Below are 57671 nucleotides of genomic sequence, written 5' to 3'. Positions count from 1 at the left end.
GTCGGCGTGGTCATCATGCTCGGCTGTCTGCTCCTTCTGCTGGCGTTCCGCTCGATCGGCATCCCGCTCAAGGCCGCTGTGATGAACGTGGCCGCGGTGGCCTCCGCCTTCGGTGTCGTCGTCGCGGTCTTCCAGTGGGGATGGGGGAGCGAGCTGCTGGGACTCGGCAGCGCGGGGCCGATCGAGCCCTTCCTGCCGGTGATCATGGTCTCGGTGCTCTTCGGGCTCTCCATGGACTACCAGGTCTTCCTGGTCAGCCGGATGTACGAGGAGTGGCGGGAGACCGGCGACAACCGGCGGGCCGTCCGGGTCGGCCTCGCCGAGACCAGCCGCGTGATCAACTCCGCGGCCGTCATCATGATCTCCGTCTTCCTGGCCTTCGTCCTGAGCGGCGACCGGGTCATCGCGATGTTCGGGATCGCCCTCGCCGCAGCCGTCGCGCTCGATGCCTTCGTGCTGCGGACACTCCTGGTCCCCGCGCTGATGCACCTGCTCGGCCGGGCGAACTGGTGGCTCCCCGGCTGGCTGGACCGGCGGCTGCCCCGCATCAGCATCGAGGCCCCCGCCTCCGGCGACGGTGTGAGAATCCAACCGCAGCGCACACCAGTGGCAGAGGAGAAACATGTTCGCGATATCGCTCGGTGAGGGTGCAGAGCTGGGGCCCCTGGAGCCCTGGCAGGCCGAGGACTACCTGGCCCATATCGACCGGGGGCGCGAATTCATCGGCCAGTACATCGGGCTGGCCGACGCCGCCGGGGATCTGGCTTCGGCGCGTGCCTTCCTCCAGACGTACGCGGACAAGCAGGCCGCCGACGGTGCCCGGATCTTCGGCATCCGGCTGGACGGCACGCTGGTCGGCGGGGTGCTGTTCCCGCAGTTCGACGCCGCGACGGGCTGTTGCGAAGTCGGCTGCTGGCTGGAGCCGGCCGCGGTGGGCCGTGGACTGGTCACGCGCGCCGCCGGGGTGCTGATCGACTGGGCGGTGGACGGCCGCGGGATGCACCGCGTCGAGTGGCACGTCGATCCCGGGAACACCGCGAGCATCAACGTCGCGAAGCGGCTGGGGATGGTGTGCGAGGGCGTACTGCGGCAGAACCACCCCCATCGGGGAACCCGGCACGACACCGAGGTCTGGTCGGTGCTGGCACCCGAGTGGAAGGCACACAGAGGGCATTAAGCCCGCTCTCAGAAAGGGCGCCTAGCGTGCGCCGCATGAACGCCACCACCAAGACCGACACGACCGACGACTCCGCCGCGAAGGTGCAGGACGCCGAGGCCGATGAGGCCGCGGCGGAGGCGACCGCTGAGGACACCGACATCGACGCGGACGAGGCAGCGGCGGAAGCGGCAGCCGAGGAAGAAGCCGAGGAGGCCGAGCTCGCGGCGGGCAGCCCCGCTGCCGGCGGCTCCGCGATCGGCGCGGGCGCAGCCGCCGTCGTCGCCGCCGCGCTGGGCTTCGTCGGACTCTCCGGCAGCTGGATGGGCAAGGTGCTCTCCGAGCGCGAGACCCTGACCGGCCAGCTGAAGCTTTCGCAGAGCGCCAGCGCCTCTCAGCAGATCCACGAGGTCTACGCCGACTCCTGGCACACCACCGCCCTCGTCAACGGCGTCTTCGCGCTGCTGGCGCTGGTCGTCGGAGCCTTCGTACTGGCCCGCCCCTTCTTCAGCTCGCCCGTCCGCCCGCAGGCCGTCTGGGTCCGCGCCGTCGCCTGGGGCGCTGTCGGCGTCGCCGTCATCGGCCTGATCGTCGCCGTCGGGATGTACTTCGACCTGTTCGCCGCGCTCCCGACCGCTCCCGCCACCGCGCCCGCACCGACCCAGTAAGAGCGATGCTGCGGCAGGGCAGGTCTGCCCCGTCGCAGCACCAGTGGGCAGAAACCCGTAAGGCATCCCCGAGGGGGCCTGGGCCGTACGTAAGCACTTGCGTACCGCGCCTAAGGCCCCCTCCGCCATGAGGATGCGGCACTCGCCCGATGCGGCGGCCCCCTGGGAGACGAAAGTCGAGGCATCGGAGGAAGCCGCAACCGGCCTCCGCCGCAGGGGAGAACACGATGATTCAGCAGGATCTCCAGAAGGCCTACGCCGCCGAACTCACCCGCCGGGCCGAGGCAGGGCGGCTCGCGGGACAGGCACTGAAGGCCCGCAGGGCCGCCCGCCGTTCCGGCCGGCACGATACGCAGAGGACGGTGAGATCGCTCCGCGACCGGTTCGTCCGCGCGGCCTGATGAACGGCGCACAGCCCGACACCGGCACCACAGCAGGCGGCACCCGTATATCGGGCGCCGCACTGTCGGACCGCTGTGCGATGCTCGGCGCTGTGGAGTCCACCTCAGTGAGCCCCGTATTCGTCGGCCGAGCCGATGAGTTGGCCGTTCTCGGAGAAGCGCTGTCCCGAGCCACCCGAGGGGAGCCGCAGGCGCTTCTCATCGGCGGGGAGGCCGGCGTCGGCAAGACCCGGCTCGTCGAGGAGTTCATCGAGGGCGCCGGCCGCGCCGGGGCCGTCGTCACGGTCGGCGGCTGTGTCGAGATCGGCGCCGACGGCCTTCCGTACGCCCCGTTCTCCACCGCCTTGCGCGCGCTGCGCCGCCACCTTCCCGACGAGATGGCCACGGCGATCGAGGGCCAGGAGGGCGAACTGGCCAGACTGCTGCCCGAATTGGGCGACACCAGCCGGCAGGCGTACCACGAGGACGGCACGGCCCGGCTCTTCGAGCTGACCTCCCGGCTCCTAGAGCGGATCGCCGCCGACCGTACGGTGGTGCTGGTCCTGGAGGACCTTCACTGGGCCGACGCGTCCACGCGCCATCTGCTCGCCTATCTCTTCCGCACTCTGAGCAGCGGACGCCTCGTGGTCGTAGCCACCTACCGGGCCGACGACATCCACCGGCGCCACCCGCTGCGGCCGCTGCTGGCCGAACTGGACCGGCTGCGGACGGTCCGCCGGATCGAGCTGGCCCGTTTCACCCGGTCCGAGGTGCGACTCCAGCTGGCCGGCATCCTCGCCGCCGAGCCGGACGCCGCGCTGGCCGACGAGATCTTCACCCGTTCCGACGGCAACGCCTTCTTCGTCGAGGAGCTGGCCGTCTGCAGCGGCGGCGACTGCTCGGTCTCCGGGATCAGCGACTCACTGCGTGATCTTCTGCTGGTCCGGGTCGAGGCCCTGCCCGAGGCTGCCCAGCGGGTTGTCCGGTTCGCGGCAGAGGGCGGCTCGACCGTCGAGTATCCGCTGCTCGCCGCCGTTACCCGGCTGTCCGAGGACGACCTGATCGAGGCGCTGCGGGCAGCCGTCGGGGCCAGCATCCTGATCGCGGCGCCGGACGGCGGCGGCTACTGCTTCCGGCACTCCCTGGTACGCGAGGCGGTCAGCGACGATCTGCTGCCGGGGGAACGCTCCCGTATCAACCGCCGCTGCGCTGAGGCCCTGGAGAACGACCTTTCGCTCGTACGGGCGGACGCGCGCACCACCCGGCTCGCCGGCTACTGGTACTACGCGCATGACGCGGCGAAGGCCCTGCCCGCCGTGCTGCTGGCCTCGGCGGAGGCACGCCGGCGCCACGCCTACTCCGAGCAACTGCAGCTGCTGGAGCGGGCGATGGAGCTCTGGGACAGTGTGCCCGCCGAGGTGCGGGACGGGTTGCGGCCGATGGACTCCGCCGGTGCCTACCCGGCCTGCGGACACGAAGCCGGGACATCCGCGCCGTCCGCGCTGCGCTATCTCGACCTGCTCGCCGAAGCAGTGGTCGCCGCACGCTGCTGCGGCGAGCGTGAACGGTCACTGAAGATCTCCAAGAAGGCCCTGCGCATCATCGATGGCGGCGCCGACGACGTACTGCGCGCCGCCTGGTTCTGGAACGAGCGGGCCAAGCTGGAGCAGAGCCTCGCCCGTGGCAACGGCCGGCGGGAGATCGCCACGGCGCAGGAGCTGGTACGCGGGCTGCCCCCGTCGGCCGTCCACGCCCAGCTCCTCACCACCGCGGCCAACTGGGCGATGCTCCACGAACCGGGGCCCGACAGCCTGACCGCTGCCGAGCGCGCCGTGGAGTACGCCCGGCTGGTCGGCGCGGAGGAGACCGAACTGAGCGCCCGCCTCACGCTGGGCGGCCTCCTGGTCGACTCCGGCGACATCGAGACCGGGCTGGCCACCATGCGGGCCGCTCTCAAGCGGACGACCGAACTCGGCCTGGTCGCCGAGGGGAGCCGCGCGTACACCAATCTGATGTCGAACCTGGAGGCCATAGGCCGTTCCGCCGAGGTCGTCGACATGGGCACCGCCGGTATCGCCCTCGCGGGCAAGTACGGCCTGCGGGACCACGGAGCCTGGATCCGCGGCAACATGACCGACTCGCTGTTCGCCCTGGGCCGCTGGGACGAGGCCTCGGCATGCGCGCAGTGGGTACTCCGGTACGCGCAGAGCGCCAAGCCCCGGGGCAACGCATGCCTGCAACTCGCGGACCTGGCACTGCTCCGCGGGAAGCAGGACGAGGCAGCCCGGCACCTGGCCTCCGCCAACGCCCACTTCGGCACCCACGACCCGATGCCGCAGGACTCCATACCCCTGGCCAGGCTCACCCTCGGGATACTGGCCGCCCGGGGGCAACTGGACGAGGCCCGTGCGGTACTGGCCGGGGCCGTGGAAGCGGGGTTCCCTCCCGGCACCCAGCGGTACGTCTGGCCCCTGGTACTCGCAGCCGCCACCGCCGAGGCCAACACCCGCGGCCTGCCGACGGCCGAGCCGGGGCGCACGGAGTCTCTGGCCCTCATCCGCTCGACGGCGCAGCGGCTCGCCACACCGGTACCGCTCTGGAGCGCCTATGCCCTGCACGTCAGCGCCGAGCTGGCCCGCGCTGACGGTCTTGACCGGCCGGAGCACTGGAGCGCGGCTGCCGGGGCCCTGGAGCCACTGGAACGCCCCTACGAGCGCAGGTGCGCCAGCACTGGGCCACTGCCCTGCTCACGCCCGGCTCCGACCGCGAAGCCGTGGGCCGGGAGCGCGCGGTCCGGGAGCGCGCGGTGAAGCTGCTCCGCAGCAGCCTCGCGACGGCCGACCGGCTGGGCGCACGCCCGCTGACCGAGGAGATCACGCTGCTCGCGCAGCGCGCCAGACTCCCCCTGACCGAAGCGGCGGATCACCCAACTGCTTCCGCGCCGGGAGACACGCGCAGCGCTGTCGACGCCTTCGGCCTCACCAGTCGTGAGCAGGACGTCCTACGCCTGGTCGCGGCAGGCCGCACCAATCGCCAGATAGCCGAAACGCTGTTCATCGCACCCAAGACGGCGAGCGTGCACGTCTCCAACATCCTGGCCAAGCTGGGCGTCACCGGCCGAGGCGAGGCAGCCGCACTGGCTCACCGGCTGCACCTCTTCACGGACGCCGTGGCGGATTTCCCGGAGCCCACCGTTCAAGGGGCTTTCTGAGCTGTACGGGTCCGAGGGTACGGATGCCGGTGGCCCCTAGGAATCGGACGCCGGGCGGTCCTGGTGCTGGCACTGGTCCTCGTCCTGTGCACGGATGATCACTGTCCCCGAGTCAAGGTCTATCGGGCCGCGCCCCGGATCGCCGTCGTTGAGATCGACACGGGAGAGCTCCAGCCGCTTGTTCTCGTCCTCGGTGTGTTTGCGCCCGGGCGCGAAGAGCTGCTCTATCAGGTTGAACATCCAGACCCCCTGCGGTGAGCCCCGGCCGGGCTCCCGTGCGGTGAGCCCTCCTCAGCGTAACCCCGGCTACTTCACCTCCAGCTGGAGGATCCGGTCGTCCCCGGCCTTGGGCCTGCCCCGCGAATCGGTATTGCTGGTGACCAGCCACAGCCTGTCCCCGCCTGCGGGGACCACCGTACGCAGCCGCCCGTACTTGCCCTGGAGGAAGGCATGGGGCGGGGCCGACGGCTTGGCGCCGTTGAGCGGGATCCGCCACAGCCGCTCACCGCGCAGGGACGCCATCCAGACGGACCCCTCGGCATACGCGATACCGCTGGGTGAGGCATCCGCCGTCTTCCACTGCTCCACCGGGTCCGTGAACCCCGCCTTTGCCGCTCTGTTTCCCGCTTTGCCCTCCACCTCGGGCCAGCCGTAGTTCTTCCCGGGACCGATCAGATTGAGCTCGTCCCAGGCGTCCTGGCCGAATTCGTCGGCCCACAGCCGCCCGTCCGTGTCCCAGGCGAGGCCTTCCACGTTGCGGTGGCCATAGGAGTAGACGACGGAGTCGGCCCAGGGATCGCCGTGTACCGGCTGTCCGTCCGGTGTCATCCGGAGGATCTTTCCGCCCAGTGACTTCTTGTCCTGGGCCAGACCCCTGTCACCGGTCTCCCCGGTCCCGGCATAGAGCATCTTGTCCGGTCCGAACGCGATCCGTCCGCCGTTGTGAATGGCGCCCTTCGGGATGCCCTTGAAGACGGTGTCGGGCGCCCCCAGCTGCTGTCCCGCCGGCTGTTTCTCGTCGTAGAACATGCGCGCGATGCGGTTGTCGGACGTGGTGGTGAAGTACGCGTAGACCAGATGGTCCGAGGCGTACGAAGGGGAGAGCGCTATCCCCAGCAGACCGCCCTCACCGCCCGGCGCGACGCCCGCGACCCTCCCGATCACGGTCTTCCGGCCGGTCTTGGCGTCGACCTTGGTGATGGTCCCCCGATCGCGTGAGGAGACCAGCAGATCTCCCTCCGGGAGCACCGCCACCCCCCACGGCGAGTCGAGGCCCGTGGCGAGGGTCGAGACCACCTTGACCGCCCCCTTCGCCGGTGGGACGGCTCTGGACGGGGAGGCCGACGCGGAGGTGGCCGCGTGCGGCCCGGGGCCGCGGCCCGTGCCGGTGAGCCGCTCACCGCCCCCGGAGGAGCACCCGACGGCCGACAGCAGCAGGGCGGAGGCCAATACGGCTGTCACAGCTGGACGTTGCACGGTTCTGATCCCTTCGACGACAGCACAGCTACTGTTCATACACCGCAGGTCCGCCGCCGGTTCCCACCCGCGCCCGCCGGGCCCCCGCAAGAGCCGCGCCCCCGGCCTGCCCTGTCCGCAGGCGCGCAGAACGGGCAGTACAGAGACGCTGGGTAGTAAAGAGACGCTGGGCAGTACGGAGACGCTCAGTCCCAGGAGCCCCGTGCGGGCGGCAGTTCCGAGATCTCCCCCAGATCCTCTGCTGTCGGCACCAGTTCCGCAGCACGAGCGTTCTCCACGGCCCACCGCTCCTGCTTGGTCCCCGGCACCGGCACCACATGCGGCCCCTGCCTCAGCACCCACGCCAGTGCCACCTGGGCAGGCGTCGCCCGGTGCCGTTCCGCGATCCGCCGCAGCCCCGCCACCACCGGCTGGTTCGCCGCCATCATCTCGGCGGTGAACCGTGGGTGCCTCGCCCGCATGTCGTCGGGCTCGAAGCCCTGCCCCGGGGTGAGCGTGCCCGAGAGGAAACCGTTCCCCAGCGGCATCGCGGCCAGGAAGCCGACCCCGCGCGCCTCGCACCACGGCAGCAGCGTGTCGAGAGCGTCCCGGGACCAGACCGACAGCTCAGCCTGTACCGCGCTCACCGGGAAGACCTGCTGCACCCGGTCCAGCTGCCCGAGCGTCGCGTCATGCAGGCGGGCGCCGGAGCGCCGGGAGGCGCGCGCTCCGACCGCGCAGAACCCGAGGGCCCGCACCTTCCCCGCGGCGACCAGCTCGGCCATCGCCCCCCAGGTCTCCTCGACCGGCACCTCGGGGTCGGCCCTGTGCAACTGGTAGAGGTCGATCACATCGGTCTGCAGCCGCCGCAGCGAGGCATCGCAGGCCCGGCGTATATAACCCGGCCTGCCGTTGGCCACGATGTGCTGTTCGCCCGCCAGGAGGCCACACTTGGTGGAGAGCAAGGCATCGGCCCTGCGCTCCTTCAGGATCCTTCCCAGCAGCAGTTCATTGGTGAACGGGCCGTACATGTCGGCTGTGTCGAGGAGGGTCGAGCCGGCGTCGAGTGCGGCGTGCACGGTACGCAACGAACGGTCCCCGCGCTGCTGAGACCCGGTGTACGCCCAGCTCATCGGCATGCAGCCGAGCCCGATCGCGCCCACTTCGAGCGCTGCCGCCCCGATTGTCCTGCGCTCCACCTGGCCGCATCCTCCCTCTTCCCGACCCCAAACTAACCTCCTGGTCATGACTGCTGATGTGTGGCTCCCCTTCCCGCCCGACAAGATCGACGGGCTGCCCGGCGCCCTCCGTTACCGTTTCTGGAACGGCGGTCCGCAATACCCGGCGGACCCCGCGGACTGCGCCTTCTACGTGGTCCCCTACATGCAGGGCATGGCGGTCGCCCTGCGCCCTCTCGGCGCGATGACGAATCTGCGCGTCGTGCAGACCCTCTCGGCCGGTGTGGACCACGTACGCCCGGGACTTGACCGTCTCCACGCGGGCGTGCGGCTCTGCAACGCGCGCGGTGTGCACGAGGCGTCGACCGCCGAACTCGCCCTCACCCTGATACTTGCCTCGCTGCGTGGCATACCCGACTTCGTGCGCGGCCAGCAGCGCGAGGAGTGGCGGTCCGGATTCCGCCCGGCGCTCGCCGACAAGTCCGTACTGATCGTCGGATACGGGTCGATCGGTGCCGCCATCGAGGACCGGCTCGCGCCCTTCGAGTGCGCGCGGGTTGTGCGCGTCGCGCGCTCCTCACGCACCACGGAGCGCGGTCAAGTGCACGCGTTCACCGAGCTGCCCGAACTGCTGCCGCAAGCGGACGTCGTCGTCCTCTCCACGCCGCTCACCGAGCAGACCAGGGGCCTTGCGGGCGCGGAGTTCCTGGCGGCGATGAAGGACGGTGCGCTGCTGGTGAACGTCGCGCGCGGACCCGTTGTCGACACCAAGGCCCTCCTCACCGAGCTGGAGTCGGAACGGCTGCACGCGGCCCTCGACGTCACCGACCCCGAACCGCTGCCCGCGGGGCATCCGTTGTGGCACGCGCCCGGCTGCCTCATCAGCCCCCACGCGGGCGGTCCCACCTCGGCGTTCATGCCGCGCGCCCAACGTCTGCTGGTCGCGCAGCTGACCCGGTTCGCCGCGGACGAGCAGTTGGACAATGTCGTCCTGACGACCGAATAGGCACGTTCTGCAGGCAATTGGATGCGCTGTGTGTCCGTAACTCTCCTGATCGTAACGGAGCGTAGAAGCGCTATGTCCCTGAGTGACGGTCCTGGTGTATCGTCCGGATGGGGGTTCCACCGCGCAAGGTCACGGTGCGGGGGAGCGTACAGATTCCGAGGGGGCGACGGGCGATGCACGGCCAATGGACGAACCAGCTGACGCAGCGGGGCCATCGACGGCGTTCCCGGCGGCCCGCCCTGTACAGATCCGGCCAGCGCCGGGTGATGCCGCGGACGGCGGGCCCGGGGGAGGAGCGGTGAGCGCGTCGGGGGCGCTGCTCGCCCGGCAGCCGGCCCCCGGCGGCCCCGCGGGTCTGCTCTCCCAACTCCTCCTCGCCGTGGTGTGCGGAGGGTACGCGGTCGGCTCGGCCTTCGACTGGGGCTCCAAGCAGCTGGCTCTCGTGATGGGCGACTTCGGTCTCAGCTTCGCCGCGGCGCTGGCGGCGGTCTCCTGCCTCTTCTATGCGCGTACCCGGGAGATCAGGTTTCGTCCCGCCTGGCTGCTCTTCGCGCTCTCCTCCGCGATGGCCTCCTGCGGAAACGCGGTGTGGGGCTGGTACGAGGTCGTCCTGCGGGTCCCGGTGCCCAGTCCCTCCCTCGCCGATCTCTTCTTCCTCTGCTTCGCGCCGCCGGCCATCGTGGGGCTGCTGGTCCTCGCCAAGCGTCCGGTCACCCGGGCCGGCTGGGTCTGCCTGGCGCTGGACGCCTGGCTCATCGGCGGCTCGCTGCTGACGCTCTCCTGGAGCCTTGCGCTGGCCCACACCGCGCGGCTGGAAGGCAGCCACGAGAGCGTGGCCCACGCGGCCCTCTCGCTCGCCTACCCGCTCCTCGACATCGTCCTGGTGTCGATGGTGCTCGCCCTGCACTTCCGCAGGTCCAACGCCAACCGCTCGGCGATCAACACCGCCATCGCCGGGCTCGCCCTGACCGTCCTGTCCGACGCCCTGTTCACCTCGCCGCTGCTGCGCGCGAACTACCACTCGGGCCAGCTGCTGGACGCCGGCTGGTTCGCGGGGTCGCTGCTCCTGGCGTACGCACCCTGGGCCGCGCGGCTGGGAGCCACCGGATTCACCGGGGCCGACCCGGCGCCCGAGCCACGGGGAATCCGCCAGCCGGGGCGCCCGAGCCGCCCGATCGCGGGATCGCTGTCCGCCCTCACGCCGTATCTCGCCGCCGCCGTCTGCACCCTCGGCATCCTCGACAACGTGATCGACGGCCGCAGAGTGGACCGGGTGGTCGTCTTCACCGGCTGCACGGTCGTCCTCGCCTTGGTCGTACGGCAGGGCATCATGCTCGTCGACAACATCGCGCTCACCCATGAACTGGCCCAGAAGGAGAACCACTTCCGCTCCCTGGTGCAGGGGTCCAGCGATGTCATCATGATCGCCGCCCCCACCGGCATCCTGCGGTACGTCAGCCCCGCCGCCGCCGGTGTGTACGGGCGGGACGCCGAAGAACTCATCGGCTCCGAGCTCGCCTCACTCATCCACTCCGAGGACCTGGGGCGAGTGGTCCACGAGGTGCGGCGGTTTCTCGCCGCCTCACCCGCCACCGAGCCCACCACCCGTATCGAGTGCCGCTTCAGATCCGGCACCGGCGACTGGCTCAATGTCGAGTCCACGGTCAACCGCCACCAGGGCGGTTTGATCTTCAACAGCAGGGACGTGACCGAACGGGTCCGGCTCCAGGCGCAGTTGCAGCACAACGCCGAGCACGATCCGCTCACCGGCCTGCCCAACCGCGCGCTCTTCACCGACCGGGTCCGCAAGGCGCTCTTCGGGCGCAGAGCGACGGACCACGGCACAGCGGTGCTCTTCATCGATCTGGACGGCTTCAAGGCGGTGAACGACACCATCGGCCACCAGGCCGGGGACGAGCTGCTGATCCAGGCCGCCCGCCGCCTCCAGGAATCCGTCCGGGCCGCGGACACGGCGGCCCGGCTCGGCGGCGACGAGTTCGCCGCCCTGATCATCGGCAACGGCGGCCAGGACCAGTCCGCCCGCGAATCCCAGGTCCACGAGATCGCCGACCGGCTCCGGCTGCGGCTCTCCGAGCCGTACCGGATCGAGGGCAGCGAGGTGCGGGTCGCGGCCTCCATCGGCGTCGCCTTCGCCGAGTCGGGTATCACCCCGACCGACCTGATGCGCAACGCCGACCTCGCCATGTACCGTGCGAAAGCCGGCGGCAAGAACCGCGTCGAGCTGTACGCGCCGCAGATGCAGGCCGAGGTCGTCCGCCGGTCCGAGCTGACCGCCAGGCTCCGTACCGCGCTGCACGACGGCGAGTTCGCCCTGCTGCACCAGCCCGTAGTGAATCTCACCACCGGACAGATCGCCGCTGTCGCCGCTCACGCCCGCTGGCGGTCCACCCAGGGCATCCTCTTCACCCCGGCGGAGTTCCTCCGGGTCCACGAGACCGGGGACCTGGCCGAGGGCGCGCGCACCGGCGAGCTCAGCCGATGGCTGCTCGAAGAGGCCGTCGAGCAGGCCGCGGACCGCGGCGGCGCCGGGCACCAGGTGCCGGTGGCCGTGCGCCTCTCCGCCCGCAGGCTGCTGGACAGATCCATGCCGCTCGGGTCCATCGAGGCGCTCCTCTCCCGGCACGGGCTGCCCTCCGGCGCCCTGGTCATCGAGATCGCCGACAGCGACCCGAGGATCGCCTTCGAGGAGCTGGAGCGCCGTCTGATGGTCCTGCGCAGGCACGGTGTGCGGATCGCCCTGGACGGATTCGGCCGGGGGTACGCCGCGATAAACGCACTGAGGCGGCTGCCCGTCGACGTACTCAAACTGGACCGCGGACTGGTCGAGGGCGTGGTGGAATCGGCGCGGCTGCATAAAATCACCAGCGGGCTGCTGCGCATCGCCTGCGATCTGGGTATGCAGTCGGTCGCGGACGGGGTCGATTTACCCGAACAGGTGACAGCGCTGCGTGCCATGGGATGCACCCACGGACAGGGCATGGCTTTCGCCGGGCCATTGGACGAGTACCGGCTGCGCCGCTCACTGAGCCGTTCTCGCTTCCCCCTGCCGGGTGGCGCGGCCAGGCCGGTACTGCTCGGAACACGGTCCTTCGCCGGTTCAAATAATGAGACGCCTGTCCCACCCACTTGACAGTCACCGGGGGGCGGGAGGAGGGTCAGTGCCATGACCACCCGAATTCTCGTACTTGGAAAGCGCGTCGGCTGAAGCAGAGCTCCTCACCAGCTCCGCTCAACGCCCCCGACGCGCTCCCCTCGCTTGCCTCACGGCACGGGGGGTTTTTTGTTGCACCAGCACCACCGGAACACCGCGAAAATCCCCGCAAAAACCCTCAGCTTCGAGAAGAGAATGCCGATGACCGAGCAGGCCACCGGGGCCCACCACCCGCAGCCGCGGGCCCGTAACGGCGGACCTTCGTCCGCCACCGTCGAGCACGTCACGGGCGCGCAGTCCCTCATCCGTTCTCTCGAGGAAGTCGGGGCCGATACGGTATTCGGCATTCCCGGCGGTGCGATCCTCCCGGCGTACGACCCGATGATGGACTCCACCCGGGTCCGTCACATCCTGGTCCGCCACGAGCAGGGAGCGGGTCACGCGGCCACCGGTTATGCGCAGGCCACCGGCAAGGTCGGGGTGTGCATGGCCACCTCGGGGCCGGGCGCCACCAACCTGGTCACGCCGATCGCCGACGCACACATGGACTCGGTCCCGCTGGTCGCGATCACCGGCCAGGTGGCTTCCGCCTCCATCGGTACGGACGCCTTCCAGGAGGCGGACATCTGCGGCATCACGATGCCGATCACCAAGCACAACTGGCTGGTCACCGACGCGGCCGACATCCCGCGGGTGATCGCCGAGGCGTTCCAGGTCGCCTCTACCGGGCGGCCGGGACCGGTGCTGGTGGACATCGCCAAGGACGCACTGCAGGCGCAGACGACGTTCTCCTGGCCGCCGCAGCTGGAGCTGCCCGGCTACCGGCCGGTGACCAAGCCGCACGCCAAGCAGATCCGTGAGGCCGCGCGGCTCATCGCGCAGTCCAAGCGCCCGGTGCTGTACGTCGGCGGCGGTGTCATCAAGGCGCACGCCACCGCGGAGCTCAAGGTGCTCGCCGAGCTGACCGGGGCACCGGTCACCACCACGCTGATGGCGCTCGGCGCCTTCCCCGACAGCCACCCGCAGCACGTGGGTATGCCCGGGATGCACGGTGCGGTGACCGCGGTGACCGCGCTGCAGAAGTCCGATCTGCTGATCGCGCTCGGCACCCGCTTCGACGACCGCGTCACCGGCAAGCTGGACAGCTTCGCGCCGGACGCCAAGGTCATCCACGCGGACGTCGACCCCGCCGAGATCGGCAAGAACCGTGTGGTGGACGTCCCGATCGTCGGAGACGCCCGCGAGGTCATCGCCGACCTGGTCCAGGCCGTCCAGGCCGAGCACACCGAGGGCACCATGGGGCCCGCCGCCCAGAAGCGGTACGCGGACTGGTGGACGGACCTCAACCGCTGGCGCGACACCTACCCGCTGGGCTACGACCTGCCCGCGGACGGCAGCCTCTCCCCGCAGCAGGTCATCGAGCGCATCGGCCAGGCCGCCGACGGCGACACGATCTTCGCGGCGGGCGTCGGACAGCACCAGATGTGGGCCTCGCACTTCATCCAGTACGAGCACCCGGCCACCTGGCTGAACTCCGGCGGCGCCGGCACGATGGGCTACGCGGTCCCGGCGGCGATGGGCGCCAAGGCCGGTATGCCGGACCGGATGGTCTGGGCGATCGACGGCGACGGCTGCTTCCAGATGACCAATCAGGAACTGACCACCTGCGCGCTCAACAACATCCCGATCAAGGTCGCGATCATCAACAACGGCGCGCTCGGGATGGTCCGCCAGTGGCAGACCCTCTTCTACAACCAGCGCTACTCCAACACGGTGCTGCACTCCGGCCCCGACGCCGACGGCATCGCGGCGGACGGCAAGGCCAGCGGCGGGACCCGTATTCCGGACTTCGTGAAGCTGTCCGAGGCCATGGGCTGTGTCGCGCTGCGCTGTGAGCGTCCGGAGGACCTGGACAAGGTCATCGCCGAGGCGAACGCGATCAACGACCGCCCGGTCGTGGTCGACTTCATCGTCCACGAGGACGCGATGGTCTGGCCCATGGTGGCCGCCGGTACCTCCAACGACGAGGTCATGGCCGCCCGCGGTGTCCGCCCCGACTTCGGCGACAGCGAAGAGAACTGAGACAGAGAGAGACCGACGACATGTCCACCAAGCACACGCTCTCCGTCCTGGTCGAGAACACGCCGGGCATCCTCGCCCGGATCGCCGCCCTGTTCTCCCGCCGCGGCTTCAACATCGACTCGCTCGCCGTGGGCGTCACCGAACACCCCGACATCTCCCGCATCACCATTGTGGTGAGTGTCGACGACCTGCCGCTGGAGCAGGTGACGAAGCAGCTCAACAAGCTGGTCAACGTCCTGAAGATCGTCGAACTCGAGCCCGGCGCTGCGATCCAGCGCGAGCTCGTCCTGGTGAAGGTCCGCGCCGACAACGAGACCCGCTCCCAGATCGTCGAGATCGTCCAGTTGTTCCGCGCCAAGACCGTGGATGTCTCACCGGAGGCCGTGACCATCGAGGCCACCGGCGGGACCGACAAGCTGGACGCGATGCTCAAGATGCTGGAGCAGTACGGCATCAAGGAACTCGTCCAGTCCGGCTCGATCGCCATAGGCCGCGGCGCGCGCTCCATCACCGACCGCAGCCTGCGGTCGCTCGAACGCAGCGCCTGAGCCGTCGGGCACCGCGCGTTCCGGCGGATCACGCGGTGCCCGCCCGCTCGCATGGCGAGACCCGGAAACCTTCCCTCCCCCGCCCGCCGTACGGTGGGCCGTAACACCTGCACACCAAGGAGATATCCCAGTGGCCGAGCTTTTCTACGACGACGATGCCGACCTGTCGATCATCCAGGGCCGCAAGGTCGCAGTCATCGGATACGGCAGCCAGGGCCACGCCCACGCGCTGTCGCTGCGTGACTCGGGTGTCGACGTCCGGGTCGGTCTGCACGAGGGCTCCAAGTCCAAGGCCAAGGCCGAGGAGCAGGGCCTGCGCGTGGTGACCCCCGCCGAGGCGTCCGCCGAGGCCGACGTCATCATGATCCTCGTCCCGGACCCGATCCAGGCCCAGGTCTACGAGGAGTCCATCAAGGACAACCTCAAGGACGGCGACGCGCTGTTCTTCGGCCACGGTCTGAACATCCGCTTCGACTTCATCAAGCCGCCGGCCAACGTCGACGTCTGCATGGTCGCCCCGAAGGGTCCGGGCCACCTGGTCCGCCGTCAGTACGAGGAAGGCCGCGGCGTTCCGTGCATCGTGGCCGTCGAGCAGGACGCGTCGGGCAAGGGCCTGGCGCTGGCGCTCTCGTACGCGAAGGGCATCGGCGGCACCCGGGCCGGCGTCATCAAGACGACCTTCACCGAGGAGACCGAGACCGACCTCTTCGGCGAGCAGGCCGTCCTCTGCGGTGGCACCGCCGCGCTGGTCAAGGCGGGCTTCGAGACGCTGACCGAGGCCGGTTACCAGCCGGAGATCGCGTACTTCGAGTGCCTCCACGAGCTCAAGCTGATCGTGGACCTCATGTACGAGGGCGGCCTGGAGAAGATGCGCTGGTCGATCTCCGAGACCGCCGAGTGGGGCGACTACGTCAGCGGCCCGCGCATCATCACCGACCAGACCAAGGTCGAGATGAAGAAGATCCTGGGCGAGATCCAGGACGGTACGTTCGCCAAGAACTGGATGGACGAGTACCACGGCGGCCTGAAGAAGTACAACGAGTACAAGAAGGCCGACGAGAACCACCTGCTCGAGACCACGGGCAAGGAGCTCCGCAAGCTCATGAGCTGGGTCGACAACGACGAGGCGTAAGCCACGAGGACAGGGGGCCTTCCGCACCGGACGGCCCCCTGTCCATTGCGGCCAACCACGGACGGGTGATCCTTCCGTACTGGCGGAATAAGTAAGCCGCAACGCCACTACACTGCTCAGAACATACGCGTCAGGCCCACAGCGTCGTGCGTCTTCCACGCGCCCCAGCCCCTCCGCCTGCGGTCGTCGGACGGCCGTCCGCCCCCACTGCCTGGACGGAGCGGGAGGGGCCCCCTTCGCCTTCGGACTTGTGAGGACTCACGTGAGCTCGAAACCTGTCGTACTCATCGCTGAAGAGCTGTCGCCCGCCACCGTGGACGCGCTGGGCCCGGACTTCGAGGTCCGGCACTGCAACGGCGCCGACCGCGCGGAGCTGCTGCTCGCCATCGCCGACGTGGACGCGATCCTGGTGCGCTCGGCGACCAAGGTCGATGCCGAGGCAGTCGCCGCGGCCAAGAAGCTGAAGATCGTCGCTCGTGCCGGTGTCGGCCTGGACAACGTCGATGTCTCCGCCGCCACCAAGGCCGGCGTCATGGTCGTGAACGCGCCGACCTCCAACATCGTCACTGCCGCCGAGCTCGCCTGCGGTCTGCTGGTCGCCACCGCGCGCAACATTCCGCAGGCCAACAGCGCGCTCAAGAACGCCGAGTGGAAGCGCTCGAAGTACACCGGCGTCGAGCTGAGCGAGAAGACCCTCGGTGTCGTCGGCCTCGGCCGGATCGGTGTCCTGGTCGCGCAGCGCATGTCGGCCTTCGGCATGAAGATCGTCGCCTACGACCCCTACGTACAGCCCGCGCGCGCCGCCCAGATGGGCGTCAAGCTGCTCTCGCTCGACGAGCTGCTGGAGGTCGCGGACTTCATCACCGTGCACCTCCCCAAGACCCCCGAGACGATCGGCCTGATCGGCGACGAGGCGCTGCACAAGGTGCAGCCGCACGTCCGGATCGTCAACGCCGCGCGTGGCGGGATCGTGGACGAGGAGGCGCTCGCCTCCGCCCTCAAGGAGGGCCGCGTCGCCGGTGCCGGCCTGGACGTGTATGCGAAGGAGCCCTGCACGGACTCCCCGCTCTTCCAGTTCGACCAGGTCGTCTGCACCCCGCACCTCGGTGCCTCCACGGACGAGGCACAGGAGAAGGCGGGTGTCGCGGTCGCCAAGTCCGTCCGCCTCGCGCTCGCCGGTGAGCTCGTCCCCGACGCGGTCAACGTCCAGGGTGGCGTGATCGCCGAGGACGTGCGCCCGGGGCTGCCGCTCGCGGAGAAGCTCGGCCGGATCTTCACCGCGCTGGCGGGCGAGGTCGCGGCCCGGCTCGACGTCGAGGTGTACGGCGAGATCACCCAGCACGACGTCAAGGTGCTCGAACTCTCCGCGCTCAAGGGTGTGTTCGAGGATGTCGTGGACGAGACCGTGAGCTACGTCAACGCCCCGCTGTTCGCGCAGGAGCGCGGTGTCGAGGTCCGTCTGACGACGAGCTCCGAGTCGCCCGACCACCGCAACGTCGTCACCGTCCGGGGAACCCTCGCGGACGGCGAGGAGGTCTCGGTCTCCGGCACGCTGGCCGGTCCGAAGAACCTCCAGAAGATCGTCTCCGTCGGTGAGTACGACGTGGACGTGGCGCTCTCCGACCACATGGTCGTGCTGCGTTACACGGACCGCCCGGGTGTGGTCGGCGCCGTCGGCAAGATCCTCGGCGAGGCCGGGCTGAACATCGCGGGCATGCAGGTCTCGCGGGCGGCCGTGGGCGGCGAGGCGCTGGTCGTCCTCACCGTCGACGACACCGTGCCGCCGGCCGTGCTGGCCGAGATCTCCGAGGAGATCGGCGCCGTCTCGGCCCGTTCGGTCGACCTGACCGACTGATTTTCCGCAGGCTGACGCTGATTTCCGCACGTCACCGCTGTGCCCGGTTCGTAGACGCTTGTCTTACACAGGCGTCTGTGAGCCGGGTACGCTGCTGTCATGGGACATCGTGAGGATCTGCTCGAAGGCGCCAAGCGCTGCCTGCTGGAGAAGGGATACGCGCGGACGACGGCCCGCGACATCGTCGCCGCCTCCGGTACGAATCTGGCCTCCATCGGCTACCACTACGGTTCCAAGGAGGCCCTGCTGAATCTGGCCTTCCTCAAGGTGACCGAGGAGTGGGGCGACGCGGTCGGCGAGGAGTCGGGGGTGGATCCCACGGCCATCGCCGATCCGTACGAGCGCTTGGAGGCGGTGTGGGGGAAGGTCATCGGCTCCTACGAGGGCAGCCAGGCCCTGTGGAAACTCCAGCTCGAAGTGGTCTCGCGTTTCGATGACGAGCCCGAGCTGCGCAAGGCGATCGCCGGGCCGCAGAAGGAGGGCCGTCTTGGGCTCGCCGAGAACTTCCAGGGCATCGACGAGAAGACCGACCCGGAGAAGGCCCGTACGGCCGGACTCGTCTACCAGGCGCTGCTCGTCGGGGTGATGGTGCAGTGGCTGATGGATCCCGGCACGGCCCCCTCCGCGCGGGACCTCACGGACGGGCTCAGGGCGATCGTCGGGGACGACGGGCCCGCCTGACGACCAGGCTGCCCGAAGGCGCCGCGAGCGGACTGTTCCCGTCTGCTCGGCTGCTGCCCCGGGTGGCGGGCAGGGCCTGCCCCGCCACCCCTTCCGGTTACCGGGGCGTCAGCTTGCGGTGGGGGCCCCGGGCACGCGGCGCTCGCCGCCGTTCAGCTCCTGCCAGAACCGGTAGACGTCCACCGCGCCGTCATGCGCATGGTGGCGCATGGGCAGCCGCCGCTCGGTGTAGTCCTTGGCGAACTCACCGTAGAAGGTGTCGAGTTCGAAGTACTTGCGGTCGTCCACGTAGTGCGGCTCGTAGGCGTCACGGGTGGTCAGGAAGACGACCTCGTCCGGGGAGCAGTAGTACAGCGCCCCGAGGCACATCGGGCAGGGGTGCGCCAGGACGTAGATGGTGGTGCCGGCCAGGTGCTCGGTGCCCAGCTTCACGCACGCGTCGCGGATGGCGAGGACCTCGGCGTGTGCCGTCGGGTCGTTGGTCTGGGCGACCTTGTTGGCGCTCTCGGCGAGGATTTCGCCGTCCTTGACGATGACGGTCGCGAACGGCCGGCCGCCGTCGGCGACGTTCTGCCGGGCGAGGTCGATGGTGCGCTGCGCGAAGTCCATGAGGGTTCCTCCAGGGTGTGAAACGGCGGGTGTGGAAACCGGGGTACGGGGGAGGGGAGCGGGGCCTGCGGGTCAGAAGGGCCTGGTGGGCAGGTACTTGCCGTCCAGGGTGATGACGGCGCGCTCGCCGCCCTCCGGGTCGGCGACCTTCCGCACATCGAGCCGGAAGTTGATCGCGCTGATGATGCCGTCGCCGAACTGCTCGTGGATCAGGGCCTTGAGCGTGGTGCCGTAGACCTGGAGCATCTCGTGGAAGCGGTAGATCGTCGGGTCGGTCGGCGCGCCGCCGGGAATCGAACCGCGGGTGGGGATCGTCTGCAGCAGCATCACCGCTTCCTCGTCCAGGCCGAGGAGACCGGCGACGGCCTGCGCGGCTTCGGCCGGCAGGGCGTGCTGGCCGAGGACGGCGGCGGTGGTGAAGGCGGGCGAAAGTCCGGCGGCGTCGGCGATCTGCTGCCAGGACAGGTCCATGCGGGTCTTGGCCTCGACGGCTGCGACGGCCAGGGCCTGACGGGCGGTGGGGTCCAGCTGTGCGTGCACCATGAGCTGGTTTCCTTTCGGTGAGCTGCTTCCCGCGGGTGCGGGTGCGGCGGTTCTCGGGCGGGTGGATCCCGGGCGCCTCGTTGCGGCGGGGGCCAGGGGGCGGGGGCGCAGGTCAGGCGGTGAGAGCGGTGCCGCGGCCGGTCGCGGGGTCGAGTTCTTCGACGGTGCCCGTGGCGATGTCGAAGACCCAGCCGTGCAGGGCGACGGTGCGGGCGGCGAGGGCGCGGGCCACCGAGGGGTGGGTGGCCAGGCTGGCCAGCTGGGCGAGCACGTTCCGGCGTACGAGCGCGTCAACGGCGCCCGCCCCGGTCCCGGCCGTGGTAACGCTCTCGGCCCGGATGGTGTCCGCCTGCCGCAGCCAGCCGGCGACCTCGGGGGTGCCGGTCAGGTCGTGGCCCTCGGCCAGGGCGGTCATCGCGCCGCAGGCGGAGTGCCCGCAGACCACGATCCCGGACACGCCGAGCACCGCGACGGCGTACTCGATGCTCGCCGCGATCCCGTCGGCGCGGCCCTGGGTGTGGGCGGGGACGAGGTTGCCGGCGGTGCGGATCACGAACAGCTCACCGGGTTCGCTGGCGCAGATCAGCTCCGGCACGACACGGGCGTCGGAGCAGCCGATGAACAGCGTCGTGGGCCGGTGGTGGCCCGCGAGGTGGGCGAAGAGCTCCGCCCTGGGGGGAAAGAGGTCCCGCTTGAAGCGCCGTACTCCCTCAGTGAGGTCGGGCATGGCCACTCCCTTCGGTGGAGGATTTGGTGGATGCGGAGGCGATGCATGCCGGGCCCGTGGGCTGACCGGAACCGCTGGCCGACTGGATCCACTGTGCACGACCTGGGGCTATAGCGTCCAAGACGTAATATTCATAAGGTCTATTGTTGTCATCTATAGTTGAACCATGGCCCTGGAACTGCGTCATCTGCGCTATCTGCTCGCAGTGGCCGAGCACGGCAGCTTCACCCGCGCCGCCGAAGACCTGCGGATCTCCCAGCCCACCCTGTCCCAGCAGATCAAACAGCTGGAGCGTGGTGTGGGGGCGCAGCTGCTGGACCGTACCGGCCGCTCCGTGCGCCTCACCGACGCCGGCGAGGCGTACGAGCACTACGCCCGCCGGGCGCTGCGCGACCTGGCAGCCGCCGAACGCGCTGTCGCCGATGTCCAGGACCTCTCCCGGGGCACTCTGCGGCTGGCGGTGACCCCGACCTTCACCGCCTATCTGATCGGGCCCCTGATCGCCGAGCTGCACACCCGCCATCCCGGTATCGCCCTGGAAGTCAGGGAGATGACGCAGGATCACATCGAGTCAGCCCTCCTCGCCGACGGCCTCGACCTCGGTATCGCCTTCGACGGACCCCACCTGCCCGGAATCGCCGCGTCAGCCCTGTTCACCGAGACCCTCAGCCTCGTCATCGGCGCGGACCGGGCCGACGCCGGCCACGGACGGCCGCTGCCGGTCAGGGACCTCGCCGAGTGTCATCTCGCGCTGCTCAGCGGCGACTTCGCCACCCGCGGCCACATCGACGCCTACTTCGCCCAGGAGCGGGTCAGCCCCCGCATCATGGTGGAGGCCAACTCCATTCAGGCGCTCACCGAGATCGTCCGGCGCACCCCGCTGGCCACCGTCCTGCCTGACGCCATCACCCACGACCACCCGCACCTGCGTCCGGTGCCTCTCGATCCGCCTCTTCCGCAGCGCACCGTCGCCCTCCTCCGGCGCGAGAGCGCCTACCGGAGTTCCGCGTCCCGCGCCTTCGCCGATGTCGTCCAGCAGGTCCTCCACACCCGCGGCTACGCGCCCGCCTGACTGAGCCGCTACAACTGATGTAGCCGGAGCCGCTACAGCCGCGCCCCCTTCAGCGCCATGTGCAGCAGCAGCCGGTCCTCGCCCTCGTCCAGATCGAGGCCGGTCAGCTGCTCGATACGGGAGAGGCGGTAGTAGAGGGTCTGGCGGTGGATCCCGAGCACCGACGCGGTACGCCCGGCCTGGCCCGCGCAGTCGAGGAACACCTCGGCGGTGTGGGCCAGTTCGGCATGGGCCGGCGCCGTGAGGTCCCGCACCACCGTGTCGCGCGCGAGCCCCCGGGGGAGCGCGGTCAGCAGGCGGTACGGACCGATCGATGCCCACTCCGCGACCGGGCCGAACCGTGGCTCGGCCGCCGCGGCGCGGGCCGCTGCCGCGCACTCCCGCCAGGACACCGACAACCCGGTCAGACCGTGCCGGGCCGGTGCCACACCCGCCGTGGCCCCGGCCCCCGCCAGCTCAGCGAGGCGTGAAGCGGCACTCAGCGCCGGGTCGAGGGTGCCCGCGCTGCGCACTCTGATCAGCGCGGCCAGGGCGTACGCGTACGGAGCCTTCTCGGTGGGCGCGCCCCCGCTGTCGGCCGGCCCGGGGCCCGTGCCGGGGCCGCCCGTACCGGATCCCGGGCTTTCGGGGCCGGTGTCCGGGCCCGTGCCCGGCAGGGTGCACAGCGCGGCGGCGGCCGGGACGGGGCGGACCGGAGGATCCTCGTCCGGCCAGGGCGCCACACACACCATGGCGTGCAGCCCGTCCGCGCCCGGTCCCAGCGCCGTACCCAGCGCGGCCACCGCCATGTCGCGTGGCCAGCCCCCTTCGGAGGTGAGCACCGCGCGGAATTCACGCGAGAGTCCGGCGCCCGCCTGCGCCTCCTCGAACAGCAGGTCGCCGATGCGCGCGGTCACCTCCATCGCCGCGGCCAGTCGGCGGTCCGTGGGGCCGGGGTCGGAGTCCAGCAGCCAGACATATCCGTACACGGTGCCCCTGTGGCGTACGGGCAGACAGATCCGGCCACGGTAGACCCCGGCCTCCGGGGCGGCGGGGATGCGGACCGGGCCGGTGGCGCGGGTGATGCCGAAGTCCTCGAACCAGGCACGGACGGCCGGGGTGGACCGCCGGGTGAGGATCGAGCGGGTACGGACCGGGTCCATCTCGCTGTCGTCCTCGCTGTTGTGCGCCCCGAAGGCGATCAGCCCGAAGTCCCGGTTCTCGAGGGTCGCGGGGGCGCCGAGCAGCGCCGAGATCTCGTCGGCCAGTTCCTGGTAGTCACCCTTCACGCCGGCATTCTCCCACCCCTTCAGACATATGTCTGAGATCCAGGGCACGGATGCGTGACAGCTGTCGATGGCAGAACATCGGGGCGGTCCTTAAGTTTCGGAGTAGTCCCCCGTGCTGTACCGGCCCGATTCGGTTCGTGCCGCTCCCATACCGCTACGGTCCTCGTTCGTACTTTTGGTTGGAGGTGCTCCGTGCTGGCTCCCGTGATCCTCGCTGCGGCGCGAAGTGACAAGATGCGCCGGTTCATTTCGGCCGCGCCGGGCACCAAGCAGGTCGTCGCCCGCTTCATCGCCGGTGAGACCGTCGAGCAGGTCGTCCCGATCATCGAGGACGCCGCCGGCAAGGGCCTTGAGGTCACCCTCGACGTGGTGGGTGAGGACATCACCACCCCCGAGCAGGCCACCGCCGCCCGCGACGCCTATCTGGAGCTGGTCGAGCGCCTCAAGGGCCTCGGTCTGGGCGAGAAGGCCGAGATGTCGGTCAAGCTGTCGATGTTCGGACAGGGCCTGGAGGGCGGCCACGAGCTGGCGCTCGCCAACGTCCGCCGGGTCGTCGAGGCCGCCGCCGCCATCGGCACCACGGTTACCCTTGATGCCGAGGACCACACCACGCTCGACTCGATGTTCGCCATCCACGAGGAGCTGCGGAAGGACTTCCCGCAGACCGGCTGTGTCATTCAGGCCTACCTCTTCCGCACCGAGGACGACGCCCGCCGCCTCGCCGCGGCCGGCAGCCGGGTCCGTATCGTGAAGGGCGCCTACAAGGAGCCCGCCTCCGTCGCGTACCAGGCCAAGGCCGAGATCGACAAGGCGTACGTCCGGATCCTGAAGATCCTCATGGACGGCGAGGGCTACCCGATGATCGGGTCCCACGACCCGCGTCTGATCGCCGTCGGCCAGGAGCTGGCCCGCAGGGCCGGGCGCAAACTGAACGAGTACGAGTTCCAGATGCTGTACGGCATCCGCAGCGACGAGCACATCCGGCTCGCGGCCGAGGGCCACCGGATGCGCGTCTACACGGCGTACGGCACCGACTGGTACGGCTATTTCATGCGCCGCCTCGCGGAGAAGCCGGCGAACCTGCTGTTCTTCGGCCGCTCCGTGCTCACCAAGGGCTGACCTGCCCGGCTGACCACCCACCTCAGACATAAAGGAGACAAGGCACTCATGGACGCTGTGACCCAGGTCCCCGCGCCGGTCAACGAGCCGGTCCACTCCTACGCCCCGGGCAGCCCGGAGCGCGCGCGTCTCGAAGCCAAGCTCAAGGAGCTGGCCGAGAACCCCATCGAGCTCACCATGAACATCGGCGGCGCGAAGCGGATGGGTGGCGGCGAGCCGTTCACCGTCGTCCAGCCGCACAACCACCAGTCCGTCATCGGCACCGGTGCGCACGCCACGCAGGCCGACGCCCAGGACGCCATCGACGCCGCGCTGGCCGCAGCCCCCGCCTGGCGCGCGATGTCCTTCGACGACCGTGCCGCGATCATCCTGCGCGCCGCCGAGCTGCTCTCGGGCCCGTGGCGCGAGACGCTGGCCGCCTCGACCATGCTCGGCCAGGGCAAGACGGCCCAGCAGGCCGAGATCGACACGCCCTGCGAGCTGATCGACTTCTGGCGCTTCAACGTCAAGTACGCCCGTGACCTGCTGGCCGAGCAGCCCCCGGCCAACTCCCCGGGCGTCTGGAACCGGCTGGACCACCGGCCGCTCGAAGGCTTCGTCTACGCGATCACGCCGTTCAACTTCACGGCCATCGCGGGCAACCTGCCGACCGCCCCGGCCCTGATGGGCAACGTGGTCGTCTGGAAGCCGTCCCCGACACAGACCCACGCGGCCGTCCTGCTCATGGAGCTCCTCACGGAGGCCGGCCTCCCCAAGGGCGTCATCAACCTGGTGACGGGCGACGGCATCGCGGTCTCCGAGGTCGCGCTGAACCACCGCGATCTCGCGGGCATCCACTTCACCGGCTCCACCCCCACCTTCCAGTACCTGTGGAAGACGGTCGGCGAGAACATCGGCAAGTACCGCACCTACCCGCGCCTGGTGGGCGAGACCGGCGGCAAGGACTTCGTGGTCGCGCACCCGAGCGCCGACCGCGCCGTGCTGAAGACCGCGCTGACCCGTGGCTCGTTCGAGTTCCAGGGCCAGAAGTGCTCGGCCTCCTCGCGTGCGTACATCCCCGCCTCGATCTGGAACAGCGGCTTCCGCGAGGAGTTCGCCGCCGAGGTCGACTGGATCACCATGGGTGACGTCACGGACCTGTCGAACTTCATGGGCGCCGTCATCGACGACCGCGCGTTCGCGAAGAACAAGGCCGCGATCGACCGCGCCAAGGCCGACCCGACTTGCAAGGTCATCGCGGGCGGTACCTATGACGACTCCGTCGGATATTTCGTGCGTCCCACGGTCATCGAGTGCACCGACCCGGCGAACGAGGTCTTCACGACCGAGTACTTCGGCCCGATCCTCGCCGTCCACGTCTACGACGACAGCCAGGACGGCTCGTACGACGCGATGCTGGAGCAGATGGAGTCGGCTTCCGACTACGCCCTGACCGGCTCGGTCATCGCGGCGGACCGCGCGGCGGCCGCGCACACGATGGAGAAGCTCCGCTACGCGGCGGGCAACTTCTACATCAACGACAAGTCGACCGGCGCCGTGGTCGGCCAGCAGCCCTTCGGCGGCGGCCGCGCCTCGGGCACCAACGACAAGGCCGGTGCTCCGCAGAACCTCCAGCGGTGGACCCTGACCCGGGCCATCAAGGAGACCCTGGTCCCGCCGACCGAGTACACCTACCCCCACCAGGGCTGATCCCGGCCCGCCCCGAGACGCCGCCCCCTCCCGGTCCACCGCCGCGAGGGGGCGGATCCATGTCCGGGCCAGGTTCCATGCGGGCCAGGTTCCATGTCCGGGCGTTCCGTGTGAGCTGTGCGGGCCGCCGTAATTCCGGTGGCCCGCACGGGCGATGACGGCGCACCCTTGCCGCATGGCAGAACAGATCACCGGGCACAGCACCCACGTACAGCCCGCCACCGGCGCACATCCGGCCACCGAAACGCACCCCGCCGCCGAAACACACCCCGCCACCGAACCGAAGCACCGCATCCGCGCGCTGCACACCGAGTCGACGGTCACCGTCTACCAGGCGTACACGCCGTCCATCGGCCTGCCGGCCGCCCGCGACGCCCGGTTCCCCGCGGTCTGGAAGCGCGACCGGATGACCTGGATCAAGCCCTCGTTCCTGTGGATGATGTACCGCTGCGGCTGGGCGGCGAAGGAGGGCCAGGAGACGGTGCTGGCCGTAGAGATCAGCAGGTCGGGGTTCGACTGGGCGCTGCGGAACGCCTGCCTCTCCTCGTACGAGCGGTCCGTCCACGACGATCAGGCCTCCTGGAAGCGGGAGTTGAAGCAGTCCCCGGCGCGTGTGCAGTGGGACCCGGAACGCGATCTGTGGCTCAGGCCGCAGCCGTACCGCTCACTGCAGCTCGGTCTCTCCGGTGACGCCGTCCGCCGGTACGCCGACGAGTGGACCGTTTCGATCACCGATGCGACCCCGCTGGTCCACCGAATCCATGCGCTGGTCCTGGCCGGTGACGCGACGGGCGCTGCCGCGCTGCTGCCCAGGGAGGGGGCGTATCCGGTGCACGGCGGGCTGCTCTCGGCCGTGCTTCCCCGCGGAACGGACGAGCCCGGCGGTACGGGCAGCGGGGGTGGGACGGGCGCCCCCGGCGGCCCCCGTCCGTAAGCCCGGTCCAGCCCCAACGGTGGGCGCACGGTGAACCGTTCGGAGGGCGTACGGCGTCCCTCACACGGGGCGCGCGCTCGCCGTATCGGGCGCCCGGACCGCCGAGATCGACGATCTCCAGGCGGTCCGGCTGGGCACCAGGCACGCCAACTGGCCCTGCTGAGTGAGCAGCTGGACGCGCTCGCCCGGCGCTACCCCGATCGGACCAGCGAGGACGCCGCGTTCGAGGAGCGGTACGCGCAGGACATCATCGCGGGCCCTAACCACCTCACCATCTTCGGGATCGAGCTGGCCCACTCGCCGGACAGCCGGCCGCTGGACACCGCCTACCTCAGCCTGGAGGCGGAGTTCGGCGTCACAGGCGCCGCGCCGCCGCAGCCCGCGCTCCCGGCCGAGCAGGCGCTGTCCGGCCGGGGCCGGTCACCGCCACCTCGGTGGCCGACGACCGGGCGATCGGGTACCTGGTCCGGATGCGGGACCGCTCGTCCTGGGCCGTGCGATCCCAGCTCGCGGGTGACTGGCGGCGCTATGACACCGACATCTACGCGGACGAGATCATCGCCCATCTCGGCGAGGACGGACTCGACTTCCCGGTGTCGGACATGTCGGAGCTCCGCACGCTGCGCCGACTGGGCGGACGGTCGCGGATGCTGATCTCCGGGATGTTCACACCGGACCAGCTGCTCGATGGGATCGTCGCCGAGCGGCTGACCAGGCTGTGGCTCGGGTACGACCGGGGCGGGCCTGGAATGACTGAGCGCCTTCCCGCACCTCACGACGCTCCAGGTGAGCACGGGGGTGGTGCGCACGCTCGACGGGGTGCCCGACGGCATCGAGATCGTCCCGGTGTGAGCACGTGTGAGCCCGTGTGAGGTCCGCGCGAGTGCACGCGGGGCGATGGTGGAGTTGTGCCGGATTGGTGATGGTCCGGTGGATGCGGACAACCTCTCTCGTCATTCGAGCATCAAAGGGCTGATACGCGTTCACGACCCCATGCTGGAGAATCACTTTGCGCCACCGCATCAGCTCCGTGTCCGCCGTGGCGGCGGCCCTGCTCGCCGTAGCCCTCGCGCCGGCCGTCCAGGCGCATGCCGATGACGCGGCAGCCCCGGCCCTCGTGGTGTCCGAGCTGTCCAGTGATCCGTGGAAGCCGGGCGAGGTCCGGACGGACTCCCTGACCTTCACCAACCAGGGCAACGCACCCGCCGACGGCGTCACGATGCGGCTGCGGATCACGCGTGGCCTGGCCTTCCCCGAGCACGCCGCGGGCTGTACGTACTCCACCGACAGAGACCAGGTCTCCGTGGCGCTCTGCCACTTCGACGAAGTCCTCGACCCCGGCGAGCACTTCACCGCGCCCATCAACTTCAAGGTGCTGCCGAAGGCGCTGATGGAGAACGTGGAGTACGGCACCGGCACCGCAGGCGGCAACCCGGCGTCGGGGTCGACCGCCCTCAGCTACCGGTCGCTGGCCGTCACGGCGGACAGCACGGCCGACCTCGCCGCGGTCGGTGACACCGCGAAGGGCAAGCCGGGCGACCAGGTCACGGTCACCGCCGGCCTGCGCAACGACGGCCCGGGCTGGATCGACAACAACACCAGCGACGACCAGCCGGCGGTGATGGTCGACATCCCCAAGGGCACGACGGCCGTCGAGGTCCCGAAGGACTGCCAGCCGTTCGCGATCGACGGCCCGAGCGGGCCTTCCGCGCCCGGCAAGCGGAAGTACGTCTGCCTGCCGGCCGACCACATATACGAGGTGGGCTCGCTCCACGCGTACAAGTTCGTGCTGAAGATCGAGAAGGGCGCGAAGGACACGTCGAGCGAGGTCAAGGCCACCTCGGCGTACGACATCCACCCGGTCTTCGACAAGAACCCCGCCAACGACAAGGCGAAGCTCGTCATAGACGTCACGGGGCCGGGCTCCGGTTCGGGCACGGGTACGGGTACGAGTCCCGGATCCGGTTCCGCTTCGGCGGGCGGCTCCAACGGCGGCTCCTCGGCGGGTAGTTCGACTGCGGGCACGACCGCCGGTTCGAGCACCGCCTCCACGGGCACGTCGGGCGGTACCCACGGCCAGTCCACCGGCGGCGCGGGCACCACGGGCGCCGCGTCCACGACGGGCGGCGACGCGACCGGCACCATGGCGTCGACAGGCGCCGGCAACACCCCGCTGATCACGGGAGCGGGCGCGGCTGCGGTGGCACTGGGCGGGGGCCTGGTATTCGCCCTGCGCCGCAGGCATGGCGCCAAGGTGCGGTAGGTAGTCCCGTAGGGACGGGTCCTGAGGGCGCCCCGGATTTGCTCCGACATCTATGTGAAGTCGGGGCGAGCCGGGGCGTTCTGGTACGCGGGCTGGCTGGCGTGAACAGCGTTGGCACTGGCGAAACCATGGACACGACAGATAGCGTCCACAGGATCGGGGAGGTGCTCTGTGCTGCCCGCAGCTACTGCGCGCACGCCTCGCAACAACTTCACTTTCTTGGTCATCGACACAGGGGGACGTAGATGGATCCGGATGCCGGTAGAGATTTCCAGGGCATCAACCCGGACAGACTCGGTGACCTCATCAAGTCGATCAACACCAATTCCGGTGACGGTGCTGCGGCGGGCCAGCCCCACATCAACAGCTGGATGAGCCACGCGCGTCGCCTCCAGATGGACACGACCCGCCTGTCGAAGATGACCGGCCACCTCACGTGGGCCCACGGCCAACTGCCCATGCTCCGGCGCCGCCACAGCCTGGCGATGGACGAGGAGAAGCTGGACAAGGACGCAGGACTGGGCGCCGGAATGGTCACGTCTGGGGCGGGCGACCTGGGCAAGTACAAGACGCAGGCTGCCGCCCAGAAGGCCGCGAAGAAGGACGCCAAGGCCTACAAAGACGGCGACATGCGTCTCGACGAGTACATGAAGATGCTCGCGGCCAACCAGACCGACCCGGACTACTGCAAGGCTGCGATGGCTGAGCTCGGCGACACCGCGCTCTATCAGCTCCAGGACGGCCCGGCGATGTACGACCCCGGTAATCCGGATGCTGGCATATCCGTCCTTGCTACGACGGTGGCCACGGCCATGCGGAACGGCACCACGTTCAAGGACGAAAACGGCAACGAGGACCTCCAGCACCTTTCGGGCCTGGTCGGCCATGCCAGTTTCCCGTCGGACGTGGTGGCGAACCTCGGTAAGCAGTGCCTCAACCCGGGCAACTACATGTACGGGGAGAAGGTCTGGGACGCGATGGGCAACGAGCCCGCGGCGGCGACCAAGTTCCTGCACGAGAACATGGACCGGATCCCAGGGTGGATGAAGGACGACTCGGATCACCACGGGGGGATGCCGGACTTTCAGGCGAAGGTGTTTGCCGGAGTCATCAGGGCGGGGACGCTTGACGGCCCGGGTGCGGACGCGAACGTCGCGGCCGACAATTCGGAAAAATTGATCAACTACTACGCCAACCACTCGGACGAGCACACTCACTCGGAGATCCAGAAAGCGTTCGGCGACATCGTCACGTATCACTGGGACGACGTTCAGAGCATCCTGACGGATCCTGCCCCGGCGGACCCCGGTTCGGGGCATGTCTCGGTGAGCGAGGACAATCTTCGGGCGTTCATCGACGAGGCCATGCGAAATCCGGACGCCACTACCACGATGATGGCCATGAGTAGTCAGCAGGGTCAGGACATATTGGACAACAATCCGGACAACGCGCAGGCGACTCGGGCCAAGGGAATGCTCGATGGGATATTCGGCGCTGAGGCGAAGAAAGTGTTTGGCCAGATTCAGGCCGAGGATTCAGCCAAGGCCGACAAATGGAACTCTACAGTCCAGGGCCAGCTGACGGCTGTGACTGGTGCGGGAATCGAGGTCGCATTCGCGCCGAATGAGGCTGCTGCGAATATTTCCAAGGCGGCCGTCAACTATGCACTTTCAGTGTTCATTGGAAATGTGGATCCGGCTGAGGCGGACAAGAAGAAAGATAAGGCTCCGTACAAGGGGTGGCGTGATGAGTATTCTGCGGCAGTAAAGACAGAGTTCAAGAAGAATCACAACCTGGGGAACCCCGGACAGTATGCGGATGAGTACTGTGGCGGAAAGAAATTCCTTGATGATTCTGGAGGGCTAGTGGCCGACGCGTCCGCAGAGCAGAAGTTGGCCTACAACGCTTGGTTGAACGACAAGAGTGTCGCCAACGCGTCCGAAGAAACCTACAGTCAACTTGAGTTGGCTCGCCTCACCGGAGCGTCGTGATAATGAAGCGGACTGGCCTTCTCTGTGTTTCGATTGCTGCACTCGCATCGGTCCTCAGTGCGTGTGGCGGAGGTGGGGCGAACGCTGCGGACGGAAAGAAAGATGCAGAGCGGGCGCGCCGTCCGGTGGCTGAGTCCTATTGGAAGATCTACCGCGCCATTGGTGAAGAGGGAATGACGGCATCTGGTCGATTCACCGAATGCACCGGTGGTGATGTTGATAAATCGGCCATGTATGAAATCTACTCACCTCTCACCGAAGGGGCGCAGAAGGTAGGTGATGCGGAATTTTTGGCTTCACTGAAAAATAAAGTGAGCGGCGCAGGTTGGAATCTTCATGCGTCCGGTAAGAATGCCTATTCCGGCAAGGCGCACGATGTGACGCTCGTGCTTGTGTTTCTTCAGCGGGAGGCTGACCAAGGGCCGCGGTTCTCGCTGTGGACTCGGAGCGCATGCACGCCGGTGGGGAACGCGAAGAAGGATCTCCTTCGTGACTATGGCAGTCAATCGAGCGACAAGTATGACCCGAAGGATGCTTCCGCTTCCCCAGTTCCTACTGGTTTTCCTGATCCGGGCGCCCCGTAGCGGGCCGGTGCACACCTCGACACGCCTAAGGATGACGTGGTGACTGATAAATCGAAGAAGGTCCCCAGCCCCATCTGGCAGGAGCTGGACGCTCTCTGCAAGGAGGTGTCCAAGGACATCGCCTCCGTGGCAGATGCCCTCAAGACGGCCGACAAGCAGATGGCCAGTGGCAAGGGCGAGGTCTGGGTCGGGAAGAACGCCCGGGCCTGGGGGAGTGATCTCCACGGTGCCAACACCGACCTGTCCAAGCAGGCGCATGGCTTCCTCGCGGATGTGCAGCGCGAGCGCGCCGCTCACCCGAAGGAGGTCACGGAGGCCGAGGCCGACACCGAGCGGCGGATTCTCGCCGGGCGGATGGGCTGAACGTCTGCGTGGCCGCTGCTAGTACGATCCCTTGACTCAAAGAAACCCTCGCCCCACCGGGAGTTACCAGTGAACCGCAGTCGTGTCCTGCCCGTCGCCGTGTCCTTCGCTGCGGCCGCTGCCCTGTTGCTGACCGGATGCGGAGGTGGGGGCAAGGGCTCGGGCAACGACAAGATCGCGGGCGCGGATGACGGGGGAGCGAAGAAGACCGCGGCGCCGAGTACGCCTGCGCCGAGCAAGGGGGCTGGTATCGATCGGCCGGATTTGAAGCTTCCTGGTGATGTCAAATATGCGTTCGCTCCAGCGCATGTAACGGTTCCGGATCAGGCGGCAGCCTTGGCGGATGCCAAGAACTTCATTCTTGCCATCGAGCACGGAATCATCAAGCAGAATAAGAACGACGCTGCCTACAAGTTCTATTCCGAATTCCAGAGTCCTGCGCAGGAGTATGCGCGTGGCCAGATCGCGCAGAGTGTCGATGTCGGTATGACCGACACTGGCGAGAGGAAGTATTACGATCCCAAGGTGCAGCCCGTAAAGAACAGTAAGAGTGTTGTCGTTACTTTCTGCAGTGATGGCTCGAAGTTCTACAGCAAGATCGTCAAGAGTGGCAAAGTTCTCCGCACCACGAAGAGCGTTAAAGACTACTACTTTTGGCAGATCGGAATGACGGCTGCGGACGGTGTCAATGGACTGTGGCGCGCCAAAGAGGTCAACGTGAAGGGAGAGGCGACGCAGTGCATGTGACGGCCACACGCAAATCTGCCCTGGTCTCCGTAATCGGCTGCGCATTTGTGTTGATGGCTTCTGCGTCGGCCACAGCGGAACGCGCTGGCAGTTCCAGCTCCACCAGCAGTCCCAGCTCCAAAGCTACTAAGGGACCCAACCGGACCATCACTTCCCAGGTATCCATCAAGTACCACTCGTCCGGCAACAGCGGAGTCCATTCCGGCCCGTTGGCTTCCACCGACTCCAACTGGACCCCGCCCGCGTGCTGGTACGCCCCGGAGTGGTCCGCCACCGAATTTCAGCAGTTCCGGCAGGGCGTCTATGTCTCGGCCGTTCATGACCCGGGCCTCCCCAATGATGTCCGGGGGGAAATCTCTGACCAGAACCAGAAATACGCCGGCGACAACTACAACATTGACAAGGAGAAAGAGGGGATGTGGTGGGGGCCCCAGTTCAACGACGACGCCTCACTTGCCGACCAGATGAAGTGCGACAAGGACCCGTTCTGGGTCAAGAAGGGCGAGACTCCCGACGTCCCGGAGGCCATCAAACCCGAGACGCTCGCCGGACTGGCCTACCAGCAGATGCAGGTCCCGGGAACCAAGGTCAGTCTCGCCCCGGCCGGTGCCAGTAAGGTCAATCTGCCGACCTGGGCATGGCTGGACAAGGCCGATTTCAAACCCATTTCGGTCACCGCCTCACTCGACATCGGCGGCTTCCACGCCGAGGCGACGACGACGGCCACGGCGGACTCGCTCAGTCTGGACCCCGGCACCGACGACGCACAGGTGCTCCCCGCGTCCGGTCGATGCGCGCTCAACAGCGACGGTTCCATCGGCGAACCGTATGCGCGGGGGAAGGCAAATCAGACTCCGCCCTGTGGCGTCGTCTACCAGCGCTCTTCCGGGGGCGGCACCTTCAATCTGCGGGCCACCGCCACCTGGAGGATCAGCTGGACCGGGACCGGGGGTGCGGGGGGATCGCTTCCCGACGGTGAGTACGGTCACGACCAGCCCGTCACAGTTCAGGAGATTCAGGCCGTCAACCGCTGATCCCGCTCCCGCTCCCGTTGCCGGGCCCCGGCCCAGTCTACCGGGGCGAGCCGAGGCGTCCTCAGTCCTCGACGCCCCTGATGACGTCCCGTTTCACGCGCTGCCAGCCGAAGTAGCCGGCGATTGGCGCGGCGATTGCGGCGCCGATCAGGATCGGGAGCGCGGAGATGTCGCCGCCGAACTGGATGACCGCGACCGTCACCGCGGCCGAGAGCACTCCCGCCAGGCCCGACTGTTTCAGTTTGCCGCGGTACCGGTCGCCGAAGAAGAGATGCCGGTCCGGGGTCCGCGGGGTGGTGTCCAGTGCGGCGGCCGGGCCCGCTTCGGCGGCCTTGGGGCGTTTGAAGTACATGTAGAAGACCCAGTGCCCGCACGGTTCCCAGCCGTCTGGGGCGAGGCCGGCCGCGAGGGTGTCACGTTCCACTGCGCCGTTCGCGGCCTCCCGCCGGTACTCCCAGCGCATCGGCGCGTCCCGGTCGCGGCGGCAGACGAAACGGCCGAGCCGGTCCAGCCCCTCGACTTCCCAGCCCTGGTCCCCGTAGGAGTTGAGGTGCCGGCGGTCGGTATAGATGTCGCACATCCATTTCCAGGTCTCGGCCCCGGCCCCTGGTTCCTGCGCCCCGCCGCTCCCGGTGAGCCGCTCCGCGAAGAGTCCGGCCGGGCCGAACTCCTCCTCCGGGCTCGTGCCGGTCTCCGCGAGATAGCCCGAGAGGTCCGCGACGGTAGCCGCCACCTCCGCCCCGGGCCTGCCGCGCGAGCGCAGTGCGGCGGCGAGTTCGTCGAAATACCCCGTCATGGCATCCCCCTGCTCATGGCATGTCCGCTGTTCCCCCTGGATACAGCGTGGTCTGTACGGCCCTGTGGAACTCCAGCCAGGAGGCGCTCTGTTCGGTGAGCGCCTTTCGGCCTGCTCCGGTCAGGCGGTAGTAGCGCCGACCCGGCCCCCGCTCCGTGGCACGGAACTCCCCGGTGGCGAGACCGGCCTCCTCCAGCCTGTTCAGTACGGGATAGAGCGTCCCGCCCTTGATCTCGCCGAGTCCGGCGGCGGCGAGCGCCTTGGCGATCTCGTATCCGTAACTCTCGCCGCCGGTGAGGCAGGAGAGGACGAGGAGGTCCAGGACGCCCTTGAGCCAGCTGGATCTGCGGTCTGCGGCCATGCCGACAGTGCATCACCATCTAGGTAGGGAAGCAACCTAGATGGTGATGTCGATTCATGATCGCGTCTCAGATAGTAGGAAGTCCGAGTAATTGTGCAGACAGACCAGCCCCGGCTCCCTTAGCTTGAGAGGAGCCGAACGTCTCGCTCGACCCAGCGACTGGCGGTCGTGAGCAGCGCCCTGAAGCAGGTAACCCCTGCGGCGCAGGCTCCCCGCCCCTCCGGCGCATCGATATCCCCCTTGCTTCAAGGAGTCGATCCCCATGGCCGAGACGACAGTCCGCCGCGTCCGTCACACCGCCCGTGCAGCACGTTCGGGCGAGTCCGACCGCAAGAACGCGGCAGCCGCCCTCCAGCGCGCCCTCGACCGCCGTGACAACGGCGGCTCCACCGGGCACTGACTGGGGGCCGAGCCGCCCTCATCAGCGCGCGCCCGCACAACCGCCCCGCGCCGTACGGCCCAGGGCGGTCGTGAAGCGAAACAGCAGAAGCGAAACGACGACGATACCGTGGCCGGCCGGCCGGCCGTCAGTCGCCGCGGCGGATCTCGAAGTGGTCGATGCGCTCGCCCGATTCAGCGAGCGCGCTGACCTTCAGCGCCGCCCCTCTGCCGGTCGTCACCTCCACCGCGAGGAACGAGTAGCCGGTGTAGCGCACCCGCGACCACTCCACGGTCTCGGTCGCCTTCGCGCCGCCCTTGACCCAGTGGTAGGTGGGCACGCTCTCCTGCTCGTGGACGTGTCCCTCGTAACTGTCGGGCGCCGGGAAGTCGTACAGCGACTTGCCCGCACCGCCCGCAGTCACGTACACGATGCCGTCCCGCGTCGGATCCGTCCGCTCGCCGACCGGCACCTTGCGCGCGACCTTGTTCCGCAGGATCGCGTCCGTGCGCTCGTACACGTGGTTGTGCCCGTTGATGACCAGGTCCACCTGGTGCTTCTCGAAGAGCGGCACCCACTCCTCGCGCACCCCGCCTTCCGACGCGTGCGAGTTCGTCGTCGAGAACGCGCAGTGGTGGAAGAAGATCACGACGAAGTCGACGTCGCGGTCCGCGCGCAGCTCGCCCAGGCGCCGGTCGAGCCAGCGGGTCTGCTTGCCGCCGCTGATGCCGTAGTTGGCGGGGATCTCGTACGAGACGTCGTTGGCGTCCAGCGCCACGACTCCGACATTGCCGTGCACGAACGAGTAAACGCCGGGCTGGTCGACCGGGTCGGGGCCGTTGTCCGGCAGCGTCCAGCGGGCGTTCTGGCCGCCGTAGCCGTCGGGGGAGTACCAGGCTTCCATGTCGTGGTTGCCGGTGGTCACCATCCACGGCACCGTCTTCGCGACGGTCTCCGTCTGCGCCAGGAACTGGTCCCAGGTGCGCGCGTCGTATGTGTCCGTCTCCTGGCCGGAGCCCGACGGGTCCGCGTAGCAGATGTCACCCGCGTGAAGGTGGAACGCGGGGTTCTGGCCCAGGATCAGCTGGTCGTTGCCGAGCGCGTGGTAGCTGACGCCCTGGTCGCCGAAGGCCGTGAAGGTGAAGGACTCGGCGCGGGAGGGGGCGGTCCGGAAGGTGCCGAGCGTGCCCAGGTTGCGGTGGTCGGCCGGGTCGAACCCGTCGTGCCCGACGCCGTAGTAGTACGTCGTCCCCGGCCGCAGCCGGTCGAGTCCGGCGTGGACGTAGAACTGCTCGGCGGCGGCGATCCTGCCGCCGTTCAGGCTGGGCGTCGTCAGGTGCCGCACCTCCGCGCCGATCTTCCGGCTCAGATCCGACGGCGAGGTGCCGATCCGGATGTACGGCCGCTTCACCGCGAACGGGACCTGCCAGGAGACCCGCATCTGCGTCCTGGGGTCCGCGCCGTAGGAGAGGTGCCTGCCGAACGGCGCGACCAGCGAACCGTCGACGGCCGGCGTCGAGTGGGCGGGGCGGCGCGCGGGCGCGGGGGCGGCGTAAGCGGCCTGCGTGTCCAGCGTGGTGCCGGCTCCGGCTACGGTGACCGCTGCGCCTGCCGCGGTCGTACGGAGAACCCCGCGACGGCTGAGCCGGGTGCGGAGGTACTCGTGCTGCTCGGCCATGCTCATCCGGCCGGCGAGCTTTTCGGGGATACCGAAGCGAGGTGTGTCCATGGCCGACAAGGTGCCCGGCCGGCCTGACAGGATCCTGCCGTACGGGTGAACGGCGCCCGTACAGCAGATCTCGTGTCCGGATAATGGACACCACATGTCATCCCCTGGGACGCGCAGTAGGGTGCCGTCATGTCTCGCAGCCTCAATCTCGCAGTGATCCCCGGTGACGGCATCGGCCAGGAAGTCGTGGCCCAGGGCCTCAAGGTCCTGAACGCGGTCCTTCCTCAGGATGTGAAGCTGGAGACCGAGGAGTACGACCTCGGCGCCCAGCGCTGGCACCGCACCGGTGAGACCCTCCCGGACGCCGAACTGGAGTCGCTCAAGCGGCACGACGCGATCCTGCTCGGCGCGATCGGTGACCCCTCCGTGCCGTCGGGTGTCCTGGAGCGCGGTCTGCTGCTCAAGCTCCGCTTCGCCTTCGACCACTTCGTCAACCTCCGCCCCTCGAAGCTGTTTCCGAACACGGCCACCCCGCTCGCCGGCCGCCCGGACATCGACTTCATCGTCGTCCGTGAGGGCACCGAGGGTCCGTACACCGGCAACGGCGGCAGCCTCCGCACCGGCACGCCCGCCGAGATCGCGACCGAGGTCAGCGTGAACACGGCGTACGGCGTCGAGCGGGTCGTCCGCGACGCGTTCGCCCGGGCCCAGGCGCGCCCGCGCAAGAAGCTGACGCTGGTGCACAAGAACAACGTCCTCGTCTACGCCGGCCACATGTGGAAGAACATCTTCGACAAGGTGGGCCAGGAGTTCCCGGACGTCACCACCGACTACCTGCACGTCGACGCCGCGACGATCTTCTTCGTCACGCAGCCCGAGCGCTTCGACGTCATCGTCACCGACAACCTCTTCGGCGACATCCTGACCGACCTCGCCGCTGCCGTGACCGGCGGCATCGGCCTGGCGGCCTCCGGCAACATCAACCCGACGGGCACCTTCCCGTCGATGTTCGAGCCGGTGCACGGTTCGGCGCCCGACATCGCGGGCACCGGCAAGGCCGACCCGACGGCCACGATCCTCTCCGTCGCCCTCCTGCTGCGCCACCTGGGCCACGAGTCCGAGGCCGCCCGCATCGAGGACGCGGTCTCCGCGGACCTGGCGGAGCGCGGTACGGAGCCGCGTACGACCGACCAGATCGGCGACGCGCTCGCGGTACGAGTAGCGGGCTGACCCGTCGACTGATACACCACAGCCGCCGGGTCTCCCAGACACCCGGCGGCTGTGTTTTGCGGTCCCGGGTGCGACCATCGAATCCAGGACCGCATTCACGCCTTTCATCCGCAGCCACCCACGAGCGATAATCGGACGTGGGGCCGCGGTATGTGGGGAAGCTCGGACGTCCTAGTAGTGGCGTGAGCGCGGTCCGTCACAAACAACCGGTGAAGGACATACCACTCATGACGACGCTCCCGATCGAGCTCAAGCCCTCATCCAACCCGTTGTCCGACGCGGAGCGGGAGGCGCTGCTGGCCCATCCCGGATTCGGCCGCCATTTCACCGACCACATGGTGACGATCAAGTGGACGGAAGGGCGGGGCTGGCACGACGCCCAGCTCGTTCCGTACGCGCCGCTCTCCCTGGACCCGGCGAACATGACGCTGCACTACGGGCAGGAGATCTTCGAGGGGCTCAAGGCGTACCGCCAGCCCGACGGATCGGTCGCGACCTTCCGCCCGGAGGCCAACGCCAGGCGCTTCCAGCTCTCCGCCCGCCGCCTCGCCATGGCCGAGCTGCCCGTCGAGACCTTCCTCGACGCATGTGACGCGCTGGTCCAGCAGGACAAGGCATGGGTTCCGGCGCACGGGGGCGAGGAGTCCCTCTATCTGCGTCCGTTCATGATCGCCACTGAGGTCGGTCTGGGCGTGAAGCCCGCCAACGAGTACCTCTTCATCGTGATCGCCTCGCCGGCCGGCGCCTACTTCGAGGGCGGCGTCAAGCCGGTCTCGATCTGGCTCTCCGAGGACCGGGTGCGCGCCGTGCCCGGCGGCATGGGCGAGGCCAAGACCGGCGGAAACTACGCCGCGTCCCTGCTGGCCCAGGCCGAGGCCGCCCGCCAGGGCTGCGACCAGGTCGCCTACCTCGACGCCGTCGAGCACAAGTGGGTCGAGGAGCTGGGCGGTATGAACCTGTGCTTCGTGTACGGGGGCGGGGACGGCCGCAAGCCGAAGATCGTCACGCCGCGGCTCACCGGTTCGCTGCTGGCGGGCGTCACCCGCGACTCGCTGCTCTCCGTCGCCCGCGACCTCGGCTACGAAGCGGAGGAGGGCCGGGTCTCCATCGACCAGTGGCGCCGTGACACCGAGAACGGCTCGCTCACCGAGGTCTTCGCCTGCGGTACGGCGGCGGTCATCACCCCCGTCGGCACCGTGAAGTCGGCCGGTGGCGAGTGGATGCAGGGGGACGGTACGCCCGGCGAGGTCACGCTGGCGCTGCGGGCCGCGCTGCTGGACATCCAGCGGGGGATCGGCGAGGACAAGCACGGATGGATGCACCCGCTGGGCTGACGCGGTCCTTGTGCCGGGGCTCCGCCCTTTCACGGCGCGCCGCCCCGGACCCCGCTCTCCTCGATCTCCGGAGGGGCTTGAACACAAGCCCCTCCGCGATCGAGTGCAGAGGTCACTCCTCCGCGAGAGCCGTCTCGATCAACGCCCCCCAGGCCAGCACCCGTTCGTCGTCCCCCGCCGCCCCCACGCACTGGAGGCCCAGCGGCAGGCCGTTCCCCGCGTGCCCCGCCGGGAGTGTCAGGGACGGCAGCCCCGCGTTGCTCCAGGGCAGGCACATGACGGAGCTGCCCGTCGTCGTCAGCCCCACCGGGGCCGGGCCGGTCGCCGACGGCGTGATCCACAGGTCGGTGCCGGCCATGGCCGCCGCCATCCGGTCCCGGAACGCGACCCGTTCCCGCTGGGCCCGGACGTACTCCACCTCCGTGATGCCCTGGCCCTCCCGGATCGCCCGTACTGTCTCGGGCCGGTAGAGCGCGCCGAACTCCGCGAACCACTCCGCATGGGTACGGGCCACCTCGTAGCGGTTCATCGTGAAGAGCTGGGCCCTGACCTGCTCGAAGTCAGCCATCACCGGGATCCGCCGCACGGTGAACCCGGCCGCGCGCAGCCGCTCCACCCGGGTCGCGAAGACATCGAGTGCCTCCGGTTGCGCGCACTCCAGATACGGGCCTTCAGGCACCGCGAGCACCGGCAGAACGGGCGACCGGTCCTCCGTGCCCGCGGGCGGCCCGTACGGGTGCCAGTTGTCGCAGACCGCCGCGAGCGCGGGCAGCAGCCCGGCCACGTCCACCGCGAAGAGGCCGACGGTGTCGAAGCTCGGGGCGTTCGCGATGACGCCGTCCACCGGTATGCGGCCGTACGTCGGTTTGAAGGCGGTCACCCCGCAGTACGCCGCCGGGCGGATCACCGAGCCGACCGTCTGGGTCCCCACGGCCAGCGGGACCATTCCGGCCGCGACCGCCGCCGCCGAGCCGCTGCTCGATCCACCGGGTGTGTGCGCGAGGTTGCGCGGGTTACGGGTCGGCCCCGGGGCCAGTACCGCGAACTCGGCCGTCACCGTCTTGCCCGCGATCACCGCCCCCGCAGCGCGCAGCCGGTCGACGAGCGTGGCCTGGCGTCCGGCCAGGGCCTCCGGCGGGAGGGCCGAACCCGCCAGGGTGGGCAGGGCGTCGACGTGGATGATGTCCTTGATGCCGACCGGGACGCCGAAGAGGGGCGGCCGGTGCGCGGGGTCGGGCCAGCGGGCTGTGACTGCCGCGGTCTCGGCCGCGATCCGTTCGGCGCGGCCCGGTTCGGGGACGAAAGCCTGTATCTCACGCTCCATGGGCCACGACGCTACAACTCCGCGAGCGCTCCGGCAGGGGTCTCGGAAGGGTCCGCCAGGGCCGCCGCGGGGCTGACGGCCGAGACCGTGCGCCGGGTCAGGGCCGCGTAGACCAGCCCGCCGACCGCGCCGGAGAAGAGGAAGCTGCAGTCCACTCCGCCGGTGAGGTGCAGCAGGGGGCCCTCATAGAACGGGGTGGAGACCGCGCACAGACCCACGGCCGCGCCGGCCGCCCAGGCCACCGTCGCCCGGACGTTCCAGCCGGATCGGTACCAGTAGACCCCGCCCCGGGAGCGGCGGTTGAAGACCTGGAGGGCCTCCGAGTCGTACTGGCCGCGGCACCGGACGTAGCCGATGACGGTGATCACGGCCCAGGGCGTGCCGATGGCCGTGAGCAGCAGCACGAACGAGGTCATCGCCGACTGGGCGTTCCAGGCGAAGTGGCCGATGAAGACGAAGAAGGTGGAGACACCGGCCACCACCAGGGTCGCCCGCGCACGGGTGGCGCGCGGCAGGATCGCGTCCAGGTCCAGGCCCATCGAGTAGAGCATGAGACCGGCGTTGCCGACCGAACCGGCAGACGCCGCGAGCAGCAGCGGGATCAGGTACCAGCCGGGCGACGCGGTGACGAGCGGTCCCGCGAAGTCGACGGCGGAACGGGCGGCGAGCGCGGTGTACGTGCCGAAGAGCTGCGGGACGAGCAGCCCGAGTATCAGGCCGGAACAGGTGGCGATCAGGACCGCGCGTGAGGTGTGGCGGCGCGGCGAGACATAACGGGTGTAGTCGCCGAGCAGGGTGATGAAGGCGATGGGGCCGCTGAGCCCGGCGGCGACGGCCGAGAGGAACCAGGTGGGCCAGAAGGAGCCGAGCAGATACCCGGTGTGCGGGGCGGCCGCGGTGGTGAAGTGGGGGGCGTACGCGAAGAGCCCGAGCACCAGCAGGAGCGTCATACCGATGGCGAGCGCCTTGCTGAGGCGCAGCAGGATCCGGTATCCGTACACCGCGCCGGTGACGGTGAGGGCGGCGAGCAGCGCGTAGACGATGGCGTGCATCAGGCCGCTGTCCGGCAGTCCGGTCAGCCGGGACAGGGCCCCGATCATTACGTCGCCGCCGGTCCAGAGCGTCAGCGCGGTGTAACCGAGGGAGAGCAGCAGGCCGACGATCGAGCCGATGAGCCGGCCGCGGACGCCGAACTGCGCGCCGCTCGATGTGGAGAGGTTGGTGCCGGTCCGCAGCGAGACCAGGGCGAGCGGTGCGGTGAGCAGTGTGCCGACGATGGTGCCGGACACGACGGAGGTGACGGCCGGCCACAGGCCGAGGCCGAAGGAGACCGGCAGCCAGCCGAAAATGATCACACCCAGGCAGAGGTTGGACCCCAGCAGGATGCTGATGAGATCGCGCGGACCGCTGGTTCGCTCCGCGTCCGGGATGGTGTCGACTCCGCGCTGTTCGATCGGCACGAGGTACCTCTCCGCTCGTCTGTTTGAGTGCTGCTCAATCTGAGACTTTCCGGTTTGGCATGTCAATGGTTTCTGTTCTTTCTATAACTGTTGTTTGAAGTTAGAGTGGCGTTCTAAACATGATCAATGGACGATTCATGGAAGCGAGTGGGCGTGAGACTGACCCCGACAGAGCGCGACCGGCTGCTGCTGTTCGGCGCCGCGGAGCTGGCGCGGGCGCGCCGGGCACGCGGGCTGCTGCTCAATGTCCCCGAGGCGACCGCGCTGATCGCCGACACGGTCTGCGAGGCGGCCCGTGACGGGCGGCGCCTCGCCGAGGCGATCGAGGCGGCGCGCTCGGTGCTCGGTCCCGGCGATGTGCTGCCCGGTGTCGCCGATGTCGTCGCCGAGGTGAACGTCGAGGCCGTCTTCGACGACGGATCGCGGCTCGCCGTGGTCACCGACCCCATCGGCGGCGGCTCGCTGGGCGATGACGCGCCCGGCGCCGTGCTGTCGGGGCCCGGCTACCAGGACCCCGTCCCCGAGGTGACGCTGTCCGTGCACAACACCGCGTCCGTGCCGGTCAGCGTCACCTCGCACTTCCACTTCTTCGAGGCCAACCCCCGCCTGGACTTCGACCGCGCCGCCGCCTACGGCAGGCGGCTGTGCGTGCCCGCGGGCTCGTCCGTGCGGTTCGGGCCCGGCGAGAGCGCCGATGTGGAGCTGATCGCGATCGGCGGCGACCGGATCGCGATCGGATTCGCGGGGCTGGTCGACGGACCACTGGACGCGCCCGGCGCGAAGGAAGAGGCCCTGCGGCGCGCGGTGGCCTGCGGATATCTGGGAGCCGGACGACGGGAGCCGAACAATGAGTGAGTACGCAGCCGTGCACGGACCCCGCGCCGGTGACCGGGTCCGCCTCGGTGACTCCGGGCTGACCGTCCGTGTCGAGTCCGACGCACAGCGGCCCGGCGACGAGTTCCTGGCCGGATTCGGCAAGACCGCCCGCGACGGACTGCACCTCAAGGCCGCCGCCGTACGCGAAACCTGCGACGTCGTGATCAGCAATGTGCTGGTGATCGACGCGGTGCAGGGCATCCGCAAGGTCTCCATCGGTATCCGGGAGGGCCGGATCGCGGCGATCGGCCGGGCCGGCAACCCCGACACCCTCGACGGGGTCGACGTCGTCGTCGGCACCGGCACCTCGATCGTCTCGGGCGAGGGGCTGATCGCCACCGCCGGAGCCGTCGACGCGCACGTCCATCTGCTCTCACCGCGCATCATGGAGGCCTCGCTCGCCTCCGGCGTGACGACCATCATCGGCCAGGAGTTCGGCCCGGTCTGGGGCGTCGGGGTCAACTCGCCCTGGGCGCTGCGCCACGCGTTCAACGCCTTCGACGCCTGGCCGGTCAACATCGGCTTCCTGGCCCGCGGTTCGTCGTCCCACCCGGCCCCGCTGGTGGAGGCGCTCGCCGAGGGCGGCGCGTCCGGCTTCAAGGTGCACGAGGACATGGGTGCGCACACCCGCGCCCTGGACACCGCGCTGCGCGTCGCGGAGGAGTACGACGTCCAGGTCGCCCTGCACAGCGACGGACTGAACGAGTGCCTGTCCGTCGAGGACACCCTGAGCGTCCTGGACGGCCGCACGATCCACGCCTTCCACATCGAGGGGTGCGGCGGCGGCCATGTGCCGAACGTGCTGAAGATGGCCGGGGTCCCCAACGTCATCGGCTCGTCCACCAACCCGACGCTGCCGTTCGGCCGGGACGCGGTCGCCGAGCACTACGGGATGATCGTCTCCGTACACGACCTGAAGACCGACCTGCCGGGCGACGCGGCCATGGCCCGCGACCGGATCCGCGCCGGGACGATGGGCGCCGAGGACGTCCTGCACGACCTGGGCGCCATCGGCATCACCTCGTCGGACGCGCAGGGCATGGGGCGCGCGGGCGAGACCGTGCGCCGGACCTTCGCGATGGCCGGGAAGATGAAGGCCGAACGCGGCGCGGAGGGCGACGACGACAACGCCCGTGTCCTGCGGTACATGGCGAAGCTGACCATCAACCCGGCCATCGCACACGGCCTCGCCCACGAGATCGGCTCCATCGAGACCGGCAAGCTCGCGGACATCGTGCTGTGGCGGCCGGACTCCTTCGGCGCGAAGCCGCAGCTCGTCCTCAAGTCGGGCTTCCCGGCGTACGGCGTGACCGGCGACCCGAACGCGGCGACCGACACCTGCCAGCCGCTGATCCTCGGACCGCAGTTCGGCTCCTACGGGGCGACGGCGGCCGATCTCGGCGTGGCCTTCGTGGCGCAGGCAGCCATAGACCTGGGCAGCGACCACATGCCGACCCGCCGGCGGCGCGTCGCCGTGCGCCACACCCGGGGCATCGGCCCGGCCGACCTGCGTCTCAACTCCCGTACCGGACAGGTGGATGTGAACCAGCGCACGGGTCTCGTCACACTCGACGGCGATCCGCTGGAGTCGGAGGCGGCGGAGTCGGTCTCGCTCAACCGCCTGTACTTCCTCTGATCCTGCTCTTCCGCTCCGCTTCCTCTGCACCGCAGCTTGTCACCGCTCAGCCTTCAACCAGCGTCAGACCGACCTCCCGGAGGACCCGCCCATGTTCCGTATGCCGCCCGAGTGGGCCCCGCACGAGCGCACCTGGATCGCCTGGCCCGGCCCCAACCCCACCTTCGACGACGAGGTCGGCCTGGCGCAGGCGCGCGAGGCGTGGGCCGCGGTGGCGCGGGCGGTCAGCCGCTTCGAGCCGGTGACGATGGTGACCGGCCCCGGCCAGTCCGCCCAGGCCCGTGAGCTGCTCGGCCCGGACATCGAGCTGGTGGAGCGCGATCTGGACGACGCCTGGATGCGCGACATCGGCCCGACCTTCGTCACCGACGGCGAGCGGCTGGCCGCGGTGGACTGGACGTTCAACGGCTGGGGCGCCCAGTCCTGGGCCCGCTGGGGCCATGACGCCAAGATCGGCGCGTACGTCTCCGACCTGGCCGGGGCCCAGACCCTCACCTCGGATCTGGTCAACGAGGGCGGTGCGATCCACGTCGACGGCGAGGGCACGGTCCTGCTGACCGAGACCGTCCAGCTCGGCCCCGAGCGCAACCCCGACTGGACCCGCGCACAGGTCGAGGCTGAGATCCACGCCCGGCTCGGCACCACCAAGGCGATCTGGCTGCCGCGCGGACTCAGCGGCGACTACGGCGAGTTCGGCACCCGGGGACATGTCGACATCGTGGCCGCGTTCGCGCGACCCGGTGTGATCGTGGCCCACACCCAGCCCGACCCCGCCCACCCCGACCACGAGCTGTGCAAGGGGATCGTGGCCCAGCTCCGGGCGGAGACCGACGCGAAGGGCCGCCCGCTGGAGGTGGTGGAGGTCCCGGCTCCGACCACCCTGAAGGCCGACGGGGAGTGGGTCGACTACTCGTACATCAACCACTATCTCTGCAACGGCGGAGTGGTGCTCTGCGCGTTCGGTGATCCCCGGGACAAGGCGGCGGCGGCGATCTTCCAGGAGCTATTCCCGGACCGGACCGTCGTACAGGTCGACGCCCGGACGATCTTCGCGGGCGGCGGCGGCATCCACTGCATCACCCAGCAGCAGCCGCTCGTCGGCTAGTCCCGAGGCAGGAGGCTCACCGTTGGACAAGGACGGGCCCGTGGCGGCCGCCGGCGCATCCCATATTCTGGGCGGCATGAACGAACCGGCGGCCCGCGCGCGCAAGAACGCCCCGCCTCGCGAGACCCTGCTGGCCGCGGCCATGGCCAGCATCGCCGTCGGCGGCCTGGAGAAGCTCACCATGGCGGGGCTCGGCCGCGAGGTCGGGATGAGCAGCGGGCACCTCCTGTACTACTTCCGCTCCAAGGACGAGCTCCTCCTCCAGACCCTCGAATGGAGCGAGGAGCTGCTCGGCATGGACCGCCGCGCGGCCCTCGCCCGGCAGGTGCCGGTCCGTGTACGGCTCGACGCCTACATCGACCTGTACGTCCCCGCGGGCCCCCGTGATCCGCACTGGTCGCTCTGGCTGGAACTGTGGAACCGGGCGCACGGCGTCGACGACGACACCCGCGCCCGGCTGCTCGACATCGAGCTGTCCTGGCACCGCGATCTGGTCGCCCTGCTGGTCGAGGGGGCGTCGCGCGGTGAGCTGCGCGCGGTCGACTCCGAGCGGTTCGCGACCCGGATACGGGCGCTGCTCGACGGCTTCAGCACCCATGTCGCGATGGCCCTTCCCGGTTCGGGCAGGCCCCAAGTCCTGGCTCATGTCGGCGAGTTCATAGACGAGGCGCTCGCCCCGTGAACCGGACGCCGGGGGAACGCAACGCACACAAGTACGCGTGATCGTTGCGTGCGGCCCTCTTGTGGGCCGTCAGGCGCCTGCGCCACCGTGAATCCCCATGGGACGAGAGCAGTGGAAGAAAGTCTGGGTGGGCTCGGCCGGCAACATGGTCGAGTGGTTCGACTGGTTCGTGTACGCCACCTTCGCGGTGTACTTCGCCGACGCGTTCTTCCCGAAGGGGAACGAGACCGCGAATCTCATGAACACCATGGGCATCTTCGCCGTCGGGTTCTTCATGCGGCCCGTCGGCGGCTGGCTGCTCGGCCGGATCGGCGACCGCAGGGGCCGCAAGGCCGCGCTGACCCTCACCGTCTCCCTGATGTCGGCGTCGGCGATCCTCATCGCGGTCGCCCCCACCTACGCGGTCGCCGGGTACGGCGGCGTCGCCGTCCTGCTGGTCGCCCGGCTGCTCCAGGGGCTCTCCGTCGGCGGTGAGTACGCGGCCAGCGCCACCTATCTCACCGAGGCGTCCGCCCCCGGCCGGCGTGGATTCGCCTCCAGCTTCCAGTACGTGTCGATGACCGCGGGCCAACTCGTCGGCCTGGGACTGCAGATCGTCCTCCAGCGCACCCTGTCCGAGGACGCGCTGCACAGCTGGGGCTGGCGCGTCCCGTTCATCGTGGGCGCTGTCGGCGCGGCCGTCGTCTTCTATCTGCGGCGCTCGCTCCTGGAGACCGAGGTGTACGCGGAGTCCGGCGCGGCGGCGGACGAGAACCGCGGCACGCTCCGGGCGCTCTGGGCCCACCGCAGGGAGGCGGTGCTGGTGATGGCGCTCACCATGGGCGGCACCGTCGCGTACTACACGTACACGACCTACCTCACCAAGTTCCTCTCCTCCAGCGCGGGGATGGCGAAGCCGACCGCGTCGCTGGTCAGCTTCTGCGCGCTGTTCGTCTTCATGTGCGTCCAGCCCCTGGCGGGCCTCCTCTCGGACCGGATCGGCCGCCGCCCGATGCTGATCACGTTCGCGGTCGGCTCGACGTTCCTGACCGTGCCGATCATGACGATGCTCAAGCACGCGGGCACGTTCTGGCCGGCCTTCGGCCTGGCGCTGCTCGCGCTGCTCCTCGTCACCGGCTACACGTCGATCAACGCGTGTGTGAAGGCGGAGCTGTTTCCGACCGGGATCCGCGCGCTGGGGGTCGCCCTGCCGTACGCGGTGGCCAACGCGCTCTTCGGGGGGACGGCGGAGTATGTGGCGCTCTGGTTCAAGAAGGCCGGGGCCGAGTCCGGCTTCTACTGGTACGTGGCCGGGTGCGCGGCCGTCTCACTGGTGGTGTATCTCACGATGCGGGAGACCCGCGACATCGATCTGAACCGGGCCGCTGTGCTGGGTGCGGCCGACCGTGCCCCGGAGGGCCTGGGAAAGACAAGCCCTTCCGCGCTGTGAGACCCGTCTGCGTCCGGCCGGGACCCCCGGATCCGCGGGCGTGGTCCGCGCCACGCCCGCGCGGAAGCTTGACCGCATCGTGAGATTCCCTCTACGGGGAGTGGACGGTGTGGCAGACTGCGACTGTGTCCTCGTTCGCCATGATTATCGGCAGCAGGCGCGCCGGTCCGCAGTGACCGCACCCGTACCAACCCGTACGGCGCGGCCACCGTGCCCCAGACCCGCGCGCTAACCCTTCGCACCCGCGAAGGGTTTTTTCGTTTCCAGGCCCCACCTCGGCCGGGGGACGAGGCGCACGCGAAGATGGGGGCAAGTGGAGCCAGACATTCCGGATCCACCCATCCGACAGGAGTCGATCAGCATGACCACAGAGGCCAAGGCCAGGGCCACGGACGACAGTTTCCATGTCTTCGACACGACGCTGCGCGACGGCGCGCAGCGCGAGGGCATCAACCTCACCGTCTCGGACAAGCTGACGATCGCCCGGCACCTCGACGACTTCGGCGTGGGATTCATCGAGGGCGGCTGGCCCGGTGCCAACCCCCGCGACACGGAGTTCTTCGCCCGCGCACAGCAGGAGATCGACTTCAGGCACGCCCAGCTGGTGGCCTTCGGCGCCACCCGCAGGCCCAACACCCCCGCCGAGGAAGACCCGCAGCTCAACGCGCTGCTTGAGTCCGGCGCCCCGGTGATCACCCTGGTGGCCAAGTCCCACGACCGCCATGTGGAGCTTGCGCTGCGCACCACGCTCGAAGAGAACCTGGCGATGGTGCGCGACTCCGTCTCGTACCTCCGCGCGCAGGGCCGCCGCGTCTTCCTCGACTGCGAGCACTTCTTCGACGGCTACAAGGTCAATCCCGAGTACGCCAAGTCCGTCGTACGCGCGGCGGCCGAGGCCGGCGCCGATGTCGTCGTCCTCTGCGACACCAACGGCGGGATGCTGCCCGCCCAGGTCCAGGCGGTCGTCGCCACGGTCATCGCGGACACTGGCGCGCGCCTGGGCATCCACGCCCAGGACGACACGGGCTGCGCCGTCGCGAACACCCTGGCCGCCGTCGACGCGGGCGCGACCCATGTGCAGTGCACGGCGAACGGCTACGGGGAGCGCGTCGGCAACGCCAACCTCTTCCCGGTCGTCGCCGCCCTGGAGCTCAAGTACGGCAAGACCGTCGTCCCCGAGGGCGCTCTGCCCGAGATGACCCGTATCTCGCACGCCATCGCCGAGGTCGTGAACCTCACGCCCTCCACCCACCAGCCGTACGTGGGTGTCTCCGCCTTCGCGCACAAGGCGGGCCTGCACGCCTCCGCGATCAAGGTCGACCCGGACCTCTACCAGCACATCGCCCCCGAGCAGGTCGGCAACACCATGCGGATGCTCGTCTCCGACATGGCGGGCCGCGCCTCGATCGAGCTCAAGGGCAAGGAGCTCGGCATCGACCTGGGCGGCGACCGCGCGCTGGTCGCCCGCGTCGTCGAGCGCGTCAAGGAACGCGAACTCCAGGGCTACACCTACGAGGCAGCCGACGCCTCCTTCGAACTCCTGCTCCGCGAGGAGGCGGAGGGCCGCGCCCGCCGCTACTTCCGGGTCGAGTCCTGGCGTGCGATCGTGGAGAACCGCCCGGACGGTACGCACGCCAACGAGGCGACGGTGAAGCTGTGGGCCAAGAGCGAGCGCATCGTCGCGACGGCGGAGGGCAACGGCCCGGTCAACGCGCTCGACCGGGCGCTGCGGGTGGGCCTTGAGCGGATCTACCCGCAGCTCGCGAGGCTGGAACTGACGGACTACAAGGTCCGCATCCTGGAGGGCAGGCACGGCACGGACTCGACCACCCGCGTGCTGATCACCACCAGCGACGGCACGGCGGAGTGGTCGACGGTGGGCGTCGCGGAGAACGTGATCGCCGCGTCCTGGCAGGCGCTGGAGGACGCGTACACGTACGGGCTGCTGCGGGCCGGGGTGGAACCGGCGGAGTAGGAACCGGCGTAGCAGGAACTGTCCGCGAGCCGGGCTCGGCTGCCGGCCCGGGCCCGGCCGGCCGGACAGGCCGGGCCGGGCCGACGGGACGAACGGTCAGCGCAGAAGCTTCAGGAGCCGCTCCCGCCGCGTCCGCGGCGGCGCGTCGGCGGAGTCGCCGCTCCTGGTGGCGGCGTGACGGGCGGGAGACGCGGGGGGCGCAGTAGGCGCGGGAGGCTCCGGGTAGGACGCGGACGCCGGGTAGGACGCGGACGCGGGCGCGGGGTACGGCGCGGGCTCCGGATAGGCCGCGGGCCCCGGATAGGACCCAGCCGCGGGATACGGCGCCGCAGGCCGCCGTTCCCCGGTGAAGTACTCGGCGTCCTTGGGCCGTTCGTCCGGCGAGACGCGGGGCCGCCGCCCGGGCTCCAGGTGCGGGATGTGCTTGGAGCAGTGGATGTACGCCTCCTCGACCGACAGATGTATCCACATCTGCGGCTGCCTGCCCGGCGCCGGGTCGGCCGGCAGGTGCGGATACAGGGCGTAGTGGTCGTGCGCCGAGTACACCTGGGCCCGCCCGTTCACATGCAGCCCGATGTGATGCTCGGTGAAGTCGATGAAGAGCATGCCGAGATGCGGGTTCTCGGTGATGTTGCCCGCACTCGCCACCACCCCGTTGCCGCGGTACTCCGGGTAGGTGAGGGTGTAGTCGTCGAGCACGGCGACGAAGCCGGGCGGCCCCGCCCGGAAACTCGCGTCGCACTCGCCGCGTGCGTCCGCCGTGGACAGGAACACCATGGACTGCCGGGCGATGAAGTCACGCATGGCCGGGGTGAGACAGGGCCGCATCTGCCGGTCGTAGAAGCCGGAGGCACGGTCCGCCGTCCCCAGCGCCTCCTGCAGCATCCGCTCCCCGGAGGAGCCGAACGTCCCGTCATAGGTGGTCACAGCTGATCGTCTTCCTCCTGGGCGAGGGCCCGGCGCATTGACGAGGCGAGTGCGGGCGCACCCCATGGGTCGTAGTGCAGCTTCCGCGGAGCGAGACCGCGGCGGAGCAGCACGTCGGCCGCCGCGGAGATCATCTGCTGGGGGCCGCTGAGGTACGCCTCGTGCCGGTCCCAGGGGCCGAACTCGGCCAGCACCTGGGGAAGGGAGCCGGTGCGGCCCACGATGTTCTGCTCGGAGACCGCCGCACGGACGGTGAGCCAGGGGTGGCGCTGGGACATACGGAGCATGTCGTCCAGGCCGTACAGTTCATCGGCCGTTCTCGCGCCGACGAACAGGTCCACACTGCGCCGGTGCGAGATGCCCTGCCGTGCGACCTCTTCGATCAGGGCCCGGATGGGGGCGAGCCCGGTGCCGCCCGCCACGCAGAGCAGGTTGTCAGTGGACGCCGGGTCGATGGCCATGTCCCCCTGGGGCGGCCCGATCCGCACCCAGTCGCCGACCGTTGTGTGGTCGACCAGGGCCTGGCTGACCCGGCCGCTCCGGACCGCGCGGATGTGGAAGGTCAGGGCCGAGTCCGCGCGGGGTGCGTGGGCGGGGGAGTAGTGGCGCCACTCCCTGGGCCACCACGGCGACTCAAGGCTCAGATACTGGCCCGCGGTGTAGGTGTACGGCTGGTCGGGCAGCACGGTGATTTCCGCGATGCCGTTCTGGTGGCGTACGTGCCCGATCACTTGGGCGTTCCAGGCCGCGGGGGAGTGCTGGGCGTTCTGCTCGGCGGCCCGCATCATGATGTCCGCGACGGTCCCGTACGCGCGTCCCCAGGCGCCGGCGGTCTCCGGGGTCCAGGCCGGGCCCGCGAACCGGGCGAGGGTTTCGAGGAGGCACTCGCCGACCGCGGAGTAATGGCCGTTCTGCGTACCGAACTTCCGGTGGTCCCGGCCCAGATGGGCACAGAAGCGGGTCAGGCTCTCGGGGTCGTCGACGAGTTCGACGATCCGCAGGAGCGCCCGGAGCAACCGGTCACGCTGGACATCCATGTTGGCGGGGAAGAGTTCGCGAACCGCCGGATACCGGGCGAAGAGGATCGCGTAGAAGTAGACCCCGAGCTCTTCGACCTGAGGTTCGATCACGCTGAGGCTGGCCCGTATGAGCGCTGTGTCGTGTTCGTTGCCGGCCAGCGCCCTCGGCAAAGGCGGCGAGGCCGCGTACTCCGGATTGAGCGGGGGAGGCGGCTCGGGAGCGCGCAGACCTGGCGCCACGGGCTCGCGATGGGTGGGGCTGCCTCGGCGGAACCATCTGCCGCCGCCGTGCGGCACTTCCCTCACCGTGCGCCGGTGGTCGGGCGCGACGCGGACGGGCCTTCGGCCTCGGTGCGTATTCCGGTCGGACCAGGTCTGTCCCTCATGTGCTTCCGTACTCCTCGGCTCCGTGGTCCTGCGGCGCTTGCCGACCGCAGGGCGGATCCGGGCAGCGACAAGTGCAGTTCCTTTGCGGCAGCCATTACAGCGAGGGCTTGATCCTCGCGCAACCCGCGCACGTCGGCGTGCTGTCCACATCGTGGACACAGGTCGTCCACAGGTCGTCCGCAGGCCGTCTGGCGCAAGGGATAGCCGGTCGTCCGCAGGTGTGATCAGCACGGCTGTGGACAGTTTCACAACCGTGTAGCGGGCACTTCGGCCGAGGCGGGATCCGAAGCTCTGCGTGAGCACTGAGGCGCCCTGGGTGGTGAACGGCGGGTGACCGGCTGCGCGGTGACCGCATCGCCGGGGGCCGGCGCCGACAGGCCGCGCGCCCCGGGCCGGTACACATCTGCGAAGCCCCCCAGGCCGGCCCGGGCCCTGGCGGAGGGCGGCGGCAGGCGCCCTCCGCCGGTGGCCTGTTACGCGGTGACGCCGACCGGCGCCGGCCGGGCGGCCGGGACGTGGCTGAGGCTCCGGTTACGCAGCTGGGCGTAGCCGGGACGGATGGTCTGGTCGATCAGGGCGATGCGTTCGTCGAAGGGGATGAACGCGGATTTCATCGCGTTCACGGTGAACCACTCCAACTCGTCCAGGCCGTATCCGAAGGTGTCGGACAGGTGCTGGAACTCCCGCGTCATCGTGGTGCCGCTGACGAGCCGGTTGTCGGTGTTGACGCAGACCCGGAACTTCAGCCGGCGCAGCAGGTCGATGGGGTGCCCGGCGTACGAGGAGGCCGCGCCCGTCTGGAGGTTGGAGGTCGGGCAGACCTCCAGGGCGATGCGGTGGTCACGTACGTAGGTGGCGAGCCGGCCGAGCGTGACGGACCCGTCGGCTGCGACCGTGATGTCGTCGGTGATCCGGACGCCGTGCCCGATCCGGTGGGCTCCGCAGCGCTGCACCGCCTCCTTGATGGAGGGCAGGCCGACGACCTCTCCGGCGTGGATCGTGATGTGCGCGCCGGCGGCCCTGAGGTGGTCGAAGGCGTCGACGTGCGCCTCCGGCGGATTGCCGATCTCGGCCCCGGCGATGTCGAAGCCGACTACCCCGGAGTCGCGGTGGGCGAGGGCCAGTTCGGCTATCTCCCGGGAGCGGTCGGCGTGCCGCATGGCGGTCAGCAGGGTGCCGACGCGGATGGCGCGGCCGCTCGCCGCGGCCCGGCGCTCGCCCTCGCGGAAGCCGTCGTTGACCGCCTCGACGACCTGCTCCGGACTCAGCCCGCCTTCGAGGTGCTGCTCGGGCGCGTAGCGGCTCTCGGCGTACACGACGCCGTCGGCGGCCAGGTCCTCGGCGGCCTCGGCGGCGACGCGGTACAGCGCATCGCGGGTCTGCATCACGGCGCAGGTGTGCGCGAACGTCTCCAGATACCGCTCCAGGGAACCGGAGTCGGCGGCGTCGCGGAACCAACCGCCGAGCTCCGCGGCGTCGGTGGTCGGCAGCCCCGAGTAGTGCGCGTCACGGGCGAGTTCGACGACGGTGGCCGGACGCAGACCGCCGTCCAGGTGGTCGTGCAGGAGAACCTTCGGCGCCTGCCGTATCTGCTCCTGGCTGAGGCTGCCGGTCTGTGCAGTGTTGAGCGAGTTGTTGTCTGACAAGTGCATGGGAGGGGAGTGTAGCCCCGGCGGGCCGGAACGCGAACGCGGGCCGCCCGGAGGTGTGCGCCGCCGAAAAAATGGCCGGCTGGGGGACAGCCCTCAGAGGGTCGGCAGCCGGCGGCGGTGCGGGGTCCGTGGTCAGCGCGACTGCCAGACGGGCAGCGCCGGCGCCCCGGTGGGCAGCATGTACTTGGCCGCGAGAACGGGGATCCGCCCGGCGTGGACCACCTGCGTCACCAGCACGGCCGGGGTGTCCGACGGCCGGTCGAACTGCGCGCCGCGGCGGCTGCCGAGCATGGTGGCGACCATGGTGGACGACCCCTTCAGCGCCATGCCCCGCCCCGTTTCCAGCAGTAGCCGGAGCATGGTCGACGGTGCGCCGGGCGCGGCGTCGAGCGCCTGCGCCGGGGTGAGGCCGAGACCGGTGAGCGTCTCCTCGGTGGCTGCCCACTCATGGGCGAGGCAGGACGGCAGGGAGTTGACCTCGATCATGCTCTCCCAGAACCGGACCTCGCCGTGCGCGGGGAGCAGCAGATGCTGCGCGGAGAAGTCGGTCGGCTCCTCCAGAGCCTGCGCCAGTCGTACGGTACGGACCGCCGCACCCCCGCCGAGCAGCTCCTCCATGGGCTTGAGGGTCTCGAAGCCGCGCTGTGGCGGGTGATGGTTCACGGTCCTGCCCACTCCGCGCCGCACCGTGATGACCCCGTCCTCCTGGAGCAGGATCAACGCCTCGCGCAGCGCGGGCCGGCTGACGCCCAGGTCGGCGGCGAGCCGGGGCTCGGTAGGCAGCTGGGATCCGGGCGGGTAGACGCCCTGATGGACCGCTTCCACGATCCGTTCGTACAGGACGACGACCGGGCGCCGCTGCTGTTGTCTGTCAGCCATAGCCATCTCCTGCGGTGTGATCGTGCTGTCCCGGCTGCCGCCGCCCGGCCGCTCAGCCTACGCAGTACGGCCACAGGCTGCGGTGTTGACGTCCGGCTGGGAAGACCGGCGTGGCAGAGCCGGGGCGCGGGTGGCGCTTGACAGCTCTTCGAGTGCGGAGGTAGACCAGTCCTTCACCATGCCTTGTCTGACAAGTGATCGGGCAAGGGATGAAAAGCGTTCCGGGCGCGGCCGTGCCGCTGCCCGGGAGCGCCGACTGCCGCACCTCCGCACACATCGGCGGAACCGGCCGGCAGTGGCGGACGAACGGGCCGACCCCCGCCACTCGCCACCCGCCACCCGTCATCGCCCGTCTCCGTCTTCGCCGTGCGCCGAAGGCCCCTCGGGCCGCCCCGCTCCGTACTCCCCGCTTCGCCCTCCCTCCTAGGAGCCGCCATGCCGACGTGTGCTGACCGCCCGGAGACGCCACGGTCCGACAGGTCCGGCAGGTCCGGCGGGTCCGACAGCCGTCCCGGAATGCTGCTGGCGCTGGCGCTGGCCGTGCTCGGCTACCAGCTCAACGCCACCATGCTCAGCCCGGCCCTCCCCGACGTCATGCGCCGGCTGCACACCACCAGCGGGCTCGTCGGACTCTCGCAGACCCTGTTCTTCCTGTTCGCGGCGGTCGGGCAGGTCACCCTGGCCCGGCTCAGCGACTACCGGGGCCGCAAACCGATGATGCTGCTGGGCTGCTTCCTGGTCATCGCGGGCGACATCGCCTGCGCGGCGGCCCCCGATATCGGGGTGTTCCTCGTGGGGCGCGTCCTCCAGGGCTTCTCCGCCGCGCTGTTCACCCTGGCGTTCCTGACCCTGGACGACACCCTCTCGGCCAAGGGCTTCGGCCGCGCCGCAGGCATCATCACCGCTGTCAACGGCGGTTTCGCGGGCGTGGACGCGGTCTTCGGCGGCCGCCTCGCGGACACTGTCGGCTTCCGTGGCATCTTTCTGGCCGGTCTCGTGGTGTCGGTGGGAGGCACCCTCGCCGTGTACCGGACCGTCCCCGCGACGCCACCGACCGCGACGGGCCGTATGGACTGGCGCGGCACCTCACTCCTGGCCGTCGGGCTGACGGGCGTGCTGATCGGCCTGGCGCAGGGCGAGTCATGGGGCTGGCTCTCCGTGCCGACCGGGGTCTGTGTGCTGGGCGGCCTCGCCTCTCTGGTCGCGTTCGCGCCGGCGGGCCGGGGCACCGGCGACGCCGTCATCGACACGAAGCTCCTCGTCTCGCGCCGCGCCTGGCCACTACTGGCCACGACCGTGCTGACCCTGGCCGGCGCCTTCGGGGCGCTCACGCTCACCGTGCCGCTGTTCACCCAGGACCCGCAGGCCGGCTACGGCATGAGCGCGACACACTCGGCGCTGCTGTTCGCGACACCGGCCCAGGCCATCGGCGTGATCGGCGCTCCTCTCGCGGGCATACTCGGCCCGCGGATCGGCTGGCGCCGCAGCGTGGTCCTCGGCTCTGCCGGTTCCCTGATCGCGTTCGTTGTCGCGGTGCCGTTCATGACCCATCAGTGGATCTTCGCTGCCGCGCTCGCGGTGCTCGGGATCACGTACAACGGCCTGAGCATCACCGCCCTCAACGGCCTGGCCGTCCTCTCGTCCCCCGATGACCAGAAGGGCGCGCTGCCCGGCCTGAACGGTGCCTGCTTCGGGATCGGCGCCTCACTCGGTACGGCGCTGGCCTCCGCCCTGATCACGGTCGCGGCCGGCGGCGGCGCGCACGGCTCGGGCCGGTACGAGCCCGCGCTGTGGGCCTCGTGCGGACTGCTTGCCGTGGCGATGGTGACGACGGTGGCGATCAAGGCCGTACCGAAGGACGCGGCGCAGGCGGACGGTGGCCGGGTGACGGTGCCCGCCATCCACGGGTGAGCGGTGGAGCCGCCATCGGACGCAACTCCACCGCACAGCCGGGCAGATGGTGCGGATGACTACGCGTGGGCGCTGATCACACCGCCGGAACTGAGCACGATGTAGATGCCGTTGGCGTCGACCCCGGTGTCGTGCTGGTTCGCGTTCAGCGTGGCGTCCACGCCGTCGTGGCCGATGATCTGCGCGCGGTACTTGCCCTCGCCGAGCTTCGTGACCTTGGTCTTCCAGCCGCCCGCGAGCTTGAACGTGCCCGGCCCCTGGTGCCCGCCACCCATCCAGGCGTGGACCTCGCCGCCCAGCGTGAGCACGACGAACATGTCATTGGCGTCGAGCCCGGCGTCGGCGTCCTGCTCGGGCGTCTCCAGGGTGGCGAAGACCTCACCCTTGTGGACGAGCTTGGCGAGGTAGTGCTGGGGGCCGACCTGGTAGATCTTGGCCGTGCTGCCGTCCGGCAGAGGCTGGGTGTGGATCGGGGACGCCGTGGTCTCGGTCGTGGTCCGGGTCCTGGCCGTGGTCTGGGAGTTGTCCGCGCCGGTCTTGTCCGCGCTGGTCTTTTCCGCACTGGTCCGGGAGTCGCTGTGCGCGGCGCCGTTGCCGGTGGAGTCGGCGATGGAGACGGAGTCCTTCTTCTCCGGGCCGGCGGCGTCCTCGCCCCCGCTCTGGCAGGCGGTCAGCGAGAACGCCGCAGCGGCGGCGACGGCCACCAGCCCGGCGGAACGGGCGGTACGGCGGGTGCGGCGAGTGGTCATCATGGAAATCCCCCACGGGTGTCAAAGCCCGGCCCTTCCGCCTGCTCCCACAGGGCGGCCGACCGGATCTTCTGTTAGCTACACCCTGTGAGATGGAGCCCGGGGAGGGGTTGTTCGCCGGGTTCTGTCCGCACTTGGTAACAAGGGGACCTGACGCCGCAGACCGAGACAGCGCTCGGCGAGGAAGGCGGCCCAGGCCTGCGGGGTGCCGGTCAGGACAGGACCGTTGGCGGCCTTGGAATCACGGACGTGGATGGCACGGGGTGGGCGGCGACTTCTGCGCAGTTGCCGTCGCCGCCGCTGCAGCTCTGACGGTGGAGAGGCGGGCTCGCGCCGGTGCGCCGCCACCCGGGAACGGGTCGCGGCGCACCGGCGTACACGAGGGGCGGTAACGGGCCCGTGATCAGGCGGACTTGATCGCCGA

The 57671-nt window shown here is 69.6% G+C and carries 51 protein-coding genes and 2 pseudogenes (2 of these 53 running past the window's edge); 33 read left to right on the top strand and 20 right to left on the bottom strand.

Annotation, left to right across the window (positions count from 1 at the left end; translation table 11 throughout):
* The 5 genes and pseudogenes from OG452_RS09035 to OG452_RS09015 form a co-directional block, all read left to right on the top strand.
* On the top strand, positions 1-645 hold the end of the coding sequence (locus tag OG452_RS09035; protein WP_327295090.1) for an MMPL family transporter. It extends 1554 nt beyond the left edge of the window; 645 of the gene's 2199 nt are visible here — the last part of the coding sequence; the start codon falls outside the window, past its left edge; it ends in the stop codon at positions 643-645.
* The gene (locus OG452_RS09030) at positions 623-1177 is read left to right on the top strand and encodes a GNAT family N-acetyltransferase (RefSeq protein WP_327295089.1); all 555 of its coding nucleotides are present in this window, start codon (positions 623-625) and stop codon (positions 1175-1177) included. The genes OG452_RS09035 and OG452_RS09030 overlap by 23 nt, the downstream gene beginning before the upstream one ends.
* A 35-nt stretch (positions 1178-1212) precedes the next feature.
* Positions 1213-1824 carry a hypothetical protein gene (locus OG452_RS09025; RefSeq protein WP_327295088.1) on the top strand — a complete coding sequence of 204 codons (612 nt, stop codon included), beginning with the start codon at positions 1213-1215 and terminating at the stop codon, positions 1822-1824.
* 227 nt (positions 1825-2051) lie between these two features.
* Positions 2052-2225, top strand: a complete 174-nt coding sequence (locus OG452_RS09020; RefSeq protein ID WP_327295087.1) for a hypothetical protein — start codon at positions 2052-2054, stop codon at positions 2223-2225.
* An 80-nt stretch (positions 2226-2305) separates the two neighbouring features.
* Positions 2306-5415, top strand: a pseudogene (locus tag OG452_RS09015) (helix-turn-helix transcriptional regulator).
* 36 nt (positions 5416-5451) lie between these two features.
* Here the strand turns inward: OG452_RS09015 and OG452_RS09010 are convergent.
* The 3 genes from OG452_RS09010 to OG452_RS09000 form a co-directional block, all read right to left on the bottom strand.
* Positions 5452-5655 carry a DUF6191 domain-containing protein gene (locus tag OG452_RS09010; RefSeq protein WP_327295086.1) on the bottom strand — a complete coding sequence of 68 codons (204 nt, stop codon included), beginning with the start codon at positions 5653-5655 and terminating at the stop codon, positions 5452-5454.
* Between the two features lie 66 nt (positions 5656-5721).
* Positions 5722-6930, bottom strand: coding sequence for a PQQ-dependent sugar dehydrogenase (locus OG452_RS09005; RefSeq protein ID WP_405563244.1), 1209 nt, complete (start codon positions 6928-6930; stop codon positions 5722-5724).
* 146 nt (positions 6931-7076) lie between these two features.
* Positions 7077-8069: an aldo/keto reductase gene (locus OG452_RS09000; protein WP_327295084.1), complete on the bottom strand. Its 993-nt coding sequence runs from the start codon at positions 8067-8069 to the stop codon at positions 7077-7079.
* 46 nt (positions 8070-8115) lie between these two features.
* Here OG452_RS09000 and OG452_RS08995 point away from each other — a divergent pair, with 46 nt between their 5' ends.
* From OG452_RS08995 to OG452_RS08965, 7 genes are all read left to right on the top strand, one after another.
* The gene (locus tag OG452_RS08995; protein ID WP_327295083.1) at positions 8116-9054 is read left to right on the top strand and encodes a 2-hydroxyacid dehydrogenase; all 939 of its coding nucleotides are present in this window, start codon (positions 8116-8118) and stop codon (positions 9052-9054) included.
* Between the two features lie 298 nt (positions 9055-9352).
* Positions 9353-12205, top strand: a complete 2853-nt coding sequence (locus OG452_RS08990) for a putative bifunctional diguanylate cyclase/phosphodiesterase (protein ID WP_327295082.1) — start codon at positions 9353-9355, stop codon at positions 12203-12205.
* 216 nt (positions 12206-12421) lie between these two features.
* Positions 12422-14308 (top strand): acetolactate synthase large subunit, encoded by a 1887-nt coding sequence (locus OG452_RS08985; RefSeq protein WP_327295081.1) that lies wholly within the window; start codon positions 12422-12424, stop codon positions 14306-14308.
* Positions 14309-14328: 20 nt separating this feature from the next.
* Positions 14329-14856, top strand: a complete 528-nt coding sequence (ilvN, locus tag OG452_RS08980) for an acetolactate synthase small subunit (protein ID WP_327295080.1) — start codon at positions 14329-14331, stop codon at positions 14854-14856.
* 130 nt (positions 14857-14986) lie between these two features.
* Positions 14987-15988, top strand: coding sequence for a ketol-acid reductoisomerase (gene ilvC / locus OG452_RS08975; protein WP_327295079.1), 1002 nt, complete (start codon positions 14987-14989; stop codon positions 15986-15988).
* A gap of 262 nt (positions 15989-16250) precedes the next feature.
* Positions 16251-17843 carry a phosphoglycerate dehydrogenase gene (serA, locus tag OG452_RS08970; protein ID WP_327295078.1) on the top strand — a complete coding sequence of 531 codons (1593 nt, stop codon included), beginning with the start codon at positions 16251-16253 and terminating at the stop codon, positions 17841-17843.
* A 99-nt stretch (positions 17844-17942) separates the two neighbouring features.
* Complete coding sequence (locus OG452_RS08965) at positions 17943-18524, top strand: TetR/AcrR family transcriptional regulator (protein WP_327295077.1); 582 nt, start codon at positions 17943-17945, stop codon at positions 18522-18524.
* Between the two features lie 108 nt (positions 18525-18632).
* Here the strand turns inward: OG452_RS08965 and OG452_RS08960 are convergent, their stop codons facing one another.
* The 3 genes from OG452_RS08960 to OG452_RS08950 form a co-directional block, all read right to left on the bottom strand.
* Positions 18633-19133 carry a nucleoside deaminase gene (locus OG452_RS08960; protein ID WP_327295076.1) on the bottom strand — a complete coding sequence of 167 codons (501 nt, stop codon included), beginning with the start codon at positions 19131-19133 and terminating at the stop codon, positions 18633-18635.
* Between the two features lie 72 nt (positions 19134-19205).
* Positions 19206-19676, bottom strand: coding sequence for a cyanase (gene cynS / locus OG452_RS08955; protein ID WP_327295075.1), 471 nt, complete (start codon positions 19674-19676; stop codon positions 19206-19208).
* 112 nt (positions 19677-19788) lie between these two features.
* The gene (locus OG452_RS08950) at positions 19789-20403 is read right to left on the bottom strand and encodes a carbonic anhydrase (RefSeq protein WP_327295074.1); all 615 of its coding nucleotides are present in this window, start codon (positions 20401-20403) and stop codon (positions 19789-19791) included.
* A gap of 166 nt (positions 20404-20569) precedes the next feature.
* Here OG452_RS08950 and cynR point away from each other — a divergent pair, with 166 nt between their 5' ends.
* Positions 20570-21475, top strand: a complete 906-nt coding sequence (gene cynR / locus OG452_RS08945) for a transcriptional regulator CynR (protein ID WP_327295073.1) — start codon at positions 20570-20572, stop codon at positions 21473-21475.
* 32 nt (positions 21476-21507) lie between these two features.
* Here the strand turns inward: cynR and OG452_RS08940 are convergent, their stop codons facing one another.
* A complete protein-coding gene (locus OG452_RS08940) occupies positions 21508-22743 on the bottom strand; it encodes a PucR family transcriptional regulator (RefSeq protein WP_327295072.1) in 1236 nt (411 codons plus the stop codon).
* Positions 22744-22935: 192 nt separating this feature from the next.
* Between OG452_RS08940 and OG452_RS08935 the strand changes: the two genes are divergently transcribed.
* The 3 genes from OG452_RS08935 (at position 22936) to OG452_RS08925 (ending at position 26485) form a co-directional block, all read left to right on the top strand.
* The gene (locus OG452_RS08935) at positions 22936-23862 is read left to right on the top strand and encodes a proline dehydrogenase family protein (protein WP_327295071.1); all 927 of its coding nucleotides are present in this window, start codon (positions 22936-22938) and stop codon (positions 23860-23862) included.
* 48 nt (positions 23863-23910) lie between these two features.
* Positions 23911-25551: an L-glutamate gamma-semialdehyde dehydrogenase gene (pruA, locus tag OG452_RS08930; protein ID WP_327295070.1), complete on the top strand. Its 1641-nt coding sequence runs from the start codon at positions 23911-23913 to the stop codon at positions 25549-25551.
* A 175-nt stretch (positions 25552-25726) separates the two neighbouring features.
* Positions 25727-26485, top strand: coding sequence for a DUF4291 domain-containing protein (locus OG452_RS08925; protein ID WP_327295069.1), 759 nt, complete (start codon positions 25727-25729; stop codon positions 26483-26485).
* A 60-nt stretch (positions 26486-26545) separates the two neighbouring features.
* Here the strand turns inward: OG452_RS08925 and OG452_RS08920 are convergent, their stop codons facing one another.
* The gene (locus tag OG452_RS08920; protein WP_327295068.1) at positions 26546-26752 is read right to left on the bottom strand and encodes a hypothetical protein; all 207 of its coding nucleotides are present in this window, start codon (positions 26750-26752) and stop codon (positions 26546-26548) included.
* 167 nt (positions 26753-26919) lie between these two features.
* Here OG452_RS08920 and OG452_RS08915 point away from each other — a divergent pair, with 167 nt between their 5' ends.
* The 7 genes from OG452_RS08915 to OG452_RS08885 all read left to right on the top strand — a co-directional run bounded on the left by OG452_RS08915 (position 26920) and on the right by OG452_RS08885 (position 33467).
* A complete protein-coding gene (locus OG452_RS08915; RefSeq protein WP_327295067.1) occupies positions 26920-27357 on the top strand; it encodes a hypothetical protein in 438 nt (145 codons plus the stop codon).
* Positions 27358-27494: 137 nt separating this feature from the next.
* A complete protein-coding gene (locus OG452_RS08910) occupies positions 27495-28748 on the top strand; it encodes a hypothetical protein (RefSeq protein ID WP_327295066.1) in 1254 nt (417 codons plus the stop codon).
* Positions 28749-28993: 245 nt separating this feature from the next.
* Positions 28994-30739 (top strand): hypothetical protein, encoded by a 1746-nt coding sequence (locus OG452_RS08905; protein ID WP_327295065.1) that lies wholly within the window; start codon positions 28994-28996, stop codon positions 30737-30739.
* Positions 30740-30864: 125 nt separating this feature from the next.
* Positions 30865-31323 (top strand): hypothetical protein, encoded by a 459-nt coding sequence (locus OG452_RS08900; RefSeq protein WP_327295064.1) that lies wholly within the window; start codon positions 30865-30867, stop codon positions 31321-31323.
* Between the two features lie 39 nt (positions 31324-31362).
* Entirely contained in the window at positions 31363-31686 is a 324-nt protein-coding gene (locus OG452_RS08895; RefSeq protein WP_327295063.1) for a hypothetical protein, read from the top strand.
* A 69-nt stretch (positions 31687-31755) separates the two neighbouring features.
* On the top strand, positions 31756-32433 hold the full coding sequence (locus OG452_RS08890) for a hypothetical protein (protein ID WP_327295062.1): 678 nt from the start codon (positions 31756-31758) through the stop codon (positions 32431-32433).
* A complete protein-coding gene (locus tag OG452_RS08885; RefSeq protein ID WP_327295061.1) occupies positions 32430-33467 on the top strand; it encodes a hypothetical protein in 1038 nt (345 codons plus the stop codon). Before OG452_RS08890 ends, OG452_RS08885 begins: the two co-directional genes overlap by 4 nt.
* Before the next feature lie 61 nt (positions 33468-33528).
* On the opposite strand, the gene OG452_RS08880 is transcribed toward OG452_RS08885, so the two are convergent.
* Together OG452_RS08880 and OG452_RS08875 are read right to left on the bottom strand one after the other, a co-directional pair.
* A complete protein-coding gene (locus tag OG452_RS08880) occupies positions 33529-34263 on the bottom strand; it encodes a hypothetical protein (protein ID WP_327295060.1) in 735 nt (244 codons plus the stop codon).
* Between the two features lie 13 nt (positions 34264-34276).
* The gene (locus OG452_RS08875; protein ID WP_327295059.1) at positions 34277-34624 is read right to left on the bottom strand and encodes a PadR family transcriptional regulator; all 348 of its coding nucleotides are present in this window, start codon (positions 34622-34624) and stop codon (positions 34277-34279) included.
* A 262-nt stretch (positions 34625-34886) separates the two neighbouring features.
* Between OG452_RS08875 and OG452_RS08870 the strand changes: the two genes are divergently transcribed.
* Positions 34887-35024, top strand: a complete 138-nt coding sequence (locus OG452_RS08870) for a hypothetical protein (RefSeq protein ID WP_203599203.1) — start codon at positions 34887-34889, stop codon at positions 35022-35024.
* Between the two features lie 127 nt (positions 35025-35151).
* Here the strand turns inward: OG452_RS08870 and OG452_RS08865 are convergent, their stop codons facing one another.
* Positions 35152-36732, bottom strand: coding sequence for a purple acid phosphatase family protein (locus tag OG452_RS08865; protein ID WP_327295058.1), 1581 nt, complete (start codon positions 36730-36732; stop codon positions 35152-35154).
* 129 nt (positions 36733-36861) lie between these two features.
* Between OG452_RS08865 and OG452_RS08860 the strand changes: the two genes are divergently transcribed.
* A complete protein-coding gene (locus OG452_RS08860) occupies positions 36862-37902 on the top strand; it encodes a 3-isopropylmalate dehydrogenase (protein ID WP_327295057.1) in 1041 nt (346 codons plus the stop codon).
* 227 nt (positions 37903-38129) lie between these two features.
* Complete coding sequence (locus OG452_RS08855; protein WP_327295056.1) at positions 38130-39236, top strand: branched-chain amino acid aminotransferase; 1107 nt, start codon at positions 38130-38132, stop codon at positions 39234-39236.
* 112 nt (positions 39237-39348) lie between these two features.
* Here the strand turns inward: OG452_RS08855 and OG452_RS08850 are convergent, their stop codons facing one another.
* Entirely contained in the window at positions 39349-40560 is a 1212-nt protein-coding gene (locus OG452_RS08850; RefSeq protein ID WP_327295055.1) for an amidase, read from the bottom strand.
* Between the two features lie 11 nt (positions 40561-40571).
* On the bottom strand, positions 40572-42020 hold the full coding sequence (locus tag OG452_RS08845; RefSeq protein WP_327295054.1) for a cytosine permease: 1449 nt from the start codon (positions 42018-42020) through the stop codon (positions 40572-40574).
* Positions 42021-42173: 153 nt separating this feature from the next.
* On the opposite strand from OG452_RS08845, the gene ureA reads away from it, so the two are divergent.
* From ureA to cimA, 6 genes are all read left to right on the top strand, one after another.
* Positions 42174-42875, top strand: a complete 702-nt coding sequence (gene ureA / locus OG452_RS08840) for an urease subunit gamma (RefSeq protein WP_327295053.1) — start codon at positions 42174-42176, stop codon at positions 42873-42875.
* The gene (locus OG452_RS08835) at positions 42868-44532 is read left to right on the top strand and encodes an urease subunit alpha (RefSeq protein WP_327295052.1); all 1665 of its coding nucleotides are present in this window, start codon (positions 42868-42870) and stop codon (positions 44530-44532) included. Before ureA ends, OG452_RS08835 begins: the two co-directional genes overlap by 8 nt.
* A gap of 91 nt (positions 44533-44623) precedes the next feature.
* Positions 44624-45637: an agmatine deiminase family protein gene (locus tag OG452_RS08830; protein ID WP_327295051.1), complete on the top strand. Its 1014-nt coding sequence runs from the start codon at positions 44624-44626 to the stop codon at positions 45635-45637.
* Between the two features lie 76 nt (positions 45638-45713).
* Positions 45714-46319 carry a TetR/AcrR family transcriptional regulator gene (locus OG452_RS08825; RefSeq protein WP_327295050.1) on the top strand — a complete coding sequence of 202 codons (606 nt, stop codon included), beginning with the start codon at positions 45714-45716 and terminating at the stop codon, positions 46317-46319.
* A gap of 97 nt (positions 46320-46416) precedes the next feature.
* Complete coding sequence (locus OG452_RS08820) at positions 46417-47748, top strand: MFS transporter (RefSeq protein WP_327295049.1); 1332 nt, start codon at positions 46417-46419, stop codon at positions 47746-47748.
* Positions 47749-48109: 361 nt separating this feature from the next.
* On the top strand, positions 48110-49723 hold the full coding sequence (cimA, locus tag OG452_RS08815) for a citramalate synthase (protein ID WP_327295048.1): 1614 nt from the start codon (positions 48110-48112) through the stop codon (positions 49721-49723).
* 246 nt (positions 49724-49969) lie between these two features.
* Here the strand turns inward: cimA and OG452_RS08810 are convergent.
* The 4 genes and pseudogenes from OG452_RS08810 to OG452_RS08795 form a co-directional block, all read right to left on the bottom strand.
* Positions 49970-50608: pseudogene (locus tag OG452_RS08810) on the bottom strand (pyridoxamine 5'-phosphate oxidase family protein); the annotation flags it as partial.
* 38 nt (positions 50609-50646) lie between these two features.
* Positions 50647-51780, bottom strand: coding sequence for a globin domain-containing protein (locus OG452_RS08805; protein ID WP_327295047.1), 1134 nt, complete (start codon positions 51778-51780; stop codon positions 50647-50649).
* A 749-nt stretch (positions 51781-52529) separates the two neighbouring features.
* The gene (locus OG452_RS08800; RefSeq protein WP_327295046.1) at positions 52530-53708 is read right to left on the bottom strand and encodes an adenosine deaminase; all 1179 of its coding nucleotides are present in this window, start codon (positions 53706-53708) and stop codon (positions 52530-52532) included.
* Between the two features lie 132 nt (positions 53709-53840).
* On the bottom strand, positions 53841-54587 hold the full coding sequence (locus tag OG452_RS08795; protein WP_327295045.1) for a GntR family transcriptional regulator: 747 nt from the start codon (positions 54585-54587) through the stop codon (positions 53841-53843).
* Between the two features lie 435 nt (positions 54588-55022).
* Between OG452_RS08795 and OG452_RS08790 the strand changes: the two genes are divergently transcribed.
* Positions 55023-56498: an MFS transporter gene (locus OG452_RS08790; protein ID WP_327295044.1), complete on the top strand. Its 1476-nt coding sequence runs from the start codon at positions 55023-55025 to the stop codon at positions 56496-56498.
* A gap of 59 nt (positions 56499-56557) precedes the next feature.
* On the opposite strand, the gene OG452_RS08785 is transcribed toward OG452_RS08790, so the two are convergent.
* The 3 genes from OG452_RS08785 to OG452_RS08775 all read right to left on the bottom strand — a co-directional run.
* Positions 56558-57247: a hypothetical protein gene (locus OG452_RS08785; RefSeq protein ID WP_327299561.1), complete on the bottom strand. Its 690-nt coding sequence runs from the start codon at positions 57245-57247 to the stop codon at positions 56558-56560.
* Between the two features lie 78 nt (positions 57248-57325).
* Positions 57326-57595 (bottom strand): DUF397 domain-containing protein, encoded by a 270-nt coding sequence (locus tag OG452_RS35395; RefSeq protein WP_442809983.1) that lies wholly within the window; start codon positions 57593-57595, stop codon positions 57326-57328.
* Positions 57596-57650: 55 nt separating this feature from the next.
* Positions 57651-57671, bottom strand: partial view of a YceI family protein gene (locus OG452_RS08775; RefSeq protein WP_327295043.1) — the end only. 591 nt of this gene lie beyond the right edge of the window; only the last 21 of its 612 coding nucleotides appear in the window; its start codon lies beyond the right edge, outside the window; its stop codon occupies positions 57651-57653.

This window comes from Streptomyces sp. NBC_01197 (genome assembly GCF_036010505.1).
GTDB lineage: Bacteria > Actinomycetota > Actinomycetes > Streptomycetales > Streptomycetaceae > Streptomyces.
The sequence above is the reverse complement of the archived record's forward strand: the minus strand, read 5'-3'. Positions and strand labels throughout refer to the sequence as shown.

Excerpts from the sequence above, each read along its gene's own strand:
- cimA (WP_327295048.1), top strand. The coding sequence starts at position 48,110 with ATGACCACAGAGGCCAAGGCCAGGGCCACGGACGACAGTTTCCATGTC.
- OG452_RS08795 (WP_327295045.1), bottom strand. The coding sequence starts at position 54,587 with ATGGCTGACAGACAACAGCAGCGGCGCCCGGTCGTCGTCCTGTACGAA.
- OG452_RS08960 (WP_327295076.1), bottom strand. The coding sequence starts at position 19,133 with ATGGACTTCGCGCAGCGCACCATCGACCTCGCCCGGCAGAACGTCGCC.
- ilvN (WP_327295080.1), top strand. The coding sequence starts at position 14,329 with ATGTCCACCAAGCACACGCTCTCCGTCCTGGTCGAGAACACGCCGGGC.
- OG452_RS08905 (WP_327295065.1), top strand. The coding sequence starts at position 28,994 with ATGGATCCGGATGCCGGTAGAGATTTCCAGGGCATCAACCCGGACAGA.
- OG452_RS08820 (WP_327295049.1), top strand. The coding sequence starts at position 46,417 with ATGGGACGAGAGCAGTGGAAGAAAGTCTGGGTGGGCTCGGCCGGCAAC.
- OG452_RS09030 (WP_327295089.1), top strand. The coding sequence starts at position 623 with ATGTTCGCGATATCGCTCGGTGAGGGTGCAGAGCTGGGGCCCCTGGAG.
- OG452_RS08870 (WP_203599203.1), top strand. The coding sequence starts at position 34,887 with ATGGCCGAGACGACAGTCCGCCGCGTCCGTCACACCGCCCGTGCAGCA.
- OG452_RS08950 (WP_327295074.1), bottom strand. The coding sequence starts at position 20,403 with ATGCCCGACCTCACTGAGGGAGTACGGCGCTTCAAGCGGGACCTCTTT.
- pruA (WP_327295070.1), top strand. The coding sequence starts at position 23,911 with ATGGACGCTGTGACCCAGGTCCCCGCGCCGGTCAACGAGCCGGTCCAC.
- OG452_RS08875 (WP_327295059.1), bottom strand. The coding sequence starts at position 34,624 with ATGGCCGCAGACCGCAGATCCAGCTGGCTCAAGGGCGTCCTGGACCTC.
- OG452_RS09010 (WP_327295086.1), bottom strand. The coding sequence starts at position 5,655 with ATGTTCAACCTGATAGAGCAGCTCTTCGCGCCCGGGCGCAAACACACC.
- OG452_RS08790 (WP_327295044.1), top strand. The coding sequence starts at position 55,023 with ATGCCGACGTGTGCTGACCGCCCGGAGACGCCACGGTCCGACAGGTCC.
- OG452_RS08995 (WP_327295083.1), top strand. The coding sequence starts at position 8,116 with ATGACTGCTGATGTGTGGCTCCCCTTCCCGCCCGACAAGATCGACGGG.
- OG452_RS08825 (WP_327295050.1), top strand. The coding sequence starts at position 45,714 with ATGAACGAACCGGCGGCCCGCGCGCGCAAGAACGCCCCGCCTCGCGAG.
- cynS (WP_327295075.1), bottom strand. The coding sequence starts at position 19,676 with ATGGTGCACGCACAGCTGGACCCCACCGCCCGTCAGGCCCTGGCCGTC.
- OG452_RS08830 (WP_327295051.1), top strand. The coding sequence starts at position 44,624 with ATGTTCCGTATGCCGCCCGAGTGGGCCCCGCACGAGCGCACCTGGATC.
- OG452_RS08925 (WP_327295069.1), top strand. The coding sequence starts at position 25,727 with ATGGCAGAACAGATCACCGGGCACAGCACCCACGTACAGCCCGCCACC.
- OG452_RS08985 (WP_327295081.1), top strand. The coding sequence starts at position 12,422 with ATGCCGATGACCGAGCAGGCCACCGGGGCCCACCACCCGCAGCCGCGG.
- OG452_RS08855 (WP_327295056.1), top strand. The coding sequence starts at position 38,130 with ATGACGACGCTCCCGATCGAGCTCAAGCCCTCATCCAACCCGTTGTCC.
- OG452_RS08865 (WP_327295058.1), bottom strand. The coding sequence starts at position 36,732 with ATGGACACACCTCGCTTCGGTATCCCCGAAAAGCTCGCCGGCCGGATG.
- OG452_RS08835 (WP_327295052.1), top strand. The coding sequence starts at position 42,868 with ATGAGTGAGTACGCAGCCGTGCACGGACCCCGCGCCGGTGACCGGGTC.
- OG452_RS08880 (WP_327295060.1), bottom strand. The coding sequence starts at position 34,263 with ATGACGGGGTATTTCGACGAACTCGCCGCCGCACTGCGCTCGCGCGGC.
- OG452_RS09025 (WP_327295088.1), top strand. The coding sequence starts at position 1,213 with ATGAACGCCACCACCAAGACCGACACGACCGACGACTCCGCCGCGAAG.
- OG452_RS08785 (WP_327299561.1), bottom strand. The coding sequence starts at position 57,247 with ATGACCACTCGCCGCACCCGCCGTACCGCCCGTTCCGCCGGGCTGGTG.
- OG452_RS08800 (WP_327295046.1), bottom strand. The coding sequence starts at position 53,708 with ATGCACTTGTCAGACAACAACTCGCTCAACACTGCACAGACCGGCAGC.
- OG452_RS08965 (WP_327295077.1), top strand. The coding sequence starts at position 17,943 with ATGGGACATCGTGAGGATCTGCTCGAAGGCGCCAAGCGCTGCCTGCTG.
- OG452_RS08860 (WP_327295057.1), top strand. The coding sequence starts at position 36,862 with ATGTCTCGCAGCCTCAATCTCGCAGTGATCCCCGGTGACGGCATCGGC.
- OG452_RS09005 (WP_405563244.1), bottom strand. The coding sequence starts at position 6,930 with ATGAACAGTAGCTGTGCTGTCGTCGAAGGGATCAGAACCGTGCAACGT.
- OG452_RS08850 (WP_327295055.1), bottom strand. The coding sequence starts at position 40,560 with ATGGAGCGTGAGATACAGGCTTTCGTCCCCGAACCGGGCCGCGCCGAA.
- cynR (WP_327295073.1), top strand. The coding sequence starts at position 20,570 with ATGGCCCTGGAACTGCGTCATCTGCGCTATCTGCTCGCAGTGGCCGAG.
- OG452_RS09020 (WP_327295087.1), top strand. The coding sequence starts at position 2,052 with ATGATTCAGCAGGATCTCCAGAAGGCCTACGCCGCCGAACTCACCCGC.